Origin of the sequence: Gracilimonas halophila, assembly GCF_042684365.1 — a bacterium.
Lineage (GTDB): Bacteria > Bacteroidota > Rhodothermia > Balneolales > Balneolaceae > Gracilimonas > Gracilimonas halophila.
In genome coordinates, this window is sequence record NZ_JBHULI010000025.1 from 102,474 (window position 1) to 160,144 (window position 57,671).

42 protein-coding genes (2 of these 42 cut by a window edge) are annotated in these 57,671 nt (G+C 42.0%); 22 read left to right on the forward strand and 20 right to left on the reverse strand.

Going from position 1 to position 57,671, the window contains the following annotated elements; all coding sequences use genetic code 11:
* From ACFSVN_RS11325 to leuS, 3 genes are all read left to right on the forward strand, one after another.
* On the forward strand, positions 1 to 162 hold the 3' end of the coding sequence (locus ACFSVN_RS11325) for an NHL repeat-containing protein (RefSeq protein ID WP_390302648.1). It extends 894 nt beyond the left edge of the window; 162 of the gene's 1,056 nt are visible here — the last part of the coding sequence; its start codon lies beyond the left edge, outside the window; its stop codon occupies positions 160 to 162.
* Positions 163 to 318: 156 nt separating this feature from the next.
* Positions 319 to 1,371 (forward strand): acyl-CoA reductase, encoded by a 1,053-nt coding sequence (locus tag ACFSVN_RS11330; protein ID WP_390302651.1) that lies wholly within the window; start codon positions 319 to 321, stop codon positions 1,369 to 1,371.
* Between the two features lie 110 nt (positions 1,372 to 1,481).
* On the forward strand, positions 1,482 to 4,094 hold the full coding sequence (gene leuS / locus ACFSVN_RS11335) for a leucine--tRNA ligase (protein ID WP_390303834.1): 2,613 nt from the start codon (positions 1,482 to 1,484) through the stop codon (positions 4,092 to 4,094).
* A 29-nt stretch (positions 4,095 to 4,123) separates the two neighbouring features.
* Here leuS and ACFSVN_RS11340 read toward each other — a convergent pair whose 3' ends face one another.
* The 7 genes from ACFSVN_RS11340 to ACFSVN_RS11370 all read right to left on the reverse strand — a co-directional run bounded on the left by ACFSVN_RS11340 (position 4,124) and on the right by ACFSVN_RS11370 (position 11,410).
* On the reverse strand, positions 4,124 to 4,714 hold the full coding sequence (locus ACFSVN_RS11340; RefSeq protein WP_390302654.1) for a hypothetical protein: 591 nt from the start codon (positions 4,712 to 4,714) through the stop codon (positions 4,124 to 4,126).
* Between the two features lie 3 nt (positions 4,715 to 4,717).
* The gene (locus ACFSVN_RS11345; RefSeq protein WP_390302657.1) at positions 4,718 to 5,191 is read right to left on the reverse strand and encodes a ligand-gated ion channel; all 474 of its coding nucleotides are present in this window, start codon (positions 5,189 to 5,191) and stop codon (positions 4,718 to 4,720) included.
* Between the two features lie 187 nt (positions 5,192 to 5,378).
* The gene (locus tag ACFSVN_RS11350; protein ID WP_390302660.1) at positions 5,379 to 6,548 is read right to left on the reverse strand and encodes a citrate/2-methylcitrate synthase; all 1,170 of its coding nucleotides are present in this window, start codon (positions 6,546 to 6,548) and stop codon (positions 5,379 to 5,381) included.
* A gap of 232 nt (positions 6,549 to 6,780) precedes the next feature.
* Positions 6,781 to 7,596 carry a nucleoside triphosphate pyrophosphohydrolase gene (gene mazG / locus ACFSVN_RS11355; protein ID WP_390302663.1) on the reverse strand — a complete coding sequence of 272 codons (816 nt, stop codon included), beginning with the start codon at positions 7,594 to 7,596 and terminating at the stop codon, positions 6,781 to 6,783.
* Positions 7,597 to 7,630: 34 nt separating this feature from the next.
* Positions 7,631 to 8,899, reverse strand: a complete 1,269-nt coding sequence (locus ACFSVN_RS11360) for an asparagine synthetase B (RefSeq protein ID WP_390302666.1) — start codon at positions 8,897 to 8,899, stop codon at positions 7,631 to 7,633.
* Between the two features lies 1 nt (position 8,900).
* The gene (locus tag ACFSVN_RS11365; protein WP_390302669.1) at positions 8,901 to 10,808 is read right to left on the reverse strand and encodes a tetratricopeptide repeat protein; all 1,908 of its coding nucleotides are present in this window, start codon (positions 10,806 to 10,808) and stop codon (positions 8,901 to 8,903) included.
* Complete coding sequence (locus ACFSVN_RS11370; protein ID WP_390302672.1) at positions 10,805 to 11,410, reverse strand: Maf family protein; 606 nt, start codon at positions 11,408 to 11,410, stop codon at positions 10,805 to 10,807. Before ACFSVN_RS11370 ends, ACFSVN_RS11365 begins: the two co-directional genes overlap by 4 nt.
* A gap of 91 nt (positions 11,411 to 11,501) precedes the next feature.
* On the opposite strand from ACFSVN_RS11370, the gene ACFSVN_RS11375 reads away from it, so the two are divergent.
* The 5 genes from ACFSVN_RS11375 to ACFSVN_RS11395 all read left to right on the forward strand — a co-directional run bounded on the left by ACFSVN_RS11375 (position 11,502) and on the right by ACFSVN_RS11395 (position 17,681).
* Complete coding sequence (locus tag ACFSVN_RS11375; RefSeq protein ID WP_390302675.1) at positions 11,502 to 11,750, forward strand: hypothetical protein; 249 nt, start codon at positions 11,502 to 11,504, stop codon at positions 11,748 to 11,750.
* 4 nt (positions 11,751 to 11,754) lie between these two features.
* Entirely contained in the window at positions 11,755 to 12,582 is an 828-nt protein-coding gene (locus tag ACFSVN_RS11380) for a DUF92 domain-containing protein (RefSeq protein ID WP_390302678.1), read from the forward strand.
* Positions 12,579 to 13,880, forward strand: a complete 1,302-nt coding sequence (locus ACFSVN_RS11385) for a dicarboxylate/amino acid:cation symporter (RefSeq protein ID WP_390302681.1) — start codon at positions 12,579 to 12,581, stop codon at positions 13,878 to 13,880. The genes ACFSVN_RS11380 and ACFSVN_RS11385 overlap by 4 nt, the downstream gene beginning before the upstream one ends.
* Positions 13,881 to 13,967: 87 nt before the next feature.
* On the forward strand, positions 13,968 to 16,781 hold the full coding sequence (locus tag ACFSVN_RS11390) for a T9SS type A sorting domain-containing protein (RefSeq protein ID WP_390302684.1): 2,814 nt from the start codon (positions 13,968 to 13,970) through the stop codon (positions 16,779 to 16,781).
* A 78-nt stretch (positions 16,782 to 16,859) separates the two neighbouring features.
* Positions 16,860 to 17,681: an aldo/keto reductase gene (locus ACFSVN_RS11395; protein ID WP_390302687.1), complete on the forward strand. Its 822-nt coding sequence runs from the start codon at positions 16,860 to 16,862 to the stop codon at positions 17,679 to 17,681.
* A gap of 20 nt (positions 17,682 to 17,701) precedes the next feature.
* Here ACFSVN_RS11395 and ACFSVN_RS11400 read toward each other — a convergent pair whose 3' ends face one another.
* Complete coding sequence (locus ACFSVN_RS11400) at positions 17,702 to 18,430, reverse strand: acyl-[acyl-carrier-protein] thioesterase (protein ID WP_390302690.1); 729 nt, start codon at positions 18,428 to 18,430, stop codon at positions 17,702 to 17,704.
* A 375-nt stretch (positions 18,431 to 18,805) separates the two neighbouring features.
* Here ACFSVN_RS11400 and ACFSVN_RS11405 point away from each other — a divergent pair, with 375 nt between their 5' ends.
* Positions 18,806 to 21,919 (forward strand): WD40/YVTN/BNR-like repeat-containing protein, encoded by a 3,114-nt coding sequence (locus tag ACFSVN_RS11405; protein ID WP_390302693.1) that lies wholly within the window; start codon positions 18,806 to 18,808, stop codon positions 21,917 to 21,919.
* A gap of 93 nt (positions 21,920 to 22,012) precedes the next feature.
* On the opposite strand, the gene ACFSVN_RS11410 is transcribed toward ACFSVN_RS11405, so the two are convergent.
* The 6 genes from ACFSVN_RS11410 to ACFSVN_RS11435 all read right to left on the reverse strand — a co-directional run bounded on the left by ACFSVN_RS11410 (position 22,013) and on the right by ACFSVN_RS11435 (position 34,340).
* Positions 22,013 to 25,033, reverse strand: a complete 3,021-nt coding sequence (locus ACFSVN_RS11410) for an efflux RND transporter permease subunit (protein WP_390302696.1) — start codon at positions 25,031 to 25,033, stop codon at positions 22,013 to 22,015.
* Positions 25,034 to 25,042: 9 nt separating this feature from the next.
* The gene (locus ACFSVN_RS11415; protein WP_390302699.1) at positions 25,043 to 28,330 is read right to left on the reverse strand and encodes an efflux RND transporter permease subunit; all 3,288 of its coding nucleotides are present in this window, start codon (positions 28,328 to 28,330) and stop codon (positions 25,043 to 25,045) included.
* A gap of 12 nt (positions 28,331 to 28,342) precedes the next feature.
* Positions 28,343 to 29,395, reverse strand: a complete 1,053-nt coding sequence (locus ACFSVN_RS11420; RefSeq protein WP_390302702.1) for an efflux RND transporter periplasmic adaptor subunit — start codon at positions 29,393 to 29,395, stop codon at positions 28,343 to 28,345.
* A gap of 148 nt (positions 29,396 to 29,543) precedes the next feature.
* Positions 29,544 to 32,774: a WD40/YVTN/BNR-like repeat-containing protein gene (locus ACFSVN_RS11425; protein ID WP_390302705.1), complete on the reverse strand. Its 3,231-nt coding sequence runs from the start codon at positions 32,772 to 32,774 to the stop codon at positions 29,544 to 29,546.
* A gap of 217 nt (positions 32,775 to 32,991) precedes the next feature.
* Positions 32,992 to 33,315: a hypothetical protein gene (locus ACFSVN_RS11430; RefSeq protein ID WP_390302708.1), complete on the reverse strand. Its 324-nt coding sequence runs from the start codon at positions 33,313 to 33,315 to the stop codon at positions 32,992 to 32,994.
* Between the two features lie 320 nt (positions 33,316 to 33,635).
* A complete protein-coding gene (locus ACFSVN_RS11435; RefSeq protein ID WP_390302711.1) occupies positions 33,636 to 34,340 on the reverse strand; it encodes a metal-dependent hydrolase in 705 nt (234 codons plus the stop codon).
* Between the two features lie 179 nt (positions 34,341 to 34,519).
* Here ACFSVN_RS11435 and ytxJ point away from each other — a divergent pair, with 179 nt between their 5' ends.
* The 4 genes from ytxJ to ACFSVN_RS11455 all read left to right on the forward strand — a co-directional run bounded on the left by ytxJ (position 34,520) and on the right by ACFSVN_RS11455 (position 36,901).
* A complete protein-coding gene (gene ytxJ, locus ACFSVN_RS11440) occupies positions 34,520 to 34,912 on the forward strand; it encodes a bacillithiol system redox-active protein YtxJ (protein WP_390302714.1) in 393 nt (130 codons plus the stop codon).
* A 112-nt stretch (positions 34,913 to 35,024) separates the two neighbouring features.
* Positions 35,025 to 35,945 carry a hypothetical protein gene (locus ACFSVN_RS11445; protein ID WP_390302717.1) on the forward strand — a complete coding sequence of 307 codons (921 nt, stop codon included), beginning with the start codon at positions 35,025 to 35,027 and terminating at the stop codon, positions 35,943 to 35,945.
* A gap of 57 nt (positions 35,946 to 36,002) precedes the next feature.
* Complete coding sequence (locus ACFSVN_RS11450) at positions 36,003 to 36,629, forward strand: sensor histidine kinase (protein ID WP_390302720.1); 627 nt, start codon at positions 36,003 to 36,005, stop codon at positions 36,627 to 36,629.
* 26 nt (positions 36,630 to 36,655) lie between these two features.
* The gene (locus ACFSVN_RS11455) at positions 36,656 to 36,901 is read left to right on the forward strand and encodes a hypothetical protein (protein ID WP_390302723.1); all 246 of its coding nucleotides are present in this window, start codon (positions 36,656 to 36,658) and stop codon (positions 36,899 to 36,901) included.
* Here the strand turns inward: ACFSVN_RS11455 and mtnA are convergent.
* From mtnA to ACFSVN_RS11475, 4 genes are all read right to left on the reverse strand, one after another.
* Positions 36,882 to 37,925 (reverse strand): S-methyl-5-thioribose-1-phosphate isomerase, encoded by a 1,044-nt coding sequence (gene mtnA, locus ACFSVN_RS11460; RefSeq protein WP_390302726.1) that lies wholly within the window; start codon positions 37,923 to 37,925, stop codon positions 36,882 to 36,884. The two genes, ACFSVN_RS11455 and mtnA, sit on opposite strands and share 20 nt — an antisense overlap.
* Before the next feature lie 62 nt (positions 37,926 to 37,987).
* Positions 37,988 to 39,682 (reverse strand): gamma-glutamyltransferase, encoded by a 1,695-nt coding sequence (ggt, locus tag ACFSVN_RS11465; protein ID WP_390302729.1) that lies wholly within the window; start codon positions 39,680 to 39,682, stop codon positions 37,988 to 37,990.
* Positions 39,683 to 39,770: 88 nt separating this feature from the next.
* Positions 39,771 to 40,682, reverse strand: a complete 912-nt coding sequence (xerD, locus tag ACFSVN_RS11470; RefSeq protein ID WP_390302732.1) for a site-specific tyrosine recombinase XerD — start codon at positions 40,680 to 40,682, stop codon at positions 39,771 to 39,773.
* A 2-nt stretch (positions 40,683 to 40,684) separates the two neighbouring features.
* Positions 40,685 to 43,093 carry an HD family phosphohydrolase gene (locus ACFSVN_RS11475; protein ID WP_390302735.1) on the reverse strand — a complete coding sequence of 803 codons (2,409 nt, stop codon included), beginning with the start codon at positions 43,091 to 43,093 and terminating at the stop codon, positions 40,685 to 40,687.
* A 176-nt stretch (positions 43,094 to 43,269) separates the two neighbouring features.
* Between ACFSVN_RS11475 and rsmA the strand changes: the two genes are divergently transcribed.
* The 5 genes from rsmA (at position 43,270) to ACFSVN_RS11500 (ending at position 47,417) form a co-directional block, all read left to right on the forward strand.
* Positions 43,270 to 44,043, forward strand: coding sequence for a 16S rRNA (adenine(1518)-N(6)/adenine(1519)-N(6))-dimethyltransferase RsmA (rsmA, locus tag ACFSVN_RS11480; RefSeq protein ID WP_390302738.1), 774 nt, complete (start codon positions 43,270 to 43,272; stop codon positions 44,041 to 44,043).
* Between the two features lie 164 nt (positions 44,044 to 44,207).
* Positions 44,208 to 44,495 carry a co-chaperone GroES gene (groES, locus tag ACFSVN_RS11485; RefSeq protein ID WP_390302742.1) on the forward strand — a complete coding sequence of 96 codons (288 nt, stop codon included), beginning with the start codon at positions 44,208 to 44,210 and terminating at the stop codon, positions 44,493 to 44,495.
* 49 nt (positions 44,496 to 44,544) lie between these two features.
* Complete coding sequence (groL, locus tag ACFSVN_RS11490) at positions 44,545 to 46,215, forward strand: chaperonin GroEL (RefSeq protein WP_390302745.1); 1,671 nt, start codon at positions 44,545 to 44,547, stop codon at positions 46,213 to 46,215.
* Between the two features lie 390 nt (positions 46,216 to 46,605).
* Positions 46,606 to 47,031, forward strand: coding sequence for a hypothetical protein (locus ACFSVN_RS11495; protein ID WP_390302748.1), 426 nt, complete (start codon positions 46,606 to 46,608; stop codon positions 47,029 to 47,031).
* Positions 47,028 to 47,417 (forward strand): DUF3224 domain-containing protein, encoded by a 390-nt coding sequence (locus tag ACFSVN_RS11500; protein WP_390302751.1) that lies wholly within the window; start codon positions 47,028 to 47,030, stop codon positions 47,415 to 47,417. Before ACFSVN_RS11495 ends, ACFSVN_RS11500 begins: the two co-directional genes overlap by 4 nt.
* 8 nt (positions 47,418 to 47,425) lie before the next feature.
* On the opposite strand, the gene ACFSVN_RS11505 is transcribed toward ACFSVN_RS11500, so the two are convergent.
* On the reverse strand, positions 47,426 to 48,019 hold the full coding sequence (locus ACFSVN_RS11505; RefSeq protein WP_390302754.1) for a YdeI/OmpD-associated family protein: 594 nt from the start codon (positions 48,017 to 48,019) through the stop codon (positions 47,426 to 47,428).
* A gap of 110 nt (positions 48,020 to 48,129) precedes the next feature.
* The gene (locus ACFSVN_RS11510; RefSeq protein WP_390302757.1) at positions 48,130 to 51,792 is read right to left on the reverse strand and encodes a multifunctional oxoglutarate decarboxylase/oxoglutarate dehydrogenase thiamine pyrophosphate-binding subunit/dihydrolipoyllysine-residue succinyltransferase subunit; all 3,663 of its coding nucleotides are present in this window, start codon (positions 51,790 to 51,792) and stop codon (positions 48,130 to 48,132) included.
* Positions 51,793 to 52,128: 336 nt separating this feature from the next.
* Here ACFSVN_RS11510 and ACFSVN_RS11515 point away from each other — a divergent pair, with 336 nt between their 5' ends.
* From ACFSVN_RS11515 to ACFSVN_RS11530, 4 genes are all read left to right on the forward strand, one after another.
* A complete protein-coding gene (locus tag ACFSVN_RS11515; protein WP_390302761.1) occupies positions 52,129 to 53,583 on the forward strand; it encodes a PAS domain-containing sensor histidine kinase in 1,455 nt (484 codons plus the stop codon).
* A gap of 145 nt (positions 53,584 to 53,728) precedes the next feature.
* Positions 53,729 to 55,525 carry a M3 family oligoendopeptidase gene (locus ACFSVN_RS11520; RefSeq protein WP_390302765.1) on the forward strand — a complete coding sequence of 599 codons (1,797 nt, stop codon included), beginning with the start codon at positions 53,729 to 53,731 and terminating at the stop codon, positions 55,523 to 55,525.
* A gap of 67 nt (positions 55,526 to 55,592) precedes the next feature.
* Positions 55,593 to 57,056, forward strand: coding sequence for a GAF domain-containing protein (locus tag ACFSVN_RS11525; protein ID WP_390302768.1), 1,464 nt, complete (start codon positions 55,593 to 55,595; stop codon positions 57,054 to 57,056).
* On the forward strand, positions 57,053 to 57,671 hold the 5' portion of the coding sequence (locus ACFSVN_RS11530; RefSeq protein WP_390303837.1) for a phosphopentomutase. The gene runs 554 nt beyond the window's last position; only the first 619 of its 1,173 coding nucleotides appear in the window; its start codon is at positions 57,053 to 57,055; its stop codon lies off the right edge, out of view. The genes ACFSVN_RS11525 and ACFSVN_RS11530 overlap by 4 nt, the downstream gene beginning before the upstream one ends.

The window sequence follows — 57,671 nt, forward strand, 5'->3', positions numbered from 1 at the left end:
AACTATGGCCATCAAATCCTTACTACGGACGGAGAGTACATATTAGATTATGACCTTCAAACTAATAATAAAATTATGGCGGCCAAAAACGGATACGTATATACCATAACAGAGAACGATTCTACGACCCCTACAATAAATGAATTTGAGTTCATTAGATGAATAATCACCATCATGAAAGCTGAAGTCAAAAACAAAATGTATACTTCTATGTTACTCTGCTAAAATTTTTCAAACAAGGTATATTGTTTACAGTAAAGTTATAAGAATACACATACCTTTTTACTGTTTGTAATTCCAACCCAATCAGCGGCATCCGTGAGATCAGTGACCACAATAACCCAAACTGTTAAAGACTGGCTAGATCCTCAAAACCCGGATCTTCAAAAAGCAGTTGAAAAAACTGTTTCAGAAGGATTATTCAGTACAGAAGACATTCAGCATCAGCTTACAGTTCTGCGAAGGAATGTAGAAAATGGGGAGGTCAAGGAATGGGTACTGATATCAGGATTGACTGAAAAGAAGAATGCCAGAGATAAAAATGTACTCTGCCTCCATGCCGGGAATTTGCCATTGGTAGGTTTTCAAACTGCATTGGGTGTGATTCTTTCCGGGGCGAATTACTATGGCAAACTCTCACGTAAAGACCCTTATTTACTCGCTTCCTTCCTGAAAGAAATACAGCAAGCGAATACTGAACAGGAAATTCATTTCTCTACTGATCTAGATTCGTTCAAAAACCTGGAAGCAGATACTGTAGTATTTGCCGGATCGGAGAATTCCGTTCCTGCTGTTAAAGAAGAAATTCAGAGGCTGAATTCAGCAAAGAAGGATGTGAACTACATCATCCGTACCGCCAAATTTTCCATTGCTTTTCTGGATGAATGGAATGAGGAGGTGAAAGAAGATCTGGTAGAGGCCATGCTTCGATATGGAGGAAAAGGCTGTCGCTCAGTGGCTATGGTAGTAGCAAAATTCGGGCTGGATGAAGTAAAAGAAGAACTTCAAATATCCATTAAGAACTTCTGGCAAGCGAACCCTCAACATCAAAAACCGGCGCCTGAATTAAGATATCAGTTTGCGTATAACGAAGGAATTCAGCGCAATCAGCTTTGGACGGAGGATTTTTTGATACAGGAGACCGAAGAACAACCGGAAACCGATTTCAAGGTGAACTGGGTAAAAGGGGGACAGGAAAAAGTAAAAGAGCTTAGAGCAAGATCCGGTGACCTGTTACAATCAGTGTATAACACCGGAATAGACATTCATGGTTTGAATACTGAACCCCTGGCTCAAGCTCAGCGCCCGCCACTTTACTGGAAACCGGATGGGGTAGATGTTATAGTAACGGTTTCTGATTTTTCTGATTGATCTAACCGTGGATGACCAGCTGAGAAATGATCCTGAAAAACCATTTCAATGGTTTCAATAATGGCTTATCTTTAAGGTTCGCAAAAGAAGACAAATCCAACCATTCATCAATGCATTCCTACAAACCGGAAAACATCGAGAAAAAGTGGCAAGACTACTGGCTCGAGAATAAGACCTTTAAAACCCCCACTGATACCTCCAAACCTAAATATTACGTACTGGATATGTTTCCTTATCCAAGTGGAGCAGGCTTACATGTGGGGCACCCGGAGGGCTATACCGCTACGGATATCATATCGCGATACAAACGCATGAATGGTTTTAATGTACTGCACCCGATCGGCTGGGATGCCTTTGGACTTCCTGCAGAACAGTATGCCGTAAAGACCGGAACTCATCCGCGTATCACCACCGAAAAGAATGTGAATAAATTTCGCGAGCAGCTACAGGCCATCGGCTTCAGTTACGACTGGGATCGCGAGGTGAATACCACGGATCCGGATTATTATAAATGGACGCAGTGGATCTTCCTTCAGTTATACAAAAAAGGACTGGCCTATGAGGATGAAGTTGCCGTGAACTGGTGTCCGGAGCTGGGAACAGTGCTGGCCAATGAAGAAGTGGTGGACGGAAAGAGTGAGGTTGGAGGATACCCGGTAGTCCGTAAGCCTATGCGACAATGGGTACTGAAGATCACTGAATATGCTGAGGAACTGTTGCAGGATCTGGAAGATCTGGACTGGCCGGAATCACTAAAGGAAATGCAGCGCAACTGGATCGGAAAGTCCATCGGGGCTGAGGTCGATTTTGAGATCTCAGGCTATGATGAAAAGCTGAGAGTATTTACTACACGCCCGGATACCATTTTTGGAGCTACCTACATGGTATTGGCTCCGGAGCATCATTTGGTGGATAAGATCACCACAGATGAACAGAAGGAAGCTATTGAGAACTATAAGGAAGAAGCGGCTAAGAAATCTGATCTGGAGCGACAGGAATTAAATAAAGATAAGACCGGCGCATTTACCGGGGCTTATGCCGTCAATCCTGCGAACGGGAAAGAGATCCCGATCTGGATCGCGGATTATGTGCTGGCAAGTTATGGAACCGGTGCCATCATGGCGGTACCCGGACAAGATGAACGCGACTGGGAGTTTGCCGAGAAATTTGATCTGGAGATCATCCGCACGGTTGAACCGCCGGAGGATTTTGATGGCAAAGCCTATACCGGAGAAGGTCCGGCAATCAACAGCGAGTTTTTGAATGGATTGAAGATCAAGGACGCCAAGAAAAAGATCATTCTTTGGCTGGAAGGTAAAGCAGCCGGTAAGAAATCAGTAAATTATAAACTGCGTGACTGGCTGTTTTCACGTCAGCGTTATTGGGGGGAGCCATTTCCGATCATCCATGTGGATGGCGAGCACAAAGCGCTGCCTGAATCTGAATTACCTGTAACACTTCCGGAAGTTGACAAATATCAGCCTACCGGAGATGGCGAGCCGCCACTGGCAAATGCCACGGACTGGGTACATACCACTGACCCTGAAACCGGAAAACCGGCCAAACGCGAAACCAACACCATGCCGCAATGGGCGGGTTCCTGCTGGTACTATTTGCGCTACATCAGTCCTGAGTTTGATGGTGGTCCCGTTGACCCCGACTATGAAAAATATTGGATGCCCGTGGATCTGTATGTGGGTGGGGCTGAACATGCCGTTCTTCACTTGCTCTATGCGCGTTTCTGGCATAAAGTGCTGTATGATATTGGCGTGGTTTCCACCAAAGAGCCGTTTCAAAAATTGGTGAATCAGGGGATGATCCTGGGGGAAATGGAATTCACAGGATATAAGAAAGGTGATGAATGGATTGATTATAAGTCAGTGGAGAACCTTTCTGATAAAGAAATTGGTGGTCCAGGAGTTTTCACTACAAAAGAGAAACTCAGAGACGATCAAGTTGAAAAAAAGGGCAATGATTTTGTAGTCAAAGGCACAAACATCAAAGTTGAAGCCCGGGCCCATAAAATGTCCAAAAGCCGCGGTAATGTCATCAACCCTGATAATGTGATCGCTCAATATGGGGCTGATTCGCTTCGGTTGTATGAAATGTTCATGGGTCCGCTTGAGCAGGTGAAGCCATGGAGTACTAAAGGAGTGGAAGGGGTGAACCGGTTCCTGAACCGGGTCTGGAGATTGCTGGTAGATGACGATTCCGGGGAGATCTCTGACAAAGTGAAAGAGATGGAAGCGACTAAAGAGCATCTGAAGCCGCTACATGAAGCCATCAAAAAAGTAACGGAAGACATAGAGAGCCTGCGATTCAATACGGCGATCTCTGCTCTGATGATCTTCGTGAATGATGCCAATAACTGGAAGGAGATCCCGCTATCGGTAGCAAAAGAGTTTGTTCAGATCCTGAATCCATTCGCACCACACATCACGGAAGAGTTATGGAGCATGCTTGGACATGAAAACACGCTTGCTTACGAAGAGTGGCCGGAATTTAACGAAGAGTACCTGAAAGCGGATGAGATCATGTATCCGATACAGGTGAATGGTAAAGTTCGCGGAGAGCTTTACGTGGATGCCGATAAGGCCAAAGACAAAGAGTATGTATTAGGGCTAGCCAAGGAAGAAGAGAATGTTGCCAAGTACCTTGAAGAGGGGAATTTGGTGAAGGAGATCTTTGTACCGGGCCGGATTGTGAATTTGGTGGTAAAATAAAGTGCCAAATTATGAGTGATCAATTTTAGTCAAAAGATAAAGCTGGTTACAGCTACTAAAACCAGAAGAAAAGTTAAAGGAATTACTCTTCTGCAAATTTTGAGTAGATCAAATTTTCTTTGACTATTTTTTAAGAATCTATGATTAGCTACAGCTGCAATTATTCCAAAAAGAATAAATAGATTGCCAATAATAAATATGTATTCGATAAAAGTATTATATGGTAATTTTGGAACATCAGGTGCTGAATATACGATTAAAAATATCATAGCTGATAACGATGTAATGCCAATAAAGATCTGTGCTCTAAAGTGCTGTATCCAAAAGATCATAAACGAAATTAGAGCGATCAATAAGGTTGGTATTAGCAAGTGCAAAATGTAGTATCTATGGTTTCGCTTCGCTTGTACTTCAAAAATTATTTTTGAAAAAGTACTGCTTTCTACACCGGATCTAAGATCTGAGTATTGATCATAAATAGTACTGTCAATTCTTGAGCTAGTATTTGTCAACATCCAACTATCCCCAAGATTTAAATTCATTAAAGAATCTTTTTCAGGTAATAGTAAGGAACTTCCAAACTTCAGTGTTTCTTTATTATAGAGAAAAGGCTCGATCACGATTTAAAAAGTTTTTGAATCAAAAGGATATTTTTCGGATTGCATTTGAGTATGAAAAGTCCCACTAAAGTGTTCCGTGTATATTACTTTTCCATCAGGTTTGACGGTTATTTCTAGACCATTTGTTTCTCTACTACTCTGAATATTTATGAATTCTAAAGCGGGAACCCATATTTCTGACCGCATGAAATTCTCTGCCTCTCCATCTTTATAAGTCAAAAATGTTGATGATGATTTGGGATCATAAATTAGTCGTTCATCGAACCAGGTATAACTTAAAGAACCATCAATTTGGTAGCTCTCATCAACCAGATCAATATTATATATTCTCCCAATGTATAAGTTAGGTTCAACCGTAACTAAATAATCAGGAGGCGATGCTTTTACGTTGTTTTGAAATGCGTAAAGTTGAATACCTGAATCAATTAGGAGAAAAAACAGCAGCAGGGTTTTATAGCAGGCTGATCTAATGAGCATTTTAAAACTCAGTTTCCTTACTTATAACTGGTATGATATATTCCATTCTTTGAGGACTTTTTTCTAAAATGAATAAACTGTATTCAAATTCAAAGCCTTAGATCAATTATATCGTAGTAGCTCACATAAAAAAAGCCTGTCCGGAAAACCGAACAGGCTTGGTAAGCTAAAAAAATATAATGGTTAATTACCGCTTTTCAACAGGCACCCAATCAAGATGTTTTTCACCAACATAAAGTGCACGTGGGCGGATCAGGCGGTTGTTGGCTGCCTGCTCCATGAAGTGGCCGGTCCATCCGGATACACGGCTCATTGTGAAGATGCAGGTGTAAAGATCAGGCTGAATTCCAATAGAGTAATACACGGTAGCTGAGAAAAAATCCACGTTTGGATCAATATCTTTCTCACTCTTCATGGTGTTCAACATATCCATCGACCATTTGTATAATTCCTGATGTCCGGTCTCTTCAGAAAGATCTTCTGACATATGCTGAAGGAGGCGGGCTCGTGGATCGAAGGTCTTGTAAACACGGTGACCGAATCCGGATATTTTTTCTTTCTTATCAAGCTTTTCTTTGGTGAAAGCTACCGCATCGGCATCTTCGCCTTGCTTGCTAAGTTCAAGCAGCATATTCATAACAGCTGTATTGGCTCCGCCGTGAAGTGGGCCCTTCAGTGCACCGATCGCTCCAGTTACAGCAGAGTACATATCAGATTGTGTGGCACAAATAGTTCTGCAGGTGAATGTGGAAGCATTCATTCCGTGTTCTGCGTGAAGGATCAGACATAGATCCATCGTTTTTTCAGCCTGCTCACCCGGCTTTTCGCCATTCAGCATATATAAAAAGTTAAAAGCCGTGCTTTCTTCCTTAAGAGGAGCTACAATATCTTTATCATGACGAACACGATCAAAAGCGGCAATGATACCCGGTATCTTTGCTGTAATGGCAATGGCCTGCCCTTCAAAAAGTGTTTCATCATACTTTCCTTTGGTATCGTCAAAATCAGCCAGCATGGAAACAGCAGTTCTTAGAACAGCCATAGGCTCGGCATCTTTATCAGTAGCCTTGATATAATCCAGGATCGGCTGTGGAAGCTCACGATTTTCGATCAATAATTTTTTAAGGCTCTCGAGTTCTTCAGCATTTGGGAGGCGATCATTCCATAACAAGAAGCAAACTTCTTCGAATGTGGCATTATCAGCCAGGGTATCGATCAGGTAGCCGGAATAGATGAGTTCACCTTTTTGACCATCTATAAAACTCTTGGTAGTTGAAAAAGCTACGATACCGTCAAGGCCTCTGTTAATGTGAGGATATTGTTGCTCGTCAAAGCCTGTGTGAATGCCTTCTGACATTGTTTCTCCAAATTTTGTGTTAAATATAAATTACTCGATAAGAGCCAACTTAACGCTGTTAACGAATTTCACTTCCAGAGCGTTTAAAGTCAGTGTAAGTTTTCCGGTTCTCTTTTTGAGAAGGGCACCGAATATACTAAAACGGTAGCACAATTTTAAGTGAAATTGTTTAAAACTATTCTAACAAAACGAATTGATTTGAAGAAAATATGAAGTCTGGATTATTTAACAGTTATTCATCTTTATGGTGTTGCTTAGCTTCATTCCAGTAAGCGTCCATTTCCTCTAAGGTAGAATCTTTAAGTGCTTTGCCTTGTTCATTCAGCTTCTTCTCTATATACCGAAAGCGGTGCTCGAATTTAGCATTGGTTTTTCGCAGGCTGTCTTCAGCATTCAGTTCAAAGTAACGGCTTACGTTTACCATTGAGAACAATACGTCCCCAAATTCATCAGCAAGTTCATTTTTATTGCCGTTCTCTAAAGCTTGCCTGAACTCCTGTAATTCCTCATCCAGCTTCTCCAATGCAAGCTTCCATTCCGGCCAGTCAAAACCAACGTTGGCGGCTTTCTCTTGCATACGTTGCGCACGTATCAATGAAGGAAGCTGGGAGGGGAGTCCGTCCAAGGTAGATTTCTTTCCTTCCTTCAGCTTTATATTTTCCCAATTCTCGGATACTTGCTCTTCACCATCAACCACGGTATCTCCAAACACATGTGGGTGACGGCGAATCAGCTTTTCCATTAGGGTGTAGATGACATCCCCGATATCAAAAGTCTCCGTTTCACTCGCCATCTCAGAATGGAAAAGAACGTGTAGCAATAAGTCTCCGATCTCCTTTTTGAACTCATCAAAGTCTTTATCATCCAGTGCTTCAATAGCCTCGTAAGCTTCTTCTATGAGGTTATCCTTAATGGATTCGTGCGTTTGCTTACGATCCCACGGACACTCTTTTCTTAGAATAGCTACAAGTTCAACAAGATCTTCAAACTTTCGGCTTGGCTTCATAGAAATGTTAAGTGTTAAATTATGAATGTTAAATGCGTTCAAAATTTAACACTTAACATTGAGCATTTAACATTAATTACGTTTTTTTCTTCTCTTTTTTGGCAGCGGGGAAAAGGATGTTATTTAAAATCAACCGGTAACCGGGACTGCTGGGGTGTAACTCAAGATCCGTGGGGGGGTCATTCACGCGATGGGTATAATCCTCCGGATCATGGCCGGCATAAAAAGTGAAAGTGCCGTTTCCGTAATTACCGTGCAGGTATTTTACCTGTTCCCGCCCTGGAGATTCCCCTAAGATAACCACCGACGATTTTACCTTCTCTTTTTGAAAAGCTGTTGTTTGTCCATAAAAACCGCGGACACTGCTAACATGATTTTGGGTAAGCATGGTGGGAACCGGATCCCATTTTGCAGAAAATTCAAAAAGGGTGAAGAAATCAAGCGATTGATCTACCTCGTTAAGGCTTTCAGGTACATCAATATCTGCATGTTCATATTCTGCAGGATTTAATTTTATTGAGAAATCCTCGAATGCAAAAGTTTTATCATAGTCCAATTTTTTCTGGGCATTGGGATCAGCCGGGTCTCCGTCAAATTGTTCGGGAGCAATATCAACACCTTCAGCAGCTAGGGCAATGTCAAAGGTGTCGGTACCGGAGCACATGGCAAACAAGAAGCCGCCTCTTCCCACATATTCCTTGATGGTTCGGGCTACCGCTTTTTTCTGTTCCGAAACAGAAGAATAGCCAAGTTTTTCTGCCATGGCCTCCATTTGTTTTACCTGTGCAATGTACCAGGGCATGTTCCGGTAACCGGCCCAGAACTTTCCATACTGTCCGGTAAAATCTTCGTGATGAAGGTGGAGCCAGTCGTATTCATCCAGCTTTCCTTCAAGTACTTCAATATCCCATATTTTATCATACTCAACTTCAGCATAGGTCAGTGCCAGGGTTACGGCATCATCCCAGGGGAGAGCCTGATCTGGAGTATAAACTGCGATCTTAGGAGCTTTTTCTAAATTTACTACAGAGGTGTTGCTGCTGTTACTTTCCACTTCTGCTATAAGGCGCTGGGCTTCTGAGGCGCTCATGGTTTCCATACTTACGTTTCGGAGCCTGCTTTTGCGAATGATGTCATTTTCAACTTGTGCTAAAAAGCTGCCTCCACGATAGTTCAATAACCACTGTGCGTTGTATCCATCCGTTATATGATTGAATACAACTCCATAAGCTTTTAGATGGTTCGTCTGTGAACCATCCATAGAAATAAGCACATGCTGTTGAGCCTGCAGAGCTGCAAAAGGTGCGATGAGAAAAAGGAATACGATGTAAACTCTCTTGGACATATCAGGAATTTTGGTTTGCTAATTTAGTTAACCGTTCTCTTGCATAAGGAGCATAAAAACCCTGCGGATATTTCAGGATCAGTTCTTCATAAATTTCTCTTGCTGACACATATGTTTTTGAACCTGATCCACCTGAACTATTGTCAAAAAAGCAATCTTCTGAATTTTCACATTCCTGAATAGCAATATTGATGTTAACTTGTTCCGCTAATTTGGCTTGTTCCCACATCAGTTTTTCCATGATGGGGGTATTAGTGTTTATCGCCAGAAAATTGCTAAGCTGAATTAGTTTTTGAGTATCTGGAATGTGTGTGGAGCGGACATAAAATAAAATAGCATCGTCTTTCATGGTATAGACGGCCGGGTCGTTTATCAACGACAGAAATAATTGAGTACTTTCTTTGGAAGCTCCGTTATTAAATTTAAAAACGGCATCTGCAAACCGCTCTAAATTTTCACCCGTCGTATCCGCTGACTGCCCCTCCTGCAACCAAAGCCTCAGTTCAATGGCGTCATTGGCATAATAAGAGGTATTATTTCGGCCGAGTGACTTTAGCTGAATGTTGGCGAACTCATAATCACCTGAGTAGAAGTCGGTAAGGGCAAGGAAGTATCTGGATCGTTCTGCTATTTCACCTATATCAGCTTTTTTGTTGGCCCTGGTTAAATTGATACGAGCCTGTGCATATTCTTTCTTAGATAGATAGATTCGGCCCTCAATGTAGGAGGCCTCCGGGGTCTCTGCGGAACCCGGAATGGATTTTAGCTTTCTTAAAGCAGCCTCGGCTTTATCAAGATCGAAAACATGGTCGAGTGCTAATTCAGCTCGTTTCAGTTGTACCCTTTCCATACCGCTGTAAATATTGGTTTCTTGTTCAATGGAATCGAGCATAACAGTGGCAAGCTGATATAAGCTGTCTTTTTGATTGCTGAAATCAAGGTTGTAGTCATCAATGAATTTAGCCCAGCTTGAATAGGTGTTGGATAACTCTTCAAGTCCGCGCCATTTTACTTCCCCATATGCATTATCGGTGTAATAGGTGAATGCTTGTTGAGCTAATTCAAATTCGTTATTTCGGATGAGTTGTCGGCCTAAATTGAATAAGGAGTAATTAAATGAATTTGTACGATCCTCATATTCTTTGGCAGTAGCAAGAGCTCTTCTGTAAAGTTTATTCTCCTGCAGTAACCAAACCTGAAGTTGATAAAAGGTTTGAAATAGGGGGGCTGAAACAGACATATCAGCCAGCCTGTCATTTAACTCAACAATAGTGATGTCATAGAGAATCGGGTCATTATATCTGAGTAAACTTCTTTGAATAAAAGAGATCTGGCCGGGGGAATCTTCCAGTAAAGCAAGCCATTCCTCAATAGCGAGTTCATATTCACCGGCTTGCATATATGCATTGGCAATATCTCCAAAGAAAATTCTATTATTCTGGAACTGAACTCGAGCCTGTTTATAAATATCCACAGCAGATAAATATTCTCTTCGGGTGGTCATAACTCGAGCAGTATTCATATATAATTGAAGGTCGTTTGGGTTCTCCTCGAGATTAGTTTCCCAGATCTCCAACGCCCGTTCTTCTTCTCCTTTATAATGATATAGTTCCCCCGTTCTGACGGTTACCTGTCTTGCGAGTTCGTTGTTTTCAGCATATTGGTGAGTGATTTCAAGCGCTTCATCATATTGCTTGAGTTGAATGTAGCAATCGATAAGGCGGTCAGCTATGGGATAGATCTCAGGGTTATCCTCATTCAATTTCAGAAGTATGGGAAGGGCTTCAGCATACTCTTGCTGTTGCATCAATTGCACTGCCAGCTGGAACTGACGACTGTTTTGTGCAAATGCCGCGGTAGTGAAGATCAGAACGGCAAAAGCCCCAATAAGTAATTTCCTGAATTTCATAAATTATGAGGTATTAAAGTCAATTCGGGGACAAATAATTTCAGTTCCCGGTAAAATCGGTTCAGAGGGAAGCCGACGACGTTATAGTAGCCACCTTCTATTTTTTCTACAAACAAAGCTCCAAGATCATCCTGAATGCCATATGCGCCTGCTTTGTCCATTGGATTTCCGGTTTCTATGTAGTTTTTAATATCCACTTCCCCTAACGTGCTGAAAGTTACTTTTGTTTGTTCATGAAAAGTATTTTTGCTCACAATATGTCCGTTTTTATCACTTTTAACAAAAGCTACTCCTGTAAAAACAGAATGGGTAGAGTTACTTAAAGAGGATAGGATCTCAAAAGCATCCTCTTTATCCTTAGGCTTGCCAATGATCTCATTCTGATGAACCACAACAGTATCAGCGCCTATGATAAAACATTCGGGATGTCCGGCACTTACATCCTCAGCTTTCAGCAAGGCTAATTCTTCAACCAAAAGAGCAGGGTCAGATTGCGAACTGAGCTCTTCTGCATTGCTTGGAGAAACCTTAAAAGAAAGGCCAATTTGTTCTAATAATTTCTTTCTTCTTGGACTTTTAGAAGCCAATACAACTCGGTTCATTCTATATTTTTGTACTTTTGGGTTTAGCAGATAATTAAATAACTTTGCAAAGCGTTTCAATCCAAATATTAGTAAAGTTAACTAAAAGAACATGGCAAAACGAAAGGGTAATATGGCAGATAAACAACCTATGTTTTTTTCAGCCTACAATTATAAAATGATCGGGCTTGCTATATTTTTGATCTTTGCCGGATTTACTGCCATGTACCTTGAAAACGAAGTAAGTGGCTTTATCTCCCTGTTCATCTCTCCAATATTGATCATGGCCGGATATGTATTAGTGGTATTTGCCATCATGAAACATGACCGGGACGATGAAAAAGAAGTAGCTTCAAGCTGATATTGTGCTAGACCGCTGGGTAAATATCTTTTTTACTTTAGCCCTTGTATTCATTTTCATATTGTCTGGAGATGCGCAAGACCACCAACGAATTCTGATCGGTATCGGTCTTGCTGCTATTGTCTGTACTCTTGCTTTCATAATAAATTGGCTTACCATTGATGGTGCTGTATCTGCCGGTATTTTTGGGAGCATAGCTTATGGACTTGGAGGATTTACCGGCGCTGCGGTAGTTTTAGGTTTTTTCATTTCAGGTTCGGTTGTTTCAGACCGCTACATTTCGAAAGAGGGTTTTTTGGAGAAAAGTTTTAGAAGGGATGGAAAGCAGGTTTGGTCAAATGGGTTTTGGTTCGCATTATGGATCATCATCTGGTTCCTTTCAGGTACTCATGCTTTTATGATCGCAGCAATTACAGCTATTTCAGTCTCAACATCAGATACATGGGCCACAGAGATCGGGGATAAACGTATTAAAGGTAAAACCCGTCTCATCACCACCTGGAAAAAAGTAACGCCCGGAACTGAAGGTGGAATTAGCTTTTGGGGAACATTAGCAGCAATATTTGGGGCTTTCTTTATTGCTTTATTGTACGGGTTTTTCTCTCCATCAAGCAGTTTAGCCGCTATAGGGTTGATCTCTTCAATAGGATTTTTAGGTTGTATTTTGGATTCTTACCTTGGCGCCCTGTTTCAAAATCAGGATTATTCATTTTCTTTCGGTTCTTCAAATGGAAATGTGAATGCACATGTGAGTAACAATTTTGTAAACTGGGCCTCCGCCGGAACGGCCTCATTAATAAGTTTGATTTTAACCTTAATTATTGGCGTATGAAATGGTATAAAAAGTTACACTGGCAAATTATAATCGGATTGGTACTTGGGCTTATCTGGGGCTTGGTAGCAAACTTTGTAGGGCTCAATGAATTTACTATCGATTATATAAAACCGATCGGTACTATTTTTATTAAGTTATTGGTTTTAATTGCCGTTCCACTTGTGTTGGTCTCTTTAGTTACAGGTGTTACAAGTCTCAACGATACAACACAGCTCTCGAGAATGGGAGGAAAGACCGTAATAATTTATGCCATAACCACTGTATTCGCTATTAGTATAGGTTTAGCGACTGTAAATATTATGAAACCGGGGAAATCACTGCCGGTCGAAACCCGTGAACAACTTCAGGCCACATACAGTGAGAACCTGGATGACCGTAGTGAGACAGCCAAGGAAGTCATGGAACGCGGCCCGCTCGATTTCTTTGTGAATATTGTGCCCGAAAACTTTTTTGATGCAGCCTCGGATAATTCCAATATGCTTCAAGTGGTATTTGTTGCCATTTTGCTTGGTATAGGCATCATTCAGATAGGAGGTAAAAAAGCGGAAACCCTAACCAATTTCTTCGATGCATTTAATGATGTGATCATACGCATTGTTGAGCTTATCATGCTAACAGCTCCATATGGTGTATTTGCCTTGATGGCCTCTTTGCTTATTGACCTTGCGGGGGATGATCTTGGGAAAGCACTTGAATTACTGTATGCATTAGGGTGGTATTGCCTCGCGGTTTTGATCGGCCTGACCATACACGTATTTGTGGTCTATGCTACTTTGTTTAAAGCTACGAGCAATATGAAGCTAACCACGTTTTTCAGAGCCATTCAGCCGGCCATGTTGCTTGGTTTCAGTACCAGCTCTAGTGCAGCAACCTTACCGGTTACCATGGAGCGGGTTGAGAAAAATCTGGGCGTAAAAGAAGAAGTTGCCAGCTTTGTACTCCCCATAGGAGCTACTGTCAATATGGATGGAACCAGTCTTTATCAGGCAGTGGCAGCAGTATTTATTGCTCAGGCTTTGGGGATGGATCTTACGCTGCTGCAGCAGCTTACTATTGTTATTACAGCCACAGCAGCCTCAATAGGAGCAGCGGGAGTACCGGGTGCAGGTATTATTATGCTTGTGATCGTTCTGGAATCGGTGCAGGTACCAACGGCCGGTATAGCATTGATACTTGGGGTCGACAGAATACTGGATATGTTCCGGACCATGGTAAATGTCACCGGTGACGCAGCAGTTTCAGTTGCTGTTGCATCATCAGAGGGTATGCTGGGTGATGCTCATCTTGATGATTAGAATTTGGAGAATCAGGAAATTTTATATGCCTTTATGCCCGAAAATATGTTAATTGAGGTGAACACTATCAGTGTAACATAGGTGCCTATGGCTCAAAAGTTACTGTCTAACAAACTTCAGCAAAAACTACATATCGCCCTTATTGTTTTGTGCTCCTTTTTTGGAATGCAGGTTGAAGCTCAATCTGTATTACTTCCGGGAGATGTAGTCGTTGTATCTGCTAACGTTGATACACAGTCTTTCGATTTTATTCCACTTATCGATATTGAAAGAGGTACATCTGTTTATTTTTCAGACGCAAGATGGGACCGGTCCGAAGGTTTGTTAGATGGAAATGAACTTAGGCTGACATTCAATGAGTCAATTTCAGCAGGAACAAATATTCATGTTAATAGTGAAGATGATCCCCGCTTTTCGAAAATTGGCGCACTGAATTTTAGAGGAGACTCGCATAGTGTTTTGGTATATCAGAAGGAGGAAACGGTTCATCGGTTTATATTTGGGATGGGATGGGGTAAAGGTCAAGTTTGGAATAGGGAAGCTCAATCCGATGAGGGTTCTGATATTCCATTAAGCTTAAGTGAGAACTCTCATGCTTTACTTAGTCTGGGTGAAGAACGGAATCAGCAATATTATTTAAGGAATGGGGCAAGCGGTACCAAGAATATGTTATTATCGATGGTTGGTAACCCTCAGAATTGGAGAGGAAACAATCAAAATTCATTTCCAGACTTCGGCACATCATTCAATTTGATGTCTCCTCCTGTCATTCAGTTTGATAAAAGTATTTCGGAGATCAATGAAGGAGATTCAATAGCTGTTTTACATATAGCTGTCTATGAACATGATGGTTCACGTATTTCTGTGGATGTAGAATTTGATTCACTGCGCAGTATTGTGAACAAGACTGATCTCAACGAGTTTAGTTCTAAGAGGATAAATTTTACGGGATTGGTTGGGGATTTTACCTATGCGGTGGAAGTACCAATTTCAGACGATGAAATATATGAAGGACTTGAAACCGGTATTTTTACACTGAATAATCTTTCAGCCGGTAATTATGGAGATTTTTTGACCCATAATCTGCTGATAGAAGACAATGAGCAACCTGAGGTAATCATTTCAAGAGTTGCTAACAGTATCGATAGATCCGGATACATAGAGATTCAAAACCGGCAAGATGGCATAGTATCGATGGAAGGCTGGATGCTCTCCGGTAATAATCTCACATTTGAATTTCCCGAAAATGCTGTTTTATTACCAAAAGAAACGTTGAAATGGGTTGACGCTTCCGAATTAGAACTAACTGATGAAGTAGCTAAAGTATTTAGTTCTGAATCAAGGAGAAAAATGCTGAATAGTGATGGAGGCGTATTAACGCTTCAGAACTCTACGGGCAGAGTTGTTCATCAGGTAAATTATTTGCAACTCCGAAATAATGAAGGCAGAGAATCGACGAGAAATGATCTTGTTCTACGTGAGTCCGGTCAAAATATGCAGTCTGGTACCCTTTCAAACAGGACGAGTCAAAATGTTACTACCCTTAGAATTCAGAATTCAGGCTGGAAGTTTTTAACAGGTGGTAATGAATTTAATACAGAGTTTTCCGGAAAGGCATTTTACAGCTGGAATGAAGAAATGCAAGGATTTCAGGCCATTAGTGATGCACCTGCTAAAGAACAGGTGGTATTAGGTTTTTTTGATACAGATGAAATGCAATCACTGAGTAATCATATATCTTTAAAGAATAAGTCAGCACCTGCTGAAGTACTTAATTTTACGGTTTCAGCGACAGATACAGATAGGAATGAAACAGTAGATGGAATTGAAGGGTTGAACTTAGCCTATAATGATCTTGATAGATCAATATCGGTTTCTGGTTTAGTTGATTTGATAAAAAAAGAATATCCCGAATTACCGGTCAGTGATCATATTTATTCCGTCAGGCAAAACACTTCAGGAGCAATAGAGTTCGAAAAACTGGAAGTGCAGGAAAGCATACCATCTAAATCACCTTTCATACTAATGCTCGAGTCTGAAACTCCGGTTACCTATCTCACTTTTAATAAAGATGAATTTGAGGAGAGTTTATCATCAGCTCAGGACGTGCGTGATGAAACATATGGAGGAGGATTTGAGCTCACACTGAAGACCCAGTCTGAAGAGGAAGAGATACAGATCCACCTTACTGATGGGGTAAACTCTGAGCGGAGCAAAGATCTTAATTCCTATCCCGAGTTGTATTTGCCTGATCAACCATACTTAAATTTTTCTTTTAGGGAAGGAGCAGACTTTTATAATCAGCTCACTCTTTTCTCAGGGATAGGCCGGCAAATAGAACTTCCAATTCATTTTAGCAGTTATGAAGCCGGAAACTTTACATTTTCTGTAACTAAATGGGAGCAAATTCCTTCTGAGTGGAGTATTATACTTGTAGACCAAAAAACAGATAAGGAATATGATCTAAGGCGAAATTTTTCAGTGACAATAGAACATGAGTTCACGAAAACGATAAGTTCAGGAGAAGAGATAAATAGATTCTCAAAAACTCAACACAGAGCAGATGAACGATTCGTATTGAAGATTGCTCCCTCACAAATTTCAAATCAGAATGTAGAAGAATTAAATGATAAGCCTCGACAGGTTGAACTTCACCAAAATTATCCCAATCCTTTCAACCCGGTTACAACGATCTCATTTTATTTACCACAGTCACAAGAAGTACGATTGTCGGTTTTTAACATTGTAGGCCAGCCGGTGGCTGTTATAGTAGACGGTACACTTTCGGCAGGACAGCAACAATTTGAGTGGGATGCTACTGACAAACCCAGCGGAATGTATATTTACCAGTTGGAAGTAGGAAATAATGTTATGACCCGAAAAATGACATTAGTAAAATAATGAACACATTTCGTGTGATATCAGTTATTTCAAATAGAAACCTATAAATCAAATAAAGGATACTACTCAATACCTATCATGCAATTTAAAACAATTCAAGGGGTGGAAGTGCCCGAAATCGGATTAGGAACAAACCGGTTAATTGGCAGAGAAGGCGAAAATACCATTAAGTTAGCGCTCAATCTCGGCTATCGTCATATTGATACTGCACAAAGCTATAAAAATGAAAGAGAAGTAGGGGAGGCAATAAAAAGATCACATATTGATCGGGAAGAGATCTTCCTTACTACCAAGATCTGGCATACCCATCTTGAGAAAGAAGATGTTTTAAAAGTTGCCGAAAATTCCCTCAGGGAGCTTGATACACCTTATGTTGATCTGCTTCTTATACATTGGCCAAACCCTGATGTTGATGTTGAAAAGACACTGGAAGCTTTCCTTTCCTTACGTGATCAGGGGAAGGCGCTTAATATTGGCGTTGCCAACTTCCCGTTAAAAATGCTGAAAGAACTCAATGAGGAGCTTGCGGCACCGATCTTTTGTAATCAGGTTGAATACCATCCTTTTCTAAGTCAATTTGATCTGCTTGATTATACCGCTGAGCATGACCTGCTTTTTACAGCTTATTCTCCACTGGCTCAGGCTAAAGTGATGGAGGAGCCCTTACTGAAAGAATTGGGAGAAAAGTATGGGAAATCTCCAGCTCAGATCGCATTGCGTTGGCTGATAGAGCAAGAGCAAGTGGTGGCTATTCCTAAAGCTTCATCTGAAGAACACCTAAAGGAAAATATAGATGTATATGACTTTGCCCTGGAGGATGATGATTTTTATGCCATCGATGACCTTGATAAATCGACAAGGATAATAGACCCCGATTTTGCCCCGGAATGGGATAAATGATTAAAAGATAAATACAAATGTTATCGGCATTCAGCTAAAGCCAGGATTTTACCATCCTGGTCTTTAAGTTGATGTTGATATGAATCGGATAGATCTCTTCGTTCGGAGGTAATACTGTCTCCTGCTCTGCTTTCCTGCAGGAACATTATATCAATTTGGTTGATATTCACTTTTTCATTATCAAAAGTTTCCAGCATCCATTCAACATAACGGGCATTGTTTACGTGATCATTCATATCAAGGTCTGATCTCCTGACCTTAATATAACTTTTGATAGCATTACCTTCATCATCGAAGGGCTTCATTCGGGATGTTTTGACCGGCAATACATGGTCAATTTCTGAAAGTCGGAGCTCAAGAACTTCTTTGGGCATTCTGTTAGGCCGGCGCGTCTTAATATTGATCATCATCCAATAGCTCAGGCAACAGCCAATTTCATTTCCATCCCTATCTAAAATTCTGTAATCCCTGTACGCTCGTAAAGCGTCTCCTGCTGCCGGCCATGTTTCAATGGTAACCGTTTCCCGCCACTCAGGAAATCGGTTGATCTTGATATCCATACGGTGTAATACCCAGGTCAGGTTTTGTTCGTGAAGCTGGGTGATGTCAAAGCTTAGTTTTAAAGCATGATTTCCAGCTACTTCCTGGAAAAGTGAACAAATTGCAGGCAAGGTTGCTCTTCCGTTTTGATCTACCTCGCTGGCTCGGATCTTAAAGGACTCTGAATATTTGGTGGTTTCTTTGTTCATGTGAACTTTAGTTTCATGACAGGATACATGCTTGTTGACAAAAGGCCAAATATAAGTCCCATAACTTTCACTCAATGTATTTTGAGATTCAATAATGGTGAACGACTGAGTCCTTCATTATTCATTTCTTTGGGTTCCTTAACGAATTCCATCTTAATGTAAAAGTGATTAAAAAATTGATATAAAGTAGCATAGTTGAAAAAAATTGTTTTTTGTGATCAAAATTAAGTTCAGATTAATAGGGTGCTAAATCATATTTGGATTATTTGTTGAATACCAATTAGTTATAGGGTCACTATAAAAATGATGGATTCAGTGAACACTTTATTAGTCACAGGAATAGTGGGACTTGAAAAATAATTTTAGTAAATGCTTATGAAACTCGTTAAAACCTTTTTTGCCTTAATTGCAGTTGTTCTGTTAACATTGTGTATGCTGCCTCAGCAACTGTATGCCCAAGACATCTCCTCTTCATCTGAAATTGATACAGCTTTTTATAGCAATATGGAATTCAGATCGGTGGGACCCACAAGAGGTGGAAGAGTAACTGCAGTGGAAGGGCACCAAGCTCATCCCTATACGTTTTATATGGGAGCTGCTGGCGCTGGTGGAGTTTGGAGAACTACAAACTACGGGGCGGACTGGACAAATATAACTGATGGAGCAGACTTCAAGAGTACATCAATCGGATCTATTGAAGTAACAGAATCGGATACAAGCATTATTTATGTAGGTACAGGAAGTGATGGTATTCGTGCCAATGTGACTATTGGACGTGGAATATATAAGTCTACCGATGCAGGGGATACATGGAAAAACCTGGGTCTGGAAGAAAGTGGACAGATTGGGGCCGTCAAAGCACATCCTGAAAATCCAGATTTGGTATATGTTGCAGCATTAGGGCACCCCTTCGGTAAAAATGAGCAACGAGGCGTCTTTCGTTCTAAGAACGGGGGTGAAACATGGGAAAATGTATTGTTTACTTCCGACTCGACAGGTGCCATTGATCTTGAGCTAAATACCGAAAATCCGGATGAAATTTATGCTGCAATGTGGCGCGGTGAACGAAAACCGTGGACAATAATAAGCGGCGCAGATAAAGAGAATGGACTCTATAAATCCACCGATGGAGGTGATAACTGGACTAAGCTTGAAAATGGTCTTCCTGATGGGCTTACCGGTAAAATGGATCTGGCTGTTACCCCTGCTGATCCGGACAGGATATATCTTTTGGTAGAAGCTCCCGGTGAGCAGCAAGGATTATATCGCTCAAATGACCGTGGGGAAAGCTGGGAACAAACTTCCAGTAAGGAGGATATTATGAGTCGTCCATTTTATTTTACTAATGTTACTGCTCATCCTAAAAATCCCGATGTGGTTTATGTAGGCAATGTGCGGTACTGGGTATCAACTGATGGAGGGAAAACATTTGAAAGACGCCCTGTAACTCATGCAGATGTTCACGATCTGTGGATCAATCCCGATAATCCCAGAATACAGGTACAAGGGAATGATGGAGGCGCTACTGTAACCCTTGATGGAGGAAAAACATGGTCTACCCAGCTTAACCAACCCACTGCAGAACTTTATCAGATCTATGTAGATAATCAGGTACCATACTGGCTGTATGCAGGGCAGCAAGATAACACAACTATATCATTGCCCAGCTTGCCTCCGGCAGAAAGTGCTGAAAACGCACAAGGACTTTGGAATACAGCCGGCGGCTGTGAAACAGGTCCTGCAGTCCCTCAACCAAATAATCCCTCAACTGTTTTCTCTAATTGTAAAGGTCGGTTCGGCCAGTACAGTACTATTACAGGTCAGGAAAGAAATTACTATGTTGGAGCGCAAAATATGTATGGACAGAACCCTAAATACCTGAAGTATAGATTCCAGCGGGTAGTTCCTATTGAGATTTCTCCACATGACTCAAGTGTTGTCTATAATGCATCACAGTATGTTCACCGTACTACAAACGGCGGGCAAAGTTGGGAGCAGATCAGCCCGGACCTGACGGCATTCAAGGATGAGTTTCAGGTAACATCCGGTACTCCCATAAATAGAGATATTACAGGGGAAGAGCACTATAGTACGTTATATGTAGTTCAGGTATCTCCCCACAATAAGGATTTAATTTGGACCGGTGCCAATGATGGTCCGGTACATGTAACAACTAATGGCGGTGAAAGTTGGACCGACGTAACTCCTGAAGGATTGCCACCCAATGGACGTGTAGATGGAATTGATCCATCTCCTCATACTCCGGGAACTGCATATGTTGCTGTACAGCGCAGGCTTCTTGATGATTTTAAACCTTATATCTACCGTACAACTGATTTCGGAAAAAGCTGGACTTTAATAACAGATGGTAACGGCATCCCTGCTGACAAACCGGTTCGAGTAGTTCGAGAAGATCCCAATCGTAAAGGAATGTTATATGCCGGGACTGACTGGGGTCTATATTTTTCAATTGATGATGGCAAGCAATGGCAGCAATTGAAACAAGGTCTTCCACAGACAACCATAACAGATATTAAAATAAAGGATGAAGATCTGGTAGTATCCACAATGGGCCGCAGTTTTTGGATTCTCGATAATCTAACTCCACTGTATCAATATGATGCTGAAATGGCTCTCAATGAACATTATCTTTATGAGCCTCGTGATACGTACCGTATGCGTTATCGAGGAGGCGGGGGATCTTCTGTGCCTCAATATTTGGAGGCCGGTGTTATGATCGATTTCTATCTTTCAGATTCCTCCAATGAAGACATCACAATTGATATCTTGAAAGAAGATGGAACAGTTATCCGTCGTTTTATAGGAAGTTTAGCCAATATAGAACGGAAACAGCCGTCCAGTAATACTTCCTCTTTTGAAAGTTTAGCTAACATTGGAGAGCCTGATTCTATTGATGTTCAGGAGGGACATAATAGGTACATCTGGAATATGCGACACCCCGGTAGCACCACTGTTTCCGCTGATGGAAGTAATTATTTTGGACCCTACAGAGGCCCAATGGTTCCGCCTGGAGATTACCAGGTTCGTGTGTCGGCCGGTGATTGGAGTGAGACAAAAGAATTCAAACTCATAATGGATACCCGTCTCTCATACGTTGGTATAACTAAAGAAGACCTGGAGGCACAACAGGAATTGAATCTTAAGATCCGTGATGCCATTGGGAAGGCAGAAAAAGTGGCTGCTCAAATAGACACTCTCCGAAATAAACTCCTTACGCAAGAGGGTGCAGGTCGTACAGCGTCACTTGAAAAGGTGAATGAGTTATTCGCTCGCCTTGTCACTTCCGAAGTAGGGAGTTACCAGAAGCCGGTTCTTATAGATCAGATGGAGTATCTGTACTACATGACTACTTCTGCTGATCAACGACCCGGAGATGATGCTTATATTCGGTTTGATGAACTATCGGATAGTCTTAAAGAAATAGTATCAGAATGGGAACAAATGCAAAACGCATTGGATAGTCAATAACCTTTGTAAAGATCTTTGTTAAAGGCCGGGGACTTGCTGTGTAACGACTTCAAGTTAAAACCGGCCTTTATGACACTTAGGGAAAAGTGTGAACTACCGGGCATTATGTAATATCCTCGTTCCCCATATTCTAATATCATCCAGTATCACATAAATGGATGGAAGAACCAGTAATGTTACAATGGTTGAGAACGTGAGCCCACCAACAATAGCTCGAGCCATAGGAAAGTAGGGAGGACCGCTTCCGCCAATCTGAGTAGTTCCGATACAAAGCGGGATCAATCCTAAAACTGTGGTGGCTGCCGTCATAAGGATAGGGCGTATACGGTCGCGACCACCTTGTATTACAGCATCTCTTCGCGACAGGCCTTCTCCCCTCAAATGATTGATATGGTCTATCAATACGATCCCATTGTTTACCACGATTCCCATCAGGATGAGAATTCCAATGAAAGCCATCAAGTCAAAAGTGGTATTGGTAAGAAAGAAAAACCAGAAGATTCCAACCACTCCAAAGAAAATACATGAGAGCACACTGGTAGGGTATAAAAGTGATTCAAACAGTGATGCCATGATCAGATAGATCAGAAAAAAAGCGATGAAGATATTGAATAACATGGTAGTGGCAACATCATCTCCCATGCCAAAACTGCGTCCATAGCTCCAGGAATATCCGGTGGGGTAGGCGATCTGATCCATAACCTTTGAGATCTCATCACGTGCCTCATCAGGGGTAAGATCTTCCAGATTAATGGCGATGCCCAGTGAAGTTCTGCGGTTTTCACGGAAGATGCGTCCCGCACCCTGGCTTTGTTCAAATTCAGCCAGAGATGCCAACTTCACAGTTTGTTCTCCTATGGAGATTGGAAGGTTTTTGAGGTCATCAAGTGTTTGGCGATTCACATCCTGAAAAGCAAGGACCACATCCACCTCGCCATCAGTGCCACGAATACGCTGTACGGTTTGTCCGCGCAGTGAACGAGATACCATCTGCGCTACAGCAGAAGAGGTAAGCCCAAAATTTCGGGCACGGTCATGATCGACGGTAAGCTGAATTTCATCACTGCCGGTTTCAGCCTCAGAGCGGACATCAGCGAACCCTTCGAGCTGACCTAACCGCCATTCAACCTGCTCGGCAAGCTCCTCAAGTGTTTCCATGGATTCACCCTGCACAAAGACCCGAACCTGCTCAGCACTGTTACGACTGATATACTCAAAGGCCGGCCGGCCAATGGCAATTTGGGGTAAAAATTCTTGAACCTCTTCCTTGATCTGTGTAACAGACTTTTTGGCATTCTCATCGGGTACTAAGTTCAGTGTCGATTCAGCATAATCAGGAGTATAAAAGGTATAAACAGATTCGATCTCGAAGTTCTCCTGATTCTCATAAAGGTATTGCTCGATCCTGTCTACGGACTCTTTGACTGTTTCAAGGGTGTAGGAAGCGTTAAGATTGTATTGTAGTCGCAGCTGACGTTCTTCCACTCTGGGAAACATATCAATGGACATGAACGAAGCGGGGATGATGCCACTGAGAAAGAGTAAGGTTATGAAAACTACAGAGGTTTTTCGTCGCTCCAGAAACCATTCCAGTAAATTGGCATATTTAACAGAGAATTTGTCAATGATGGTTTTTTTATCGGTTTCTTCAGGCGGTTTGATCTTGGACGCCAGCAGCGGGATCACTGTAAGTGAGATCACCAGTGAGGCCAGCAACGCAATAATGATCGCCATTCCAATGTAGAACATATGTTGTGAGATGAAGCTTTCATTGACTACGTTTGGAAGGAATACAATGATAGATGTCAAGGTACCGGCAGTAACGGCAATAGAAACTTCCTTAGCTCCAAAAACAGCAGATTTCCACGCACTGTATCCCATTCGCTGATAACGATGAATGTTTTCTGTTACTACAACGGCATTATCCACAAGCATACCTATAGCAAGCATTAAACCCATCATAGATAAAATATTCAGGGAAATATCGAGGAAGAAGAAGAAGCCGAGCGTTACGATAAGGGAAAAGGGAACCGCTGTAGCAACGATCAAAGTGGTGCTGATCTGACGCAAGAATATGTAAAGCACGATGATAGACAGCAACGCCCCGATCATACCCGCATTGAATAGCTCCCGGAGTGAACTTAAGATCCCGTCCGCTTCATTGAACATTTCATAGATCTCAATCCCCTGCATCTCCGGAAGTTCATTGATCTCCTCAATTTCAGCCAATACCTCATTCACAACTTCCACCGAGTTGGCGGTTGATTCTTTAGTGATATCGAGCCCGATGGCGTATTTCATGTCCAAATGGCGGGCATAGTCGCGTTTAGGTGTTGTATATTTAACCTGAGCGATGTCTTTAACACGGATGTTGTTTTCAGCTATTATGAGTTCTTCGATCTCCTCAGTGGTACTCAGGTCACCGATCGGGCGAACCATATACCGCATACCTGAATCAGTGATCTTACCTGCTGAAATAGAAAAATTTGATTGTCTGAGTCTGTTGCTTAATTGGTTCAGGTCAATATTGTATTGTGTGAGCCGATCCGGATCCAGTTCAATTCTGATCTCCTTTTTCTCAACTCCGTAAAGTTCTACCTGTCCAACTCCGGGAATTCGTTCGATACGCTGCTGGATATTACGGTTAAGCAATTCATAAGCATCAGAAAGATCACGGTTACTTGAGATCCGAAGCTGAAGGGTGGCATTGGCGCCATCCCGAAACTTAAATATCTGGTAATACTCAAAATCATCGGGAAGCTGATGCCGGATACTCTCGATCTTTTCTTTGATCTCGATGGCCTTAAGGTCAATGTCATTACCTTGTTTAAAAGTGATCATCACCCCGGCGTTATTCTCTCCGGAATTGGAGTTGATCTGTTCCACTCCGCTAATGGTCGCAAATACTTCTTCTATTGGCCGGGCGATGTTCTCATTTACCTCAGCAGGGGTAGAATTAGGATAAGGGATCTGCACAAATGCACCCGGAAAGGTGATATTTGGCATGAATTCCATAGGTACCATTCGGGTGGCGATCAATCCGACAACCAGCATACTCACAAAAACCATGAGTGTGGTTACCGGTCGGCGCAGGGAAAATTCGGTAATATTCATGGTGATGAGTTAAGCTAATTCAGTTTCGGGTTGAACCGAGTAATTCTTACGGTCGAGGATAGCGTACATGACGGGAATTACAAGGAGGGTAAGCAAGGTTGAAACCAGCAATCCGCCAATAACGGTGATTCCCATGGGAGCACGAAGTTCAGCACCATCTCCAAAGCCAATGGCTAAAGGAAGCAGTCCCAGCGTGGTCGTCAGAGTGGTCATAAGGATCGGACGCAGACGTGATTTTCCGCCTTCTCTGATAGCTTCCAGCTTTTCCATGCCTTTCATACGCATTTGATTAATGATATCAATAAGGATGATGGCATTATTAACTACGATACCTATCAGTAATATCAATCCGATAAATACAACCACGCTAATGGTGGTTCCTGTGAGAAACAATGCCAATATTGCTCCAACAAGGGCCAGCGGAATAGTGAATAAGATAATAAAGGGGTGGAGCAGGGATTCAAACTGTGAAGCCATTACCAGGTAAACCAGGAATATGGCTAACCCAAGAGCAAACATCAGGGAGCGGAACGACTCCGACATCTCTTCATTCTGACCTGCGATCTCTGCAAATATTCCTGATGGCAAGGTGATCCCCGCCAGGGCTTGTTCAACTTCCTCGGCAGCTTCACCAAGGTCACCATAATTCAGGTTAGCAGAAACCAGAGCTACACGCTGCTGAGCGACACGCCGGATTTCTCCGGGCCCGTTGGCTATTTGTACTTCGGCAATAGCACTTAAGGGAATCGGCCGCTCACTGTTTGGATTAACTATCAGTCGCTGGATTTCATCAATGGAAGTCCGGTCGGCCTGGCGTGCTCTTACCAATACGTCGATCTTGCGGTCTCTCCAGGAATACCGGGTAGCAATATCACCTCGAACATTGCTTACAATTCGGTCAGCTACTTCATGAACCTGTAGCCCAAGAGAAGCGGCTTTGTCACGATCAAAGATGATCTGAATTTCAGGGCTTCCGGTTTCCATGGTGCTTTTTACATCAGCAAAGCGATTGTTTGAAGACAGTGTTCTGGCAACAGCATCTCCGGCTTGTTTAAGTTTGTCCAGATCGAAACCACTGATCTCAATTTCAATAGGAGTAGTAAAGGAGAAAAGGGACGGTCTTTCGAATTTATACTGTAATCCCGGAACTTGGCTGAGAGAAGACCGGAGTTTGTCCATTGCAATTTCTTCTTCATTTGCTGAAGAACCGGAGGATAATGTTACATTCATCTCTCCCCAGTTCTCACCGCCTTCATCAGGGTTGGCGTCCATTCGGTTTCCTGTCCCTGCCACGGCAAAAGTAGTCTGAATATGATCATGATCTCGTGCTGAAGTTTGAACAGCCCTCAGAGCTGCATCGGTTTTCTCAATAGGTGTACCTGGAGGGAGTTTGAATTCAACTGAAAATTCACCCTGAGAAAGTTGTGGGATCAACTCAACACCGATACGCGGGACCAAAGCAACAGAACCTGAAAAGATCAGAACAGCGGAAGCCAATACGATGAATCTATGATCAAGCGCCCACCGCAGCATATTTGTATATACGTCTTCGATCACACGATAAGATCTGTCAAAAACATACACCAGGGGGGAGAATAATGCTTTTGTTCCTCTGGATATCCATTTCAAGAGAAATTTTACTGCTTTTGTAATAGCGGTTGGGATGGTATAGAAAAGGAACATTCGAATGGCTCGTAATCCTCGTCCGAATTTTGTTTTAGGCTCTTTCAGCTGTAACGGTTCAGCTTTAATTTTTGAGCCGCCAATGGATGACATCATGGGAATCAGTGTAATAGCAACTACAAGTGATGCAAGTAAAGAGAAAGTCACCGTCAATGCCTGATCACGGAAAAGCTGACCGGCTATTCCTTGTACAAATACCAATGGAAAGAAAACGGCAATGGTGGTAAGGGTGGAAGCTACAACGGCCATCCCTACTTCTCTGGCCCCTTCACGTGCAGATTCAATGATCCCTTTACCCATCTCTTTATGGCGCGCAATATTTTCAAGTACTACGATGGAATTATCCACCAACATCCCGATTCCAAGGGCTATTCCACCCAACGACATGATGTTCAGCGAGATGTCATTTCCATACATCAAATTAAAGGTAGCGATAATAGAAACAGGGATAGAAACCGAGATAATTACGGTAGTCCAGAAGTTTCTTAGGAACAGGTACAGAACGAGCACCGCTAAGATACCTCCGATGATTCCCGCATTTTTCACTTCATTTACAGCAGACGCAATAAACACAGATTGATCATAGACTTTGACCATGCTCATTTCCTCGGGAAGAATATCTCTGATCTCACTCATCCGGGCTTCAACAGCTTCGGCGGTGGCCACAGTATTGGCATCGCCTTCTTTGTAAATAGCGATCTCAACGGCTTCGGAACCGTTTAATCGAGTGATAGCTTCTCGCTCTTTGTAGGCTTGTTCTACTTCAGCTACATCCTTCAAATAAATCGTATTATTACCATTTCTGCCGATCACCACATTCCTTATCTGGTCTACGGTCTTAAATTCATTCAGTGTTCGGACAAGGTATTGCTGAGACCCTTCTTCCAGTCGCCCACCGGAGAGATTGACGTTTTCAGCACTTAAAATTTGTGTCACATTTTCGATAGGGATATTCAGGTAGGAAAGTCGGCGCTGATCGATATTCACCTGGATCTCTTCTTCGAGTCCCCCACTGATCTTGACCGAGGCCACCCCAAGTGAAGATTCCAAATTCTTTTTGAGTTGCTCATCGGCTAATACCCGAAGCCCTTTAAGGCGAGAAATAGCATCAGGACTGGAGAGATTATCGTAAGAGGCGTAATTGACGGAAGCATCATCATTCGTGTTCTCAGTAGCCTGATCATCATAGAATAACGCGTAGCGCATAATAGGGTCGAGAGTGGGGTCGAAGCGTAAAGTGACGGGCTTTTCAGCCTCAAGAGGAAGTTGAACGGCATCCAGCTTGGACATCACATCAAGGTTGGCGATATTCATATCAGTGCCCCATTCAAATTCGAGCACTACATCTGATTGTCCGGCACGGGAGATGGATCGAACCTGCTGTACTCCTTTGACCACCCCCACAGCTTCCTCAACCGGCTTGGTGATCAGGTTCTCCACTTCAATAGGAGCTGCGCCTTGAAATTCAGTCCGTATAGTGAGTGTTGGATAGCTCAGTTCCGGAAGCAGGTTTACATTCAGGCGAGAGAGAGAAACGATACCGAATAGTAAAATCCCCACCGTAAACATGGCGATGGTTACTTTTCTGCGTATAGAAAGATCAATAATTTTCATGGAAAATCCTGCTTACAGATTTATGATGTTTACTTTTGAACTGTCTTGCAGGCTACCCTGACCAATCGTGACAACGATCTCGCCGTCTTCAAGTCCGTTGATCACTTCCACATTCAGTCCATTGGTATAGCCAGTCTGGATCTGCTTTCTGAATGCGAGTGAATCCCGGATCACATAAACGCTTTGTGCCAAATCTTCAGACATAACTGCAGATTTTGGGATCATGCGGGTATTCTTCCGCGTATCATATACGATCTTGACACGACCGAACATTCCGGGTCGGAGCATGTCTTTAGTTTCATCTACAAATACAGTGACTTTGAAAGTCCCTGTCTCTGAATCCACTACCGGACTTATGCGCTCTACATGCCCCATAAACGTTTGATTCGGAAGGGCATCCACACGAAGCTCAGTTCGCTGATCTTTTCTGATCTTAGCCATTTCGTGCTCGGGTACATATAGGATAGCCTGGAGCGGACTGAAATCTGTAACTCTGAAAACCTGCTCATCTGTTCCGATCATATTTCCGCGCTTGACAAATCGTTCAGATACTACACCACTGATTGGAGACTTTATGGAAGTGTATTCCAGGTTGAGCATCGCCAGATCATACGCGGCTTTTTGGGATTCATATTCGTATTGGGAATTCTGGAAAGTCTCAGCTGCGATCAGATTTTTATCGAAAAGCTCCTTGTTTCGCTGAAATTCATTTTTGAGACGGTCGAGGGTAGCTTTGGCACGGGCTGCTTCAATTTCATATTGTTCATCCTCGATCTTGGCGATCACCTGCCCGGCTTTCACCTCATCACCTTCTTCTACATAAATTTCATTAACAATACCCCGGACTTTTGAAACCACTGTTGCCTCTTGTTCGGCATCGAGTGTGGCAGTATTGGCATAATAAGCTGAGATATCACCACGGCTAACGTTGCTGACTTCAACGGGTATTACCAGATTCTCATCTTCGTTATTATTTTCTTGTTCGTCGCCGTTGTTGCATGCAGTAGTTCCGATTAACAGTACGGCTAACAGCATAGTGGGGATAAAGTAGCGTAGATTTTTCATGTAATTATTGACCGTTTTGATTATATGTCCAACGATCGCTATTACGCTTACTCGAAAACTTTGTTACGAAGAGAAGAAAGATTGGGAAATAAAAAAGGAGAAGTACAAAAGCACTTCTCCTTTAAAACCTATGCTAATTATAGCATTTTTAATTTTCAATAGGAGGAGCTCCGATGGCTTCCAGGGCACGTTGCAGTTGTGGCATTTCGGAGCCAATGAACGCATCGATATTCTGCTTGATGGCTTCAAGTTCATTTTTACCTGCCTCAACGGTTTCTATGTGGGTTTGAGTTGGGCCATAGGTTGTACTTAAAGTACGGAAACCAACATACATTCGCTGTGAAGGAGTAGGAGGATTTTTCTCCCCAACTTGTCCTTTAGCCTCACTTCCGCTCATGGCTTTATCAAACTCCAGCAACTTCATGCGGGCATTGTGCAGACGTTCCCTTAATGCCGGATCTTCACTTTCGGCCCGAGATAAAGCAGTTCTCATGGCCTCGATACGATCCATTTGCTCGGCTAATTCATTGGATGTAGCAGTAAGATCCTGTTGAAAAGCGATCAGGTTGTGCATGAATTCCTGCCGGAGTTCATTTGGTTTTCTCTCAAGAGCGCCATCAAATAATGGTACTACATCGAAACTGATAGGTTCTGAAAGCTCGCGGGTCTCACCGTTATCAACGATCGCCATACTGGCAGTGTATGTTCCGGGTATTACAGGGAAGGCGTCACTGAACCATCCACCGCTACCGGCAGACTCAAGAGTGATCATATTTTTTGAAGCATGACGTAATTCCCAATTCACACGATGAATTCCTTTCTTGGCAGGCCCTTTCACTCTGTTGATGACCGTACCGTTTTCATCTTTAATGGTTATTTGTACAAAAGGATCTTCGGCTGCGATCTCCTCATCGAGTGCATCCCAACCTGGAAAAGGTACATCTTCATTATCATCTAACTGACGCTCCCGCTGTTGTCGCTGCGCCTCTTTAGAAAGATGATCTTCCTTCAGGTAATAGGTGAATACGGCACCAAAAGGTGGGTTATCCGCTACGTAATCGGTATCACCCTGCGAATCAACTTTGCCCGTAGGCATATACCATAAGGCATCCCGTGTTGGGAAGAGTACACCGTCTTTTGCCAGGGTTTCGCTATTTATTTCCCGGAGTGGAGTATAATCGTCGAGTATGAAAAAACCTCTTCCGAAAGATGCTCCCACCAAGTCTTCCTGTTCCCGCTGTATGGTGATATCACGGAATGAAATTGTAGGCGCTCCGCCTTTTAGTTGTACCCATTTGTTTCCACCGTCAACGGTAAAGAATATGCCGAATTCCGTGGCTGCAAATAGCAGGTCTTCATCAACATGATCCTGAACGATCCTCCATACTACATGGCGTTCGGGTAGGCTACTGGATATATTGGTCCAGCTTTGTCCGCGATTCGTACTTTTTATAATGTACGGTGTGAAATCGCCATACTTGTGATTATCCATAACAACATAAACCGTATTGGCATCAAATAAGTCTGCTTTGATATCATTTACGAAGGCCGTTTCAGGGATACCTCTGATGTCACCTAATTCGATCCTGCGCCAGTTATCTCCACCGTCTTCTGTTACTTGTAACAATCCATCATCTGTTCCTGCATAGATCAGACCTTCTTGAAGGGGAGATTCTGCCAGGGATGTTATGGTATTGTAATTCGACATTGCGCTGATATCCCAGGGATTATCCCAGCTTTTCTGCTTACCCATGATAGGCAAAGTGATGCGCTCCTGATCCCGGGTCAGATCACCGGAGATCGGAGTCCAGCTGTCGCCCCTGTCATCGGTTCTCCAAACTCGATAAGAGGCAAAATATATACGGGTCGGGTTATGTGGACTTACTTCAATAGGGGCGTCCCAATTAAACCTTTCGTGCTCTTCACCTTCACCGGCCTGGGGTTGAATGAATACAGATTCTCCGGTTATTCGATCAACGCGGTGTAAGGCACCCTGTTGGAATTCTCCATAAACGATATTAGGGTTTCCGGGTTCCGTTGCAGAGTCATGTCCGTCAGCACCAAGGGTTTTGAAGAAGTCACGGTTTCTGATTCCTTCATCATCGGTTGTTCTTGAAGGGCCACCGTTAGAACCATTGTCCTGAGTTCCTCCGTAAACGTAGTAAAACGGTTTGGCGTTATCTACGGAAACTTTGTAGTACTGCATGATGGGCATGTTTCCGAAAAAGCGCCATGAATCCATAAAGTCAAAACTCTCATACAATCCCCCATCGGTACCGATCATAATATAATCGGGATCACTTTCTTTAAAGGCTATAGCATGGTCATCTACATGCTTATTGTTATTGTTGATGGTTCTGAAGTTAGCCCCGTGATCATCAGAGATGAGCGTATAGTTGCTTACCAAAATGATCTGCCCGAAATTATGAGGTGAAGCATAAAGTTCCTGATAATAATGTGGTCCGGTACCACCTGAAACGGCATCTGACATTTTCTTCCAGGATTCACCGCGATCATCTGACATATACAAACCGCCGGTTCTTCGGTCTAGTTCAATGGCAGCATAAACGATATCAGGGTTCTGAGGAGAGATAGCTAAACCGATCTTTCCCATATTGGAACTTGGTAATCCCCTCGTAAGTTCTTCCCAGTTTTCACCGCCATCCGTACTTTTATGAATACCGGAACCGGGTCCGCCACCCATATAAGCCGCTACAGTACGATGCCGTTGCCAGGTTGCAGCGTAAAGCACGTCAGGGTCTCTTGGGTCTATAAGAATATCTGTTACGCCGGTCCATTCATTTCCGCTGAGAACATTTGTCCAGTTTTCACCGCCATCTGTGGTTTTATATAAACCACGCTCGCCTCCGCTACTCCATAGCGGGCCTTCGGCAGCAACCCAAACAATGTCTGAGTTTTCAGGGTGAACTATGACATTGGAAAGGTGTTCAGAGTTTTCGAGTCCCATATTGGTCCAGCTATTACCGGCATCTGTACTTTTATAGATTCCGTCCCCAAAACCTACGTGACGTCCACCTACATCTTCACCGGTACCAACCCAAATGATATTAGGGTTATTGGGGTCTATGGTAACCGATCCGATGGAATAGGAACCTTCGTTGTCAAAGATCGGCTCCCAGGTTGTTCCGGCATTGGTTGTTTTCCAGACATTTCCGGATCCAACGGCCACATACCAGATATTTTCATTATCGGGATGAATATCAATATCGGCTATTCGGCCGCCATTAAATGCAGGACCGATATTACGCAGTTCCAGGGCGTTGTAGTTGACTTCTGAAACGGATGTCTGCCCGAAAACAGCAACCGGCATACAAAGCACAAAGAAAAGTAAGACGAGTGGAAAATGTTTCAATTTCATAATAGTCAGTTTTAATTATGGGTAAGAACGAAAAACCTCGGATTGATGAGTAGTCCGACTTATACTACAAAATTTTTTTGAACCTCAATAATTTCCGGGTATTAATATTAGCTTGAGTGCCTTTTGGGGCAGATATGGTGTCTGTTTCCCCTAATGTACCAGAAACAACCGGGCGCAATTTCCAATTTGGAAGAAGTGGATAAGGTTAGGGATTGAATTAACTGAGAAGAGCGAATGCAACAGTAATTGTAAAAATAATGACCATCATGAGAACCAATCCCAGACATCCGCTTTTTTCGGATCCAATAACCGGCTGACCGGCTTTATGCAGATCAAATACAATACCATTCATTCCAAAGCCAAATTGAACGGTGCAGTTCACTTCCTGCCCTTCCTCATTAATGGTAAACACATGTTCGGCTCCCAGCATGGAGTATTTTGAGGAAACGGTTTCCCCGTTAACTTTTACCGTTTCCTTTCCAAGCAGTGAGTTATAGAGCTCAATTTTATTAGTACCTAAATGAATAGTAGTGTATTTCATTTCGATGTTTTGGTTTGAGTGAAGCCTAGATTAAGACCAATAGGTTAAAGGATTTTGAGTTAATGAACGGGTATAATTATAAAATTAGCAACTCCTGTTTTTAAAAATTCTACGTGCTAACGGTAACGATATACATTTGTAATTTTTCTTCAGTTGGACCGGGAGGTCCTGTCCGGCATTCCCAACCGGGTGGTTGGGAACGAGGTTAGGGGGTGAGGTTAAGGATTTCAGGTCCTTGGACGCATTATAGCATGAGCCAAATAAAAAAGCCACAAACCCTATTTCAGATCTGTGGCTTTGGGAGGGAGATATATTTGATCTCATTCCATAAAATTTGCTCCTTTTTCAGGAATGATGACTTTGGTGTCAGAAATATCTTCAAGAATTTCTTTGAATTCATTCGGGTCACTGTCTATGGGTGGCCATGTTCCGTAATGACATGGAACGGCAATTTCGCAGCCTATCATATCCACAGCATAAGCAGCTTCCTCCGGCCCCATTGTGAAATGATCTCCGGTTGGGGCAAGTACCACATGGGGTGCGTACAGTTCTCCGTATAATTCGAGATCAGCGAATATATTAGTGTCACCCATATGGTATACACAAATATCATCTTCAAATGAGATAACGAGTCCGCCGGGATCGCCCGCATATTTTCCTTTATAGGATGAACTGTGGTTGGCAGAAACGAGGGTAACAGAAAAATCATCAAAGTGAACGGTTCCGCCTTTATTAAATCCGACGGCTTGATCTTCCGGCAAGCCTTCTTCTTGCAGCAAACCTACAAGCTCTAAAATTCCAACAACTTTAGCCCCGGTCTTTTTTGCGATCTCCACCGTATCGCCCACGTGATCTTCATGTCCGTGCGTGAGCAGGATATAATCGGCTTTATCAACTTCTTTAAGCTCATCGGGGGTAGCGGGATTATCCTTCAGAAAAGGGTCTATATAGATTATTTTTCCGCTTTGGCTTTCCAGCTTAAAAGCTGAGTGACCTAACCAATGTGCTTTGATCTGTGTATTCATGAATCTCCTTACATTTATTTCTTTAAATCATTAACTCTATCTATTTAGGTATAATGGATTATAATTAAAAATGGTTTAATTTTTTATGATCAGTTAGAAGTTAGATATTAAGCAAGTATTTTTTCTATGATGCTATCTTTCTAAAAGACCAATTAATTATCTATGAACAGGAATACTCTATGAGTTTATTTGAAAAAATTGGCGATATATTTAATTCTGAAAGTGAGAGCAAAGCTGATTTTGGTTGGGCTTCGATGCATGTTGAGGATGAGCTCAGTGACATGTTGAAAGCCTCCAACACTAAACCACAAGTGATCTACAAGCACAGTAACCGGTGTGCCACCAGCTTTTTTGCTTTGAAAAACATACAAAGGCTTTCAGAAGAGGAAAGGAGGAAGGCCGATTTCTATATGGTTGATGTGATCGGCCAGCGTGCATTATCTTCTCAGATCTCAGAAATGCTGGGAGTTCGTCATGAATCTCCTCAACTTATTATTTTAAAAGATGGTGAAGTATGTTGGCATGGATCTCATCATAATGTAGGGGCCGAGGCAATAGAAGTAAATATATAGGCTCTGTGTGTTTGACATCTGATAATTGTATATTTTTGCCAGCAAGTTTTCAAAGCAAAGATAACTGCTTTAGTCCCAGTTAATTAAATGATGAAAACATATCGGAGAATGAATGGAGGTTAAAGATCAGAAAGGGCAGACAGCCAATGTTTATCAGCCCCTTACAATGGATTATCTCCTTGGCAAATTTGGGATCAGAGATCTAAAATTTATTACTCTTTTTAGTATCTGGGTTGGACTGATAGGGCTAAGTATCTCTTCCGTTTTTATTGTGGAGCATTTTTTTGGGTTTTCTGATATCCTGAATCAGGATAAGATCGGACAGGTTTTTTTGATCCAGATCCCCATGCTTATTGGGATGATGTTGGTATTCTGGCTTGGTTTTGAATGGGGATTTATCCCGGTTTTTGTATCGACTTTCGTGCTCGCATTTACGGCTTCGATGACTTGGTATTGGTCGCTTTTGTACTCCATGTCATTCACTCTTGGCTTATCAGTCTATGCACTATGTTACTATTGTGTGTCGTTTGATCTGAGCCTTAGGAATATCAAGAGTTTCACGTTTTACATTGTAGTATCACTTTTTGCAGCCTTGGCATGTTCTCTTGGAGCTTTTATTTGGAGCCGGTTTTATAATCTGCCGCTTTTTGAAACATTGGTAATTTGGAAGAGTTGGTGGGTGAGTTTGTTCTTACAATCCTTTTTGATCGGCGGACCGTTGCTCTACTTTTTAACACCTGCTGTTTATCGCTTAAGGAAAAAGCAGTTTGATATTCCTCCTAAGAATGAAGTTTCCCTGACCTGGATCTATTCCGCAATAACCACGGTAGTTTTAGTACTGGTGATGTTTATCATTTCAGCAAAGCTATTAGGCTCTCAGTCAATAGAGCAAGAACTTGCAGGCTCAGGAGTTACTTCAGATGCTATTGCCAGCATGACGAGTGTAAATGAGTCTTTTGAGATCGTGACCTGGATCTCGATCACTTTGGTATTCTTCATTGGGGTGGGAAGCATATATCTGGTGGGAAGCTAGAATAAATCCCTGCAGAAGGAAGTTGATGATCAGACTCATGAATTGCGAGAAAAAGAATTGAAATTAAGTTCTGCTTTGAATGAAAGAAATCAATTGTTGAATGAGATCCATGACCGGGTTCGTACAAACCTGACGATGGTACTTGCAGTATTGGAACTTCAGCTTAAAAGTGATTCAAATAAGACAAATGAGCAGATCTTAAGGGATTCACATTCACTGATCCGTTCCCTTACTATTGTGCATGAGTCTATGTCTCAAACTAAGCGAGCCAATCATGTAGACCTTAAAAATTATGCGATCAAATTAAGTAACAGAATTGAACAATCACTTCGTAAGGAACAAAAGAATATTACACTAAAAGTTCATGCAGATGATGGCATCGATCTGGATATGGATCGGGCGATACCTTTTGCAATGATCACTAATGAATTGGTGATGAACGCCTGTATACATGGTTTTAAGAAAGGGGATAAGGGGCATGTAGTTATTGAAATTTTTAAAAGTGAGGACAAGCTATTCTTGAAAGTAACTGATAGCGGTATTGGCTTGCCGTCTAATTTTGAGCAAAAAACAGCTAAGGGAATTGGAATGCGTATAATCAGAGCCTTTGCTAAACAGCTTAATGCCACATTAGATTATTCCTCTGATGAGGCCACCTCATTTAAGCTTCAATTATCGTTGTAAGGAGAAAGCATACACAAATTGGTGAAATGAAAAGCTTTTTTATCTGGCTTATTGCAGTAATTATCGGTGGAATGTCAGGATTTGGTGTCAGTTACCTGATAGGTTATAATATGTACTTAGCGGTAGGGTTAGGTATTATTTTTGGAAGTACAACCGGGGTCACCATCAACATCCATCGGGATCGAGATATCCAATTACCGGATAATGAGCTTTCCAATGAAAAAGATCCCGGTGGAAAAAGTTCAGGAAAGGTCAGTCAAAAAGCTTCCTGATGTTCTTTTTAAAGTCAGGCTTCACAATTCCTTTTTCTGTAATAAAACCAGTTATATATTTATTTGGGGTAATATCGAAAGCAGGATTATAAGCATCCGTTTTCTTTGGTGTGATAGGCGATTTGCTGATATGCGTAACTTCTTCAGGTTCTCTTTCTTCAATTTCGATCTCCTCACCCGTTTCAGATTCAAGATCGAAAGTGGAAAGTGGCAGGGCAACATAAAAGGGGATCTCATTTTCTTTTGCCAATACAGCAAGCGAATAGGTTCCGATCTTATTGGCGGTATCTCCATTGGCAGTAACCCGATCTGCACCTACTACCACCATGTCAACTTTACCCGCATTCATAAGTGAACCGGCCATTGAATCTGTGATAAGGTGAAAGGGGATCTCGGCTTTTTGTAATTCCCAGGTTGTCAGTCGTGCTCCCTGTAAAAGTGGTCTGGTTTCATCAACCCAAACGTGAATATCTTTTTCTTGATCGTGGGCGTGCAGTATCACTGAAAAAGCCGTTCCATAAGCTCCGGTAGCCAAGGCTCCGGTGTTACAATGGGTGAGAATATTCCAGTTCTTTTTTACTAATTCAGAGCCGTTCTCACCTATTTTTTTACATACACGTTTATCTTCATCATGGATGGTTTTTGCCGTTTTCAGGATGATCTCCTTGATCTCGTCAAGCTCTTTATCCTTATTGGCATAAACGGTTTGATTGATCCGTTCCAGTGCCCAACTGAGGTTGGCAGCCGTTGGCCGTGATGATTTCAGATATTCGATCCATCTGTTCAGTTCCACATTGAAACTGGTAAAATTCTTGGAATCGAGTTCCCGGACCCCAAGATATAGACCGTAGGCCCCCGCAATGCCGATGGCAGGGGCACCACGTACTTTCAGCTTTTTTATGGCATCCCAAACCTGACCAATGGTATTAACATCAGAATAGATCTCTCTAAGCGGTAACTGAGTTTGGTCTAAAATTGACAGATGATCTTCTTCCCATGTAATTGATTGGTAAGATTGCTTCATTTATATAAGAGTTTTATTAACTGAAAAATTTTAGAAGACTGGTTGAACGTGTGCTTATGTAACTAGTAACCCGAGGCATGGCCATCACCTCTTGGATCGACTCCGCTGTTAAGGTCCCCGTTCTGATCAACATAAATGTTATGAGCTCTACCTATCCCGGGCATTGGGAATAATCTGTGTCCCCTTTCTTCTAAGGCTTGTTGTGTGTCAGGGCTCAGTCCAAAATCATCAAAAAATATCATATCAGGAAGCCATTGATGGTGAAAACGGGGTTGCGCTGTTGCCTGTTGCGATCTCATCCCAAATACTGCTTTATTTAGGAAACTTTGAAGAGTAGCTGTAATAATTCTTGGACCACCGGCTGCACCTAATACCATATCAACTTTTCCATCCCTGGTAACAATAGTGGGAGACATGCTGCTCAGCATCCGTTTACCCGGTTCAATAGCATTTGCTTCTGCACCGATCAGGCCGTAGGCATTGGGTTCCCCGGGCTGGGCAGAAAAATCATCCATCTCATTATTCAAAAGAAACCCTGCTCCGCTAACAGAAACGTGACTTCCAAATGATCCGTTGAGGGTAGTGGTCACAGAAACAGCATTACCGTCCTTATCAACTATTGAAAAGTGAGTGGTTTCAGATGATTCTAAAAAACCTGTAATTTCACCATGCTCCAAAGATTCGGATGTTGTGGCTTGATCGGCACTGAAAGAAGCCATTCGATCATTGTTGTATTCTTCACTTAAAAGCTCTTCCATAGGAATATCAATAAAGTCGGGGTCACCTAAATAATAAGAGCGATCAGCAAAAGCCCGGCGCATGGCTTCGCTCACTACATGCACATATTCCGCTGAATTATGCCCCATTTCAGCTAATGGATAATCATCGATCATTTCAAGTATCTGTGCGATGGCAACGCTACCACTGCTTGGTGGCGGCATGATGTGTAATTTGTATCCCAGGAAGTCTGCAACAATGGGTTCTCTCCAAACGCTCTCATAGTTTCTGAGGTCTCGATAGCTTATCAATCCGCGATAGCGACTCATTTCATTAACGATCGCATCAGCAACCGGGCCTGAGTAAAAACCTTCTCTTCCAAAACGGGCTATACGCTCAAGAGTTTGGGCCAGGTCTTCCTGTACAAAAAGGTCACCTTCCTCGAATAAAGTTGAATCCCCGGTAGTGAAGTATCTTGCTGAAGCCTGATATTTCTTGAATGTATCCTTATGATTATTCAAGTCCTGAGCCTGAGTATAGGAAAGAGTGTATCCCTCTCTGGCGAGCTTTATGGCCGGCTGGATGACCATGTCTAACGGCATACGCCCGTAGCGTTCAATAGCTTTGACCATTCCATCTACCGTGCCCGGTACACCCACTGCTAAAATACCTTCCCAACTCAAGTCAGATTTAAACTCTCCGTTTCTAACATACATATTGCGGGTTGCTCGTTCGGGAGCTTTCTCTCTGAAATCCAGTGTATTGGTTTCACCATCTGCCAAATGGACGACCATGAATCCGCCACCCCCAATGTTTCCTGCTCGCGGCAATGTTACAGCCAAAGCAAATTGAACGGCTACTGCTGCATCAACAGCATTACCGCCTTGTTGAAGGATCTGTTTCCCAATTTCAGAGGCGTGGTAATCGGCTGAAACAACTATGCCATTTCCATAGGATTTTGAGGTAAGAACCTGAGCCGTTAAAGTTTGGGTTGTGAAAAGAAGCGTGAAAGCCAGTAATAGAATTCTTGTAAAAGCCATGAATAAGATAAATTTAGTTGGTTCCTAAAATAGCAGAAGTAAAAGCTTATTGCTCAACGAAAATTTTTATGATTTATTAGCTGAAATATCAGGCTCTTGGGTGAAACTCCTTATGCACCTGATGCAGGAATGACCGGTCGATATGGGTATAGATCTCAGTAGTTAAAATGGAGGAATGTCCAAGCATCTCCTGTACCGCACGAAGATCGGCACCACCTTCCAGCAAATGCGTAGCAAATGAGTGCCTGAATATATGAGGATAAACGTTTTTTTTGATATCAGCTTTTTCTGCAGCTTTCTGAACAATATTCCAGATACTCATTCTTGATAACGCACTTCCCCGCATACTGAGAAAGACCTTGTTTTTAGCTTTGTGATCTTTTTCCGGGTTATAGAATTGAGGACGTACGTGTTCTGTGTAATGTGAAATAGAATCCTGGGCGATCTCACCAACAGGTACCAGACGTTCCTTGTTTCCTTTACCGATCACTCGTATAAAGCCAATTTCAAAAATAAGACGATCTTGTTCTAGTCCTGTAAGTTCACTTACACGCATTCCCGTTCCGTATAATGTTTCGAGGATAGCTTTGTCACGGATACCGTAAGGAGTGGTCAGGTCGGGAGTGGTCAGGATGGCTTCTATCTCATCTCTGTCTAAAACTTCGGGGAGCTTAGATGCTTTTTTGGGAAGTTCTACAAGCTCTGCCGGATTGGCCTTGGTGATGCCCTCCACAACGGCAAATTCATGAAATCCCCTGATGCTTGAAATATTACGTGCCAGGGAGCTTGCAGAAAGTAATTCTTCATCTACCAAGAAATTTAAAAAATCTTCAATATGAGAAAGCGTAACACCTGCCAGGTCATTGATCTTCTTTTCTGTGGTGAGGAATAAAAAATATCGTTCAAGATCATTTTTATAAGAGACTACGGAGTTTTCACTCAGTCCTTTTTCAAGCTTTGCAAACTGCAGGTATATATCCAGTTCTTGCTTGAATGCCACAGTTAGTCGTTTGTTTTTTCTTGTTCCTGAGTTTCTTCTATCCCGTTTTCAGAGGCCTCAGCCTTTTTCTGCAGCTTTTCAGCTGCTTCTTTTTCTTCGGCCTCACGTTCTTTGTCTTCAGGATACTCAACCCGGCTATGGTAAACACCAACCAAAATATTCAGGAATGTTTCTTTGATCACCTGAAGATGCCTGAATGTAAGCGGGCTGTGACTAAGTTGTCCCTCCGCAACCCGGTCATCGACCATTCGGTTTACAAGATTTTCGAGTTTGCTGTAGGTTGGGTTTTTCATGGCACGAGAGGCCGCTTCAATTCCGTCAGCAAGTAACAGTATACCTGTTTCCTTGGATGATGGAAGGGGACCTTCATATCGAAATTGATCTTCCTGAAGCATGCTTTTGAGGCTATCATCTTCCTTGGCTTTTTCATAAAAATAACGGATCACTGATGTGCCGTGGTGCGTTTTTATGAAGTCAATAATGATATTCGGCAGATCTTCTTCTTCAGCCATTTTTACACCTTCACTCACATGCGCTTTTATAACCATCGCGCTCATTTGTGGTTTCAGCTTATCATGCTCATTATTTCCTTTGGATTGATTCTCGACGAAATATTCCGGTTTTACCATCTTTCCGATATCATGGTAAAGAGCCCCGACCCTGCATAACAACGAATTTGCTCCTATTGCTGAAGCCGCAGCCTCAGATAGATTGGCTACCTGAAGACTATGATGAAATGTTCCGGGCGCTTTATTCATCAGCTTTTTAAGCAATGGCTGATTGGTATCTCCAAGCTCGATGAGGGTAAAGTCGGTTGTAACACCAAAAACCTTTTCAAATAATAGAATTATCGGATAGGTAAATAAGATAAAAACAGAACTGATGGCAATATACATCAGGTCTGAAGTGAACATATCCCAACCGCTTAATGTAGCTACATTAAAGGAGCCTACTACCATTAAGTATGTTATGAAGACAATACCGGGTGTGGTAAAAAAGAATTGAGAACGGTCTTTAATATCACGAACAGAAAAAACACCTAAACTGCAGGCCGTAAACGTAGCAACTACAAATTCAAAACTGTTCCCATTTACTAACCCCAACAGGCTTGCAAGCATGATTGCTGATACCAGGCCGACCCGGGAATCAAAAATAATGGTAAGTACGATTGGGGCTATGGCAACCGGAATTATATAGGGATCTGCAATATCGAAGTAATTTATTAACCCGGCAGAAAATGAAACCAAACCAAGGATAAGGAATACTAACAGGAATAATGCATTGTCTGAAGTAATACTTCTTCGATAAAGATAGATATACATAAAGAAAACAAAAGTGACTGCAATGATGATGATCAGTTGTCCTGCGAAACGAACCCATTTTTCAATTTGGCTGGCATTCTCTGAACGAGCCTCTGCCAGGCTTCTTAAAATGTTAGCGCGTTCCGCCGAAACTAAGTCACCTCTACGGATAATAACCTGCCCTTGAGCAACAGCTCCCTTTGTTTCTGAGATATCTGATAAGGCAACTTGTAAACGCTCCTGTGTATCTTCTTCACTGAAACGTAGGTTAGAAATGATTACTCTGTTGTAGATCTCCATAGCGAGGCGGGACTGATCTTCACTAAAAACTCTGTTCAGCCTGAACTGTACAAATTCATTGGCTTCCCTAAGATCCCTGATCCGGGCAAGGTCAACCGATTGTTCTGTGCTTTCCCTGTTATTCCGGATGATGATATTATTGGTTTGCAGAGTGCTTTTATTTTGATTGATCACTCCCTGACTCATCAATTGATCAATAAGAAGTTCAAGCTGTTGTTTTATCTCAACCCCTACAAATTGACTTGGAGCTAGATTATTTTCCTGAACCTGGTCATAACTCTCAAGCAGGACCTCCCATGAACTTTCAGTAAAATCTATTTCAGATTCACTGATCTCGAGAGCAAAATTGGCACTGTCGGCATCTGCTGAAGTGGCTGATTGTCGTGTTGCTTCTTGCCAGGCATGGTATGATTCCAAAACAGGCTGAATTTCCCTGTAAATGGAATCAAGACGGGTTTGAACAGTAATTGGAATATTCTGGTCGATTCGGAAAATAGGAGCTGTAGAAGTTCGAATTTCTTCACGCTCCTCTTCCAGTTCTGCATCCGTTTTTTGAATGGAAAAAGTAAATGGGGCAGTTAAATCAGCATTTCTCCATGGCTGCCCCGGGGTGTAGTTTAATCCGGAATTAACAGGGTTACGCGGTAAAGAAAAAGCACTGATCGCGACAAATAAGATCAGTATGAGAATGCGAATATAGGGATTTCTCCTTAGCGAATACTTTTCCTGTTCTTTTTTCTTTTTTTCACCAATTAGTGGTGCGATCTCTTTTTTCTTTTGGCCTAAACCGATTTTTTCAAGAAAGCTCATTAAGTATGTATCTATGAGGGTTTACTTGGAAGGTTACCAAGCGAAGGATAATTTACAAATCTTTTTACAGTTTAAAGTGAACAGTTATCAATAAGAGATAAAGGTGATTTATTTTGACATTTGCTTAATAAAAGCCAAGCTTCTGTTCACTTATAACTGAATATTCTTTACTGTACATGTCTTTTAGAACAAAAAAAAGTCTCGGCCAGCACTTTCTGACGGATAAGAACATCATTTTTAAAATTATTGATGCCATTGTCGCAGAGAAAGAGGATCGGATCATCGAGATCGGTCCGGGTACCGGAGCTTTAACGAAGTGGCTTACCGAAAAGTTTACAAATGTACATGCGATCGAGTTAGATCAAAGAGCAGTAAAAGTACTGAAGCAGGAAATTGAAAACCTGGTAATCCATGAAAAGGATGTGCTAAAAGTTAACTGGCAGGATATGGTTGATCCGGTCAGTAATGATGTAGTGATCGGAAATCTACCTTACTATATCACCTCTTCGATCTTGTTCGACCTTCTTGAAAACCGAAAGTTATTTTCTGAAGCCATTCTTATGATGCAAAAGGAAGTAGCTGAGCGGTTGGTTGCAGAACCTTCATCGAAGGAATATGGGATACTTAGTGTGCAAACCCAGCTTTTTTGCACACCTGAGATTCTATTTGAGGTATCACGTAATTCATTCAGCCCACCACCAAAAGTTACGAGTGCCGTTATCAAACTAAAATTTGACAAACCGGATCTGAGCTTTTCAGATCAAACATTGAAAACCGTAGTTCGAACCGCCTTCAATCAACGGCGAAAAAAATTGAGCAATTCTCTGAAGCCGGTATTGGGAGATTATCAACCCGATGGTTTTAACTTTGATGATCGTGCCGAGCATTGGTTGCCCGAAACCTATGCAAAGTTGTCAGAGCATTTAGAACAGTCTGACAGGCTTTCTTAATTCCTGAGAAATTCCGCCTAAAAAACAGTCAATTCTACCATATTAGACGGGTTTGTATATAATTGTTTTGGTTTGGTACGGAAGTTGCACTAACTAATACGAAACAAAGTAGGGCATTGCCCAAAAAATTTAATTAATAACCAAAACTAACAGGAGTCATAAAAATGGCTAAGATTAAACCTTTAGGCGACCGTGTGTTGGTACAGGCTGAGCCTGCTGAAGAAAAAACCAGCTCCGGAATTATCATTCCCGATACGGCTAAAGAAAAACCGCAACAAGGTACAGTGGTAGCGGTTGGTGCCGGCAAAGTAGAAAACGGCAACAAAATTGAGATGAGCGTGAAGAAAGGAGACAAAGTGCTCTATGGAAAATATGCAGGTACCGAAGTAACTCTTGATGGAGAAGAGTACCTGATCATGCGCGAATCTGATATCATGGGTATTGTATCGTAACCCACCTTTCCAAAGAAATTAAATCACAAACTTAAAATTATAGATAATTATGTCTGCTAAGTTAGTTCATTATGACATTGAAGCACGCGACGCCCTGAAGAAGGGTGTTGATAAGTTGGCCAATGCTGTTAAAGTAACCTTGGGCCCACGTGGACGCAATGTTGTTATAGAAAAATCATTCGGATCACCTACGGTAACAAAAGATGGTGTAACCGTTGCAAAAGAAATTGAATTATCTGATAAAGTCCAGAATATGGGCGCTCAGATGGTTAAAGAAGTAGCTTCCAGAACCAGCGATAATGCCGGTGATGGAACAACCACTGCTACCGTTCTTGCTCAGGCTATTCTAAGCGAAGGTCTGAAGAATGTTACTGCCGGTGCAAATCCTATGGATCTGAAATCCGGTATTGAGAAAGCGGTTAAAGTGATCGTTGAGGATCTCAAAAAAATGAGCCGTGATATTGACGATCGTAAAGAGATCGCTCAGATCGGAACCATTTCAGCCAACAATGATGAAACCATCGGAAACTTGATTGCCGATGCAATGGAAAAAGTTGGTAAAGACGGTGTTATTACTGTTGAAGAAGCAAAAGGAACTGAGACTTACCTCGAAACTGTAGAAGGTATGCAGTTCGACCGTGGTTATCTTTCTCCTTACTTCGTGACTGATTCTGAGAAGATGATAACCGAAATGGAAGATCCTTACATCCTGATCTTTGACAAGAAGATCTCTGCGATGAAAGACCTGCTTCCAATTCTAGAAAAAGTAGTTCAAAACGGAAACCCGTTATTGATCATTGCTGAAGATATTGAAGGCGAAGCATTGGCTACTTTGGTAGTTAATAAGCTCCGTGGTTCTCTGAAAATTGCTGCCGTTAAAGCTCCAGGCTTTGGTGACAGAAGAAAAGCTATGCTTGAAGACATTGCCATCCTAACCGGCGGTACTGTAATTTCTGAAGAGCGTGGTTACAAACTTGAAAATGCTACGCTTGATTTCTTAGGCCGCGCATCTCGTGTTACTATCGACAAAGACAACACTACTATTGTTGATGGAAACGGCAAAGAAGATGACATTACAGCTCGGGTAAATCAGCTTAAGTCACAAATTGAGAACACTACTTCTGATTACGACCGTGAAAAACTTCAGGAACGTCTTGCCAAATTAAGTGGCGGTGTTGCAGTACTTTATATTGGTGCAGCTTCTGAAGTTGAAATGAAAGAGAAGAAAGCTCGTGTTGAAGATGCATTGCATGCAACACGTGCAGCCGTTGAGGAAGGAATTGTACCCGGCGGTGGTGTTGCTCTGCTTCGCACCATTAAATCTCTTGATAAGATCAAGGGCGATAATGATGATGAAAATGTGGGTGTTCAAATCATCCGCAGAGCATTAGAAGCTCCTCTTCGTACGATAGCGAACAACGCCGGTGCTGAAGGCGCTATTGTTGTTCAGAAAGTACTTGAGGGCAAAGATGCATTCGGTTACAACGCACGTACCGAAGTGTATGAAGACCTGATCAAAGCCGGTGTTATCGATCCTACTAAAGTTACCAGAACAGCCTTGCAAAATGCTGCTTCTGTATCCGGATTGATGCTCACCACTGAAGCTGTTATCTCTGAGAAGCCTTCTAAAGGTGACGATGATGACAATGGCGGAGGCGGCATGCCAGGTGGCATGGGCGGCGGAATGCCAGGAATGGGAGGCATGGGCGGAATGATGTAATTCATCTTCGCTAATGATTTCCTCGCTCCAACGCTCTGCGTTGGAGCGGATGTTATGACGCCCAGCGTCGTAACAAGAAACTATAAACCCTGCACATTAAGTTGTGCAGGGTTTTTTTATGAGAAACATGCAAAACTGTCCCGTTAGGGACACAATCTTTGTAATGAATAGCACTCTAATATTGCTCTCGCTCCATCGGAGCGTTATGTTTTTTCGATCTAATTTCGTGGTCTGTAGTCTAAAAATACCGCACCACGGAGCGGTTTTTTGTAAGGATTTTTTCATAGATGTTGATCCTAAGGAGTAAATTAAGAAGTCAGGATTTTACGTTTCCATTACATTCCAATTTTCCTATAATCTGCTGTTCTCCAACACATTAAATAATCGAGTATGAAACCATTTTTAAGAAATTCCCTGGCTGCTCTTGCAGGTCTCATTGTAGGAGGGATAGTGAACATGGGGATCATCATGATCAGTAGCTACATCATACCTCCGCCCGCTGGTGCTGATGTAACCACCATGGAAGGATTGCAGGAATCTATGCACCTGTTCCAGCCCCGGCATTTTTTGATGCCATTTTTGGCGCACGCTTTGGGAACTTTGATAGGGGCTTTTCTGACAGCTTATTTTGTGGTATCCGAGCCCAAGAAGTGGGCACTATTCATTGGCTGTTTTTTTCTTTTAGGAGGGGTGAGCAATGTAGTTGTGCTTCCATCACCGCTTTGGTTTAATATAGTTGACCTTGTGGGAGCTTATATTCCAATGGCATATTTAGGAGCGTTATTGGCTGCAATAATCAAAAATATAGACTCATGAAGATCTCCGGCGAATTTGAAGTAAAACTGAATCCCATTGATGGTAATGCAGAAGGAAGGGATGGCGTTACGCTGAACCGAATGTCCATCGATAAAACCTTTTTAGGTGATCTTAACGCCGTTAGCAAAGGCGAGATGCTAAGTGCGATGACTTCTGTAAAAGGCTCAGCCAGCTATGTAGCAATTGAGCAAGTTCGGGGAACATTGAATGGGAAGAAAGGCAGTTTTGTGCTCCAGCATTATGGCGTGATGGACAAAGGCGAAGACCGACTGATATTGGAAGTTGTTCCCGATTCCGGAACCGGCGAATTGGAAGGGCTGTCAGGAGAGATGCAGATCATCATCGATGATGGAAAACATTTCTATGAATTTGATTATGAATTGTAAATCATGGTTCACTTCTGATATTGATCATTCAGCCCGACACCATCCTTGATCATTGGAATGATCTTGACCAACCTGCGTTCTTTTGTAGCATCTTGTTTAGCCTCCGCAATGTATTGAGCATATTCTCTTTGTCGCCCTGGAGTTAACTTATCGAAATGAGATCTTAGCTCATTATCACCAGAAAAAGCTTTATCCAAAAGAAATGGGATCTCAGCTTCTCGGTTTACATCTATATTAACCTCTTTACCGTCTTTTTGATTATTGATCGCCTTCTGAACAAGATCATTTATAATATTGGGATCGATCTCTTCAAATGATTCAAACCTAAGTTGTCTCATAGCTTTGGTTTTACCATCCTGAGCATTTTGTAAATATCCGGCAGGATCGTCTATCAATGCACCATTGAAAAACCAAATTCCAAAGTGATGCTTAAATCCCCCTAATCCCAATACATTCTTCCCACCAAGAGTATAAACCGGCATTCCCCACTTGATGGTTTCATTAAGTTCTGTATCAGAGATCAGATTTCGTAAATAGGAAAGCTCTTTATTCCAGTTGGTAAGTTGATTAAAGAAATCTTCAGCGGATTTAGGTTTGGACATAAAAGAGTCTCATTTCTGATCGTTGTACGAGAAAAAGAAATGATTTTTCATTTAAAAAAAAAGCCTGACATTGTTAACTGTCAGGCTTCAAATTTATACTGTAAAGAGTTTTACTTAACAGTCATGGCATCTTCAACAAGCTTATTCTGTTCAGCTTCATGAATTTTTTTCTGCCCGGCAGCCGGGGAAGCAGAAGCCTGACGGCCTACATATCTTAACTTCTGTCCGTCTTGAAGCAGTTCCATAAACCGGGGTGCTACGAATGTCCAGGCTCCCATATTCTTGGGCTCTTCCTGACACCATACAATATCCTTGATGGACGTGAAATCTTTAAGTTGTTCTTCGATCTCATCATCAGCAAAAGGATAGAATTGTTCGAGCCGGGCAATAGCTACATTGTCAACTTCATGCTCTTGTCGATATTTCATTAGGTCGTAATATACCTTGCCTGAACAGATCACTAATCGTTTGAGATCTTTGGGATCTGTAAAGTCCTTATCAATGATGAAGGGCTGAAATTTACCATCGGCTAATTCATCCCTGCTTGAAGTTGCCATTGGATGACGAAGTAAACTTTTTGGAGTCATCAAAATAGCAGGTTTCTTGTTTTCCTGAAGAGCTTGACGGCGCAGCATGTGATAATACTGAGCCGGAGTGGTTACATTCATAACCTGCATATTGTCTTCAGCACATAGCTGCAGAAATCGTTCAAGGCGGGCAGATGAGTGCTCAGGCCCCTGACCTTCATATCCGTGAGGAAGATTCATTACCAACGCTGTTTTCTGTCCCCATTTGGCTTCACTTGCAGATATAAACTGGTCGATGATGATCTGCGCTCCGTTGGCGAAATCACCAAATTGTGCTTCCCAAATAACAAGAGCATCCAGTTTTTCAGCACTGTAACCGAATTCAAATCCTAAAGCGGCAAACTCACTCAACAAACTATTGTGAACATGAAAGCGTGCCTGATCATCAGAGAGGTTATTGAGAGGGACGAATTTTTGGTTGGTTTCTGTTCCATGAAGTACCGAATGGCGGTGAGAAAAAGTTCCTCTCTCAACATCCTGTCCGGTCAATCGGATAGTGGTTCCTGTTTTCAGAAGTGAACCGAAAGCGAGCAATTCTGCAAAACCCCAATCGATCTTTTTTTCATTTTTATCAACTATCTCGGCACGTTTTGCTAACTGCTTAAGCAGTTTTGGATTAGCGTCGAAATCTTTGGGAACAGTATTTAGTTTAACGGCAATATCTTTTAGTTCTTCAGCAGGATAGGTAGTATCTGGGTAGGCCTTCCACTCATCCTGAGGGGTTTCTGTCCGGTCTATAAGGTTGTCCGTAACCTCAAGATTTGGAGCTTTTTTGGCATCTTCAAAAGCTTCCTGCAATAGCTGATCAAACTCATCGAAGATCTGCTGAGTTTCCTCTTTGGTGAGTTCACCGTTTTTAACAAGATGCTCAGTGTAAACATCACGTACCGGTGAATGATCATTGATCTCTTTATACATACCGGGTTGGGTGAAAGCGGGCTCATCACCTTCATTATGACCGTGTTTACGATAACCAATAAGGTCGATCACAACATCTTTCCCAAATTTTTGACGATAGTCAAGTGCCATTTGTATGGCATAAACTGCAGCTTCTGGAGTATCACCATTTACATGGAAAATGGGAGCCAATACCGTTTTGGCAATATCGGAAGCATATTCGGTAGAGCGGCCGTCTTTAGGAAGCGTTGTAAAACCAATCTGGTTATTGATTATAATATGAACTGTACCGCCCGTACTGTAGCCTTCAAGCTGAGACATATTCAAAGTCTCAGCAACTACACCTTGCCCGGCAAAAGCAGCATCACCATGCATCAATACAGGGACCACGCGTTTAGAAGCATCTTCCTTGTCGTGATGATCTTGCATAGCTCGAACCGCTCCTTCAACAACAGGATTTACAGCTTCGAGGTGAGATGGGTTTGGCATGAGCTGAAGCTCAACTTCGTTACCATTGGCTGTTTTATGAATACCTCGTGCACCCAGGTGATATTTAACATCTCCGGAGCCCTGAATGGAATCGGGGTCGATGTTTCCTTCAAATTCAGCAAATACGCGATGGTATGGCTTATTCATAATATTAACGAGCATATTTAACCGCCCGCGGTGAGCCATACCTACGAAGAATTTTTCGATTCCATGTTCACCAGCCTTCTCAAGCAAGAAGTGGATCATAGGAATGAGTGTGTCGGCTCCCTCAAGAGAAAATCTTTTGTGGCCTATGTATTTCTTGTGCAAAAATTCCTCAAAAGCCATTGCTTGATTCAACTTATGGAGGATCTCACGCTTATCATCTTTGGAGAGTTGCGCATTATTTCCGGTCGACTCCATGGCTTCACGCAACCACTTTCGTTCTTCCAGATCCAGGAGGTGCATGTATTCAACTCCAATGTTTCCGGAATAAGTATCACGAAGCAAGCTGAGGATCTCGCGTAGCGTAGCTCGTTCTTTTCCACCTAAGCCGCCACAGTAAAATTCGCGGTCCAGATCCCAAAGGGAAAGTCCGTAATAATCGAGGTCAAGTTCGGGATTTTTACCCGGTTCTTTTCCAAGTGGGTCAAGGTCAGCCAATACGTGCCCACGCATACGGTACATATTGATAAGTCTCCAGACGCCCACTGCCCGGCGGTCATGTTCAAGCGTATTTTGTCCACCTGAAAACGGACCTGTATAATTATCTTCCCCATAAGGAAGTGGCTCATATGGGATGTCCAGATCCGAGAAAATCTGTTCATAAAAATCTTCTTGTCCGCTTAAAAGATCATCCATTTTCTTCAGGAACATGCCGGATTCAGCTCCCTGAATTACCCGGTGATCATAAGTAGATGATACAGTCATCACCTTACTCACTCCCAGCTGATTCAAGATCTCCTTAGACATTGCACGATACTCAGCCGGATAATCAATGGCACCGGTAGCGATAATAGCTCCCTGGGTTTTCATCAGTCTTGGTACCGAGGAAACTGTGCCGATAGTCCCCGGATTCGTAATACTTATTGTAGTCCCTTGAAAATCCTCTATCTGCAAGTTGCCATTTCGGGCTTTGTCAATGAGTTCAGCGTAAGCATGTAAGAACTCTTTAAAGTTCATTTTATCTACGCCTTTAATACTTGGAACGACCAGGTTACGAGAACCGTCTTTGCCTTCCAGGTCAACAGCAACACCTAAGTTTACTGAATCAGGAACTACGCGATAATGGCTGCCATCTTTATAAAGATAAGAACTATTCAGAGTCGGGAACTCCTTCAATGCACGAATAATAGCCCAGGCAATAAAATGAGTGAAAGAAGCTTTAGGTTCATTCCTTTTTAGCAGATGACGATTGATTATAGCACGATCTTCCACCATCATTTTAACAGGAAGAACCCTGAGGGAGGTAGCTGTAGGAACCTCAAGGCTATCATCCATATTCTCAACAATCTTAGTAGCCACACCTTTGATTTTTTCTAAACTTGCGTTTTTAGGTGCTTGAACTTCTTTCTTAGCATCTTGTTGAACAGAAGCTTTTTTCGTCTCCGTTGATTCCTGTCGCTTGCTATCAGAGACATTCTGTGCTGATTGTTCAGGCTGAAGTTTTTCAGGTTCAGCTTTATCTACCGGTTTGCCTTCAAGTTCATCAAAGTACCTTTTCCAGTGAGCCGGAACCGATTTTGGGTCATTTTGATATTGATCGTATAATTCTTCTACAAGTGCTGAATTGGGGCCGAATACGGCTTCAAGTGATTTCAATGGTCTGGCTAACCTCGTACGGTATTTTGAGAGCGATTTATTGTGCTAATGAATAATCCTTTAAAATGATTTAAAAACAACTGATTCTCAGTGCTTTTAATAACCCCAAAATTAAGGATTACATTCTTAAAAAACGATAATTTCTACAAACCGATATTTACCTCTAATACAGGGCTAATATGCTTTGTTTTGGATAAGAAGTAGCTAAATAAAATCTCTTTAGCTACATTCCTTCTTGGAAGTAATTTATGCTCAGCAAATATATACCGATAATTTAAATGATATAAAGTATAAGCTATGTCATATTGAGCTGAGATGATGTTTGAGGGAACAAGTTTGAAAAATGTAGAAATGCCTCTTTTGTCCGGAATTCCCGGATGGATAAAACATTCAAAAACCCTGTATTTGGTGGTCACAAATACTAAAGGGGATATTTTGTTTTGCAATGATCATTATGCTCAAACTTTTCTTTTCCCCGGAGATTCTATTTCCGGGGTAAATTTTTCAACTTTTATTTCTTCCGGTGAAGTAGAAGAGTACAAGGAATTACTTACGGAGTGTGTACAGGATTATTCGAGTGGCCCGCTTCAGATCATCAATAAGATAAAGATACGGGATACCGACCGCTTCAATAGTGTTAAATGGGAATGCAGTTTATACTCAGATGGATCTGATGAAGAACTTATAGTCATTCATATTGGACATAATGTAGTTGCAGTTGAAAAAGAATCGATTTCTGAAGAGCATTTTGATAAATCACTGAACTTTCTTTTTGATGATCTGCAGATAGGTGTGGTAGTTCAGGACGAAAAGTCAGCTATTTTACTTTCAAATAATAAAGCAGAAGAACTGTTGGGGCTTACAAAAGATCAGCTCTATGGCCGTACTGTGCATGATGATGGCTGGAAAATTATTAAAAGTGACGAATCCGCTTTCCCAGCTGATGAGTTACCGGCAGCGCGGGCTATATCTGAGAAAAGTCATATCAAGAATGTGATCATGGGAGTGTATAATCCCAAGATAAAACATTATGTATGGTTACAGGTAGATGCAAACCCATTACTGGATAAAAAGGGAAGAGTATTACGGGTAGCAACAACTTTTATTGATATCAGTCCCCGCAAAGATCAGGAAGAAGTTTTAAAAGATGCATTGAAAGAGAAAACAACTTTACTTGCTGAGATTCATCATCGGGTAAAGAATAATCTGGCGATTGTTTCCGGGCTTCTGGAGTTGCAGAGTATGGAGGTGGATCCTGAACATAAGCTTCCTCTTCAAAGAAGTATCAATCGCATCCATTCTATTGCAATGGTACACGAACTAATGTATGAAACAGAACGATTGTCTTCCGTAAATATCAAGCATTATCTCGATCAGCTTATCCCGGCAATAAAACGCACCATGCAATCTAAAAAACAAGTAGAAATAAATCTTGACCTTGAAGAACATCAGCTGAATATCAATCAGGCTATACCACTAGGCTTACTTTTTAATGAACTACTGACCAATTCATTCAAATATGCATTTCTTAAAACATTTGACGGCAAGATAGATATTTTGATGGAGGTAGCAGATAAGAGGATCACGTTTTCCTATAAAGATAATGGCCCGGGTTTCAGCAAAGAACAGGATTTTTCAAATACTCCAAGTCTGGGTTTAAGTCTGGGTTTAAGTCTTATTCATGCCCAACTCGGGCAGCTTCATGCAAAGTATGAAGTTGAAACCAATGGAAAATTCGAGTTGAAATTTGAGTTTGATATTTCTGAACGGGGACCCCATTCTAATATGTAAAGAGATCTTGGGTTGATATAAATCACTGATCTCTAATAGTGAAAATAAAACTCTTCTTATTTCTTTAATTCGCTTGCTTCAAGCCCTATATTCAATGTCTTAATTTCAGGCATTGAATGTATCATCAGATCAAAAATATTAAGGAATGAGCGAAAAGACAGAGAACAAAAAAACAGGTGCTGAAAATATTAATTGGGACCTTTCTGACCTCTATGCTTCAAACGAAGACCCACAACTTTTAAAAGATAAGAAAAAGGTGCTTGAAGAAGCTCAGGCTTTCTCCGATTCATACCGTGGCAAAGTTTCCGGACTGGATGCAAAGTCATTCAAACAAATGCTGGATGAATACGAAGAAATTTTAGACCTGTCAGGAAAGATAGGCTCTTTCGCCTATTTGCAATGGTCTACTGATACCGGCAACACAGATTATGGGAAACTGGTAGCTGAAACAAATGAATTATCTTCAGAGATCAGTCAAAAATTGGTTTTTCTTGATGTTGAATGGCTGAATATTCCTGAAGAGAAAGCACAGAGATTGATTGAAAATGAAGCTTTAAGTACATATAAACATTATCTGGAAAGCTCCCGTAGATACAAAGATCATGTACTGGAAGAAGGACAGGAAAAGATAATGTCGGCTAAATCAGTAACCGGACGAAGTGCCTGGGTTAGGTTTTTCGATGAGACCCTTGGAGCTGCAAAATTTGAATTGGATGGGGAAGAGCTAAGTGAACAAGAGGTGTTGAGCAAGCTCCATGAAAGTGATCGGGATCTTAGGGTTCGTGCTCATGCATCTCTGACCAAAAAGTTCAAGGAACTTAGCAGGCAGCTTACTTTTGTGTTTAATACCATTTTGGCGGATAAGTCAACCAACGACAAGCTTCGTAAATATGACAGCTGGATCGACTCAAGAAATCTGGCCAACCAAACGGATAGTAAAACGGTGAATGCCCTTGTCGAATCCGTTACTTCTAAGTATGAGCTGGTTCAACGCTACTATAAGTTAAAGCGTGATCTGCTTGGTTTGGATGAGATGAAGGATTATGACCGGTATGCTCCAATCATGAAAAATGAAGCAACCATTGATTGGAGTTCTGCTGAAAAAATGGTGTTGGATTCCTATTCTAATTTCCATCCAAAAATGGGGGAGATCACCAAGGAATTTTTTGATAAAAACTGGATCGATGCAGCAATCAAACCCGGGAAAAGAGGAGGGGCGTATTCCGCCGGAACAGTTCCTTCCGCACACCCTTATGTATTCATGAACTTTGATGGTAAGATCCGCGATGTGCAAACCCTTGCACATGAATTAGGCCATGGAGTACATCAGTATTTGTCACGACAGCAAGGAGTTTTACAATCCTCAACTCCTCTTACTACGGCTGAAACGGCTTCTGTATTTGGGGAAATGCTGGTATTCCAAAAACTTATGAAAGAGCTCGATGACCCCAAAGAAAAACTGGCTCTTCTTATTGGTAAGATCGATGATACTATCGCTACCGTTTTCAGGCAGATCTCAATGAACCGATTTGAGCATGCTATGCATACGGCGCGGCGCGAGGAGGGCGAACTTACGGCCGAACGTTTCTCTGAATTATGGATGGAGCAACAGAAAGCATTATATGGAAATGCTGTTGAACTCACAGATGAATATGGAATTTGGTGGAGTTACATTCCACACTTTCTTCACACACCCGGTTATGTTTATGCCTATGCTTTTGGGGAGTTACTGGTGCTGGCACTGTATGAAGAATATACACAGCGACCGGATGGTTTTGCTGATCGATACCTGGAACTGTTGAGTGCGGGCGGTTCTGAGTGGCCGGAAGATCTGGTGGCTAAAATGGGGCTCGATATCACTCAGCCTGATTTCTGGAATAAAGGATTAGCCTCATTTGAGCGTATGGTAGAAGAAGCAGAAGCCATGGCTAAGGAGATCTGAACAATGGGTAAATGACCATGAAAATCCATACACTCTAAAACTAAAATATTTTTAATCAGCAAAGCGAATGTCTTTAGACCGACAAAAAAAAGCATTAAGAGAATTTAAACAGATCATTGAGGATCTGGTGCACTTATTTCGAACTTCAACCAAAGTTCAGCTTTCCTACATGTGTTGGGTGAATCGAGACCGGCAACAATTTGTTTGGGGAACCAATAGCACAGGTTTACCGAATGTGATGTTTCAGGATCGGGTGGCTTTTGAAAATCATTTCCTCGATGAGTTTAAAGATGCTGAGGAGGTTATACAATTAGTGGTTGGGGAGGATATCCCAAAAGCCAAATTGATGCACTATTTTGATTTTGTGCAAGCCAAACACATCCTCATCATCCCGTTTATAAATAAGGGAGAAACAGTTGCGCTTACAGTTCTGGAAAGTGAGGAGGAGATCGATCAAGAGGTTATTCAGGATCGGGTGATGGCTTACAATAATGCATTAGTGAATGTATTGGACACCTATCTTGAAGTGGTTGATCTGCATGAAAATCAGCAGGAATGGGAAGATTATGAAGAATCAATTAATAAGTTGGATTACAGGCAACATCGAGTTGAAATACTTGTAAATATGCTCGAAGAAATGCAGAAGAGCCTGCCTAACGGAGGAGCGGTTTTATTGGCACCAGGTATGGAATCCTGGAATGTGATTCTCCGATCTCAGAATTCAAAAAAGGCTCCTGCACTTGGACTGCAGCTTGAAGAAAAAAGTGTTGCTTATGAAGCACTCGAAAAAGGAGAGCCGATCTTTACCATGCACTTCAATAATAATCCACGAAGAATAACTTCTAATGAGAAGAGGACGGAGGGTGCTACTTATGCCGTCCCCATTATGATCCATGACCGGAGACAGGCCGTGGTAATATGCTATGATAATGATCCGCTGACATTCAAAGAATCTACCAAACATAAGTTGTCTAACTTAGCACGTATAGCGGCATTGAGTATTCAATCATCGGTAAAGAAATCAGGTATGGTGCAAGAGCTACTTACCCAAAACTTTGGAGCTTTTATGCCTGAACTTTGGGAGGCGGCACTTAACAGTGAACTAGCCAAGCTTAAGAAAGGTACGGGGACTTCCACCTGGCTTGGGTTGATAACACCCGATGATGTATCTGCATTGAGAACAAAATTCAGGCTCGAGGACCTTCAAAATATTCAAACAGATTTTGTAACGGTTCTAAACCCTTCACGATATGGGATCCCTGGTTTTATAGGATATAATTCTGATTACGTTTATGCTTTTTTGATTCAAAGTGATGATGAAGAAGCAGTTTCCTTTTGGATGGAAAAATTGAAATCAAAACTGGAATCTGGATTGAATCTATCAATCGGTGGATCGATGAGGGCTAAGTTTCAGGTAGGTTTTACTAAAATAACAGAAGAGTCACCTAATGCCTATCAGGTGAAAGAAAGGGCTAAAAAGGCCCTGTCTAAAGTTATTAATGATGATGAGGCAGAGTTAGCAGAAGTATAATGGGAAACGCATATATAATAGTGGTTGACGGATTAGGAGTTGGGGCTCAGGAAGATGCTTCAGAATATGGTGACGAGTCAATGAATACACTTGGTCATGTTTCAGAAGAAACCGGTGTAAAGCTTCCAAATCTTCAAAAAATGGGTCTGGGAAATATTATTCCATTAGCTTCAATAGAAGAGAATGAAAATCCTTTGGCAGCCTATGGAAAGCTGCGGGAAGTTTCAGCAGGTAAAGATTCAACTACAGGGCATTGGGAGATTGCCGGTATTCAGCTCGATAAGCCTTTTCCTACATACCCCGATGGATTCCCGGAAAATCTAATCCAGGATTTTTGTAAAGGGATCGGACTAGATAAGGTACTTTGCAATAAACCATATTCAGGCACGGATGTAATTAATGATTTTGGGGAAGAGCATCTCAAAACCGGATATCCAATTGTTTATACTTCAGCCGATAGTGTATTTCAGGTAGCGTGTCACGAGGAAGTCGTTTTGGTAGAAAAACTATATGAATGGTGTGAATTTACCAGAAATAATATTTGTGTAGGTCAGCATGAGGTGGGGCGTGTAATTGCGCGTCCTTTTACCGGAAAAGCAGGAAGTTTTGAACGTA

Coding starts and splice junctions, on each gene's coding strand:
- leuS (WP_390303834.1), top strand. CDS start 1,482: ATGCATTCCTACAAACCGGAAAACATCGAGAAAAAGTGGCAAGACTAC.
- ACFSVN_RS11345 (WP_390302657.1), bottom strand. CDS start 5,191: ATGCTCATTAGATCAGCCTGCTATAAAACCCTGCTGCTGTTTTTTCTC.
- ACFSVN_RS11350 (WP_390302660.1), bottom strand. CDS start 6,548: ATGTCAGAAGGCATTCACACAGGCTTTGACGAGCAACAATATCCTCAC.
- ACFSVN_RS11360 (WP_390302666.1), bottom strand. CDS start 8,899: ATGTCCAAGAGAGTTTACATCGTATTCCTTTTTCTCATCGCACCTTTT.
- ACFSVN_RS11365 (WP_390302669.1), bottom strand. CDS start 10,808: ATGAAATTCAGGAAATTACTTATTGGGGCTTTTGCCGTTCTGATCTTC.
- ACFSVN_RS11370 (WP_390302672.1), bottom strand. CDS start 11,410: ATGAACCGAGTTGTATTGGCTTCTAAAAGTCCAAGAAGAAAGAAATTA.
- ACFSVN_RS11375 (WP_390302675.1), top strand. CDS start 11,502: ATGGCAAAACGAAAGGGTAATATGGCAGATAAACAACCTATGTTTTTT.
- ACFSVN_RS11385 (WP_390302681.1), top strand. CDS start 12,579: ATGAAATGGTATAAAAAGTTACACTGGCAAATTATAATCGGATTGGTA.
- ACFSVN_RS11390 (WP_390302684.1), top strand. CDS start 13,968: ATGGCTCAAAAGTTACTGTCTAACAAACTTCAGCAAAAACTACATATC.
- ACFSVN_RS11395 (WP_390302687.1), top strand. CDS start 16,860: ATGCAATTTAAAACAATTCAAGGGGTGGAAGTGCCCGAAATCGGATTA.
- ACFSVN_RS11400 (WP_390302690.1), bottom strand. CDS start 18,430: ATGAACAAAGAAACCACCAAATATTCAGAGTCCTTTAAGATCCGAGCC.
- ACFSVN_RS11405 (WP_390302693.1), top strand. CDS start 18,806: ATGAAACTCGTTAAAACCTTTTTTGCCTTAATTGCAGTTGTTCTGTTA.
- ACFSVN_RS11410 (WP_390302696.1), bottom strand. CDS start 25,033: ATGAATATTACCGAATTTTCCCTGCGCCGACCGGTAACCACACTCATG.
- ACFSVN_RS11415 (WP_390302699.1), bottom strand. CDS start 28,330: ATGAAAATTATTGATCTTTCTATACGCAGAAAAGTAACCATCGCCATG.
- ACFSVN_RS11420 (WP_390302702.1), bottom strand. CDS start 29,395: ATGAAAAATCTACGCTACTTTATCCCCACTATGCTGTTAGCCGTACTG.
- ACFSVN_RS11425 (WP_390302705.1), bottom strand. CDS start 32,774: ATGAAATTGAAACATTTTCCACTCGTCTTACTTTTCTTTGTGCTTTGT.
- ACFSVN_RS11430 (WP_390302708.1), bottom strand. CDS start 33,315: ATGAAATACACTACTATTCATTTAGGTACTAATAAAATTGAGCTCTAT.
- ACFSVN_RS11435 (WP_390302711.1), bottom strand. CDS start 34,340: ATGAATACACAGATCAAAGCACATTGGTTAGGTCACTCAGCTTTTAAG.
- ytxJ (WP_390302714.1), top strand. CDS start 34,520: ATGAGTTTATTTGAAAAAATTGGCGATATATTTAATTCTGAAAGTGAG.
- ACFSVN_RS11445 (WP_390302717.1), top strand. CDS start 35,025: ATGGAGGTTAAAGATCAGAAAGGGCAGACAGCCAATGTTTATCAGCCC.
- ACFSVN_RS11455 (WP_390302723.1), top strand. CDS start 36,656: ATGAAAAGCTTTTTTATCTGGCTTATTGCAGTAATTATCGGTGGAATG.
- mtnA (WP_390302726.1), bottom strand. CDS start 37,925: ATGAAGCAATCTTACCAATCAATTACATGGGAAGAAGATCATCTGTCA.
- ggt (WP_390302729.1), bottom strand. CDS start 39,682: ATGGCTTTTACAAGAATTCTATTACTGGCTTTCACGCTTCTTTTCACA.
- ACFSVN_RS11475 (WP_390302735.1), bottom strand. CDS start 43,093: ATGAGCTTTCTTGAAAAAATCGGTTTAGGCCAAAAGAAAAAAGAGATC.
- rsmA (WP_390302738.1), top strand. CDS start 43,270: ATGTCTTTTAGAACAAAAAAAAGTCTCGGCCAGCACTTTCTGACGGAT.
- groES (WP_390302742.1), top strand. CDS start 44,208: ATGGCTAAGATTAAACCTTTAGGCGACCGTGTGTTGGTACAGGCTGAG.
- groL (WP_390302745.1), top strand. CDS start 44,545: ATGTCTGCTAAGTTAGTTCATTATGACATTGAAGCACGCGACGCCCTG.
- ACFSVN_RS11495 (WP_390302748.1), top strand. CDS start 46,606: ATGAAACCATTTTTAAGAAATTCCCTGGCTGCTCTTGCAGGTCTCATT.
- ACFSVN_RS11500 (WP_390302751.1), top strand. CDS start 47,028: ATGAAGATCTCCGGCGAATTTGAAGTAAAACTGAATCCCATTGATGGT.
- ACFSVN_RS11505 (WP_390302754.1), bottom strand. CDS start 48,019: ATGTCCAAACCTAAATCCGCTGAAGATTTCTTTAATCAACTTACCAAC.
- ACFSVN_RS11520 (WP_390302765.1), top strand. CDS start 53,729: ATGAGCGAAAAGACAGAGAACAAAAAAACAGGTGCTGAAAATATTAAT.
- ACFSVN_RS11525 (WP_390302768.1), top strand. CDS start 55,593: ATGTCTTTAGACCGACAAAAAAAAGCATTAAGAGAATTTAAACAGATC.